This is a genomic window from Aquibacillus salsiterrae (assembly GCF_028416595.1).
Taxonomy (GTDB): domain Bacteria; phylum Bacillota; class Bacilli; order Bacillales; family Amphibacillaceae; genus Aquibacillus_A; species Aquibacillus_A salsiterrae.
Genome location: NZ_JAMQKC010000001.1, coordinates 461370 through 512113, shown reverse-complemented (window position 1 = coordinate 512113; position 50744 = coordinate 461370). Strand labels below are relative to the sequence as shown.

At 36.4% G+C, this 50744-nt stretch carries 48 protein-coding genes, 2 rRNA genes, 1 pseudogene and 1 other annotated feature (1 of these 52 only partly in view); of the genes and pseudogenes, 38 read left to right on the top strand and 13 right to left on the bottom strand.

The window, feature by feature from the left end; all coding sequences use genetic code 11:
* Together NC799_RS02675 and rrf are read left to right on the top strand one after the other, a co-directional pair.
* Positions 1-272 (top strand): 23S ribosomal RNA (locus NC799_RS02675); the annotation flags it as partial.
* A gap of 367 nt (positions 273-639) precedes the next feature.
* Positions 640-755, top strand: a 5S ribosomal RNA gene (gene rrf, locus NC799_RS02670).
* A 245-nt stretch (positions 756-1000) separates the two neighbouring features.
* Here the strand turns inward: rrf and NC799_RS02665 are convergent.
* On the bottom strand, positions 1001-2260 hold the full coding sequence (locus tag NC799_RS02665; RefSeq protein WP_272444765.1) for a BaiN/RdsA family NAD(P)/FAD-dependent oxidoreductase: 1260 nt from the start codon (positions 2258-2260) through the stop codon (positions 1001-1003).
* A 158-nt stretch (positions 2261-2418) separates the two neighbouring features.
* Between NC799_RS02665 and NC799_RS02660 the strand changes: the two genes are divergently transcribed.
* The gene (locus NC799_RS02660; protein WP_272444764.1) at positions 2419-4044 is read left to right on the top strand and encodes a putative polysaccharide biosynthesis protein; all 1626 of its coding nucleotides are present in this window, start codon (positions 2419-2421) and stop codon (positions 4042-4044) included.
* Positions 4045-4065: 21 nt separating this feature from the next.
* Positions 4066-4774 (top strand): annotated as a pseudogene (locus NC799_RS02655) (pseudouridine synthase).
* Between the two features lie 75 nt (positions 4775-4849).
* On the opposite strand, the gene NC799_RS02650 reads toward NC799_RS02655, so the two are convergent.
* Positions 4850-5068, bottom strand: coding sequence for a DeoR family transcriptional regulator (locus NC799_RS02650; RefSeq protein ID WP_272444763.1), 219 nt, complete (start codon positions 5066-5068; stop codon positions 4850-4852).
* A gap of 151 nt (positions 5069-5219) precedes the next feature.
* On the opposite strand from NC799_RS02650, the gene NC799_RS02645 reads away from it, so the two are divergent.
* The 4 genes from NC799_RS02645 to NC799_RS02630 all read left to right on the top strand — a co-directional run bounded on the left by NC799_RS02645 (position 5220) and on the right by NC799_RS02630 (position 9435).
* Positions 5220-6233 (top strand): potassium channel family protein, encoded by a 1014-nt coding sequence (locus NC799_RS02645; RefSeq protein ID WP_272444762.1) that lies wholly within the window; start codon positions 5220-5222, stop codon positions 6231-6233.
* Positions 6234-6965: 732 nt separating this feature from the next.
* Positions 6966-7529, top strand: a complete 564-nt coding sequence (thpR, locus tag NC799_RS02640) for an RNA 2',3'-cyclic phosphodiesterase (protein ID WP_272444761.1) — start codon at positions 6966-6968, stop codon at positions 7527-7529.
* 9 nt (positions 7530-7538) lie between these two features.
* Positions 7539-8435, top strand: a complete 897-nt coding sequence (locus NC799_RS02635) for an NERD domain-containing protein (RefSeq protein ID WP_272444760.1) — start codon at positions 7539-7541, stop codon at positions 8433-8435.
* 205 nt (positions 8436-8640) lie between these two features.
* Positions 8641-9435, top strand: coding sequence for a phosphotransferase family protein (locus NC799_RS02630; RefSeq protein ID WP_272444759.1), 795 nt, complete (start codon positions 8641-8643; stop codon positions 9433-9435).
* On the opposite strand, the gene NC799_RS02625 is transcribed toward NC799_RS02630, so the two are convergent.
* Entirely contained in the window at positions 9422-9709 is a 288-nt protein-coding gene (locus tag NC799_RS02625; protein ID WP_272444758.1) for a YtzH-like family protein, read from the bottom strand. The two genes, NC799_RS02630 and NC799_RS02625, sit on opposite strands and share 14 nt — an antisense overlap.
* Before the next feature lie 195 nt (positions 9710-9904).
* On the opposite strand from NC799_RS02625, the gene trmB reads away from it, so the two are divergent.
* A complete protein-coding gene (trmB, locus tag NC799_RS02620; RefSeq protein ID WP_272444757.1) occupies positions 9905-10546 on the top strand; it encodes a tRNA (guanosine(46)-N7)-methyltransferase TrmB in 642 nt (213 codons plus the stop codon).
* Positions 10547-10732: 186 nt separating this feature from the next.
* Here trmB and NC799_RS02615 read toward each other — a convergent pair whose 3' ends face one another.
* Entirely contained in the window at positions 10733-11047 is a 315-nt protein-coding gene (locus NC799_RS02615; RefSeq protein WP_272444756.1) for a PepSY domain-containing protein, read from the bottom strand.
* A gap of 142 nt (positions 11048-11189) precedes the next feature.
* On the opposite strand from NC799_RS02615, the gene NC799_RS02610 reads away from it, so the two are divergent.
* On the top strand, positions 11190-12257 hold the full coding sequence (locus tag NC799_RS02610) for a M42 family metallopeptidase (protein WP_272444755.1): 1068 nt from the start codon (positions 11190-11192) through the stop codon (positions 12255-12257).
* A 66-nt stretch (positions 12258-12323) separates the two neighbouring features.
* Positions 12324-12827, top strand: a complete 504-nt coding sequence (locus NC799_RS02605; protein ID WP_272444754.1) for a DUF84 family protein — start codon at positions 12324-12326, stop codon at positions 12825-12827.
* A gap of 118 nt (positions 12828-12945) precedes the next feature.
* Here the strand turns inward: NC799_RS02605 and NC799_RS02600 are convergent, their stop codons facing one another.
* A complete protein-coding gene (locus tag NC799_RS02600; RefSeq protein WP_272444753.1) occupies positions 12946-13386 on the bottom strand; it encodes a YtoQ family protein in 441 nt (146 codons plus the stop codon).
* A gap of 245 nt (positions 13387-13631) precedes the next feature.
* Here NC799_RS02600 and NC799_RS02595 point away from each other — a divergent pair, with 245 nt between their 5' ends.
* From NC799_RS02595 to motS, 13 genes are all read left to right on the top strand, one after another.
* Entirely contained in the window at positions 13632-14660 is a 1029-nt protein-coding gene (locus NC799_RS02595) for a PTS sugar transporter subunit IIC (protein ID WP_272444752.1), read from the top strand.
* A gap of 16 nt (positions 14661-14676) precedes the next feature.
* Complete coding sequence (locus tag NC799_RS02590; protein WP_272444751.1) at positions 14677-14991, top strand: thioredoxin family protein; 315 nt, start codon at positions 14677-14679, stop codon at positions 14989-14991.
* A 36-nt stretch (positions 14992-15027) separates the two neighbouring features.
* Complete coding sequence (locus tag NC799_RS02585) at positions 15028-15840, top strand: DUF1444 domain-containing protein (RefSeq protein ID WP_272444750.1); 813 nt, start codon at positions 15028-15030, stop codon at positions 15838-15840.
* A gap of 15 nt (positions 15841-15855) precedes the next feature.
* The gene (ytpR, locus tag NC799_RS02580) at positions 15856-16464 is read left to right on the top strand and encodes a YtpR family tRNA-binding protein (protein WP_272444749.1); all 609 of its coding nucleotides are present in this window, start codon (positions 15856-15858) and stop codon (positions 16462-16464) included.
* Positions 16465-16691: 227 nt separating this feature from the next.
* A complete protein-coding gene (locus tag NC799_RS02575; protein WP_272444748.1) occupies positions 16692-18884 on the top strand; it encodes a DNA translocase FtsK in 2193 nt (730 codons plus the stop codon).
* A gap of 317 nt (positions 18885-19201) precedes the next feature.
* Positions 19202-20308 (top strand): nicotinate phosphoribosyltransferase, encoded by a 1107-nt coding sequence (locus tag NC799_RS02570; RefSeq protein WP_272444747.1) that lies wholly within the window; start codon positions 19202-19204, stop codon positions 20306-20308.
* An 84-nt stretch (positions 20309-20392) separates the two neighbouring features.
* Positions 20393-21703: a UDP-N-acetylmuramate--L-alanine ligase gene (murC, locus tag NC799_RS02565; protein WP_272444746.1), complete on the top strand. Its 1311-nt coding sequence runs from the start codon at positions 20393-20395 to the stop codon at positions 21701-21703.
* 312 nt (positions 21704-22015) lie between these two features.
* Positions 22016-22429 carry a DUF948 domain-containing protein gene (locus NC799_RS02560; RefSeq protein ID WP_272444745.1) on the top strand — a complete coding sequence of 138 codons (414 nt, stop codon included), beginning with the start codon at positions 22016-22018 and terminating at the stop codon, positions 22427-22429.
* Between the two features lie 43 nt (positions 22430-22472).
* Entirely contained in the window at positions 22473-22901 is a 429-nt protein-coding gene (locus NC799_RS02555; protein WP_272444744.1) for a YtxH domain-containing protein, read from the top strand.
* A gap of 192 nt (positions 22902-23093) precedes the next feature.
* A complete protein-coding gene (locus NC799_RS02550) occupies positions 23094-24155 on the top strand; it encodes a bifunctional 3-deoxy-7-phosphoheptulonate synthase/chorismate mutase (protein WP_272444743.1) in 1062 nt (353 codons plus the stop codon).
* A 454-nt stretch (positions 24156-24609) separates the two neighbouring features.
* On the top strand, positions 24610-25611 hold the full coding sequence (ccpA, locus tag NC799_RS02545; protein ID WP_272444742.1) for a catabolite control protein A: 1002 nt from the start codon (positions 24610-24612) through the stop codon (positions 25609-25611).
* A gap of 117 nt (positions 25612-25728) precedes the next feature.
* Positions 25729-26556 carry a flagellar motor protein MotP gene (gene motP, locus NC799_RS02540; RefSeq protein ID WP_272444741.1) on the top strand — a complete coding sequence of 276 codons (828 nt, stop codon included), beginning with the start codon at positions 25729-25731 and terminating at the stop codon, positions 26554-26556.
* Positions 26546-27325 (top strand): flagellar motor protein MotS, encoded by a 780-nt coding sequence (gene motS, locus NC799_RS02535; RefSeq protein ID WP_272444740.1) that lies wholly within the window; start codon positions 26546-26548, stop codon positions 27323-27325. The genes motP and motS overlap by 11 nt, the downstream gene beginning before the upstream one ends.
* Before the next feature lie 326 nt (positions 27326-27651).
* Here motS and NC799_RS02530 read toward each other — a convergent pair whose 3' ends face one another.
* The 4 genes from NC799_RS02530 to NC799_RS02515 all read right to left on the bottom strand — a co-directional run bounded on the left by NC799_RS02530 (position 27652) and on the right by NC799_RS02515 (position 33266).
* Complete coding sequence (locus NC799_RS02530) at positions 27652-28848, bottom strand: acetoin utilization protein AcuC (protein ID WP_272444739.1); 1197 nt, start codon at positions 28846-28848, stop codon at positions 27652-27654.
* On the bottom strand, positions 28838-29488 hold the full coding sequence (locus tag NC799_RS02525; RefSeq protein ID WP_272444738.1) for an acetoin utilization AcuB family protein: 651 nt from the start codon (positions 29486-29488) through the stop codon (positions 28838-28840). Before NC799_RS02525 ends, NC799_RS02530 begins: the two co-directional genes overlap by 11 nt.
* A 2-nt stretch (positions 29489-29490) precedes the next feature.
* Positions 29491-30144, bottom strand: a complete 654-nt coding sequence (locus NC799_RS02520; RefSeq protein ID WP_272444737.1) for a GNAT family N-acetyltransferase — start codon at positions 30142-30144, stop codon at positions 29491-29493.
* Positions 30145-30305: 161 nt separating this feature from the next.
* Entirely contained in the window at positions 30306-33266 is a 2961-nt protein-coding gene (locus NC799_RS02515) for a transglycosylase domain-containing protein (protein WP_272444736.1), read from the bottom strand.
* Between the two features lie 123 nt (positions 33267-33389).
* Positions 33390-33597, top strand: a binding site (T-box leader).
* Between the two features lie 54 nt (positions 33598-33651).
* Here NC799_RS02515 and tyrS point away from each other — a divergent pair.
* Positions 33652-34923 (top strand): tyrosine--tRNA ligase, encoded by a 1272-nt coding sequence (gene tyrS, locus NC799_RS02510; protein WP_272444735.1) that lies wholly within the window; start codon positions 33652-33654, stop codon positions 34921-34923.
* 127 nt (positions 34924-35050) lie between these two features.
* Here tyrS and rpsD read toward each other — a convergent pair whose 3' ends face one another.
* Together rpsD and NC799_RS02500 are read right to left on the bottom strand one after the other, a co-directional pair.
* Positions 35051-35653 (bottom strand): 30S ribosomal protein S4, encoded by a 603-nt coding sequence (gene rpsD, locus NC799_RS02505; RefSeq protein ID WP_272444734.1) that lies wholly within the window; start codon positions 35651-35653, stop codon positions 35051-35053.
* 256 nt (positions 35654-35909) lie between these two features.
* Complete coding sequence (locus NC799_RS02500; protein ID WP_272444733.1) at positions 35910-36389, bottom strand: GAF domain-containing protein; 480 nt, start codon at positions 36387-36389, stop codon at positions 35910-35912.
* Positions 36390-36584: 195 nt separating this feature from the next.
* Between NC799_RS02500 and refZ the strand changes: the two genes are divergently transcribed.
* From refZ to NC799_RS02465, 7 genes are all read left to right on the top strand, one after another.
* Positions 36585-37262 (top strand): forespore capture DNA-binding protein RefZ, encoded by a 678-nt coding sequence (refZ, locus tag NC799_RS02495; RefSeq protein ID WP_272444732.1) that lies wholly within the window; start codon positions 36585-36587, stop codon positions 37260-37262.
* A gap of 263 nt (positions 37263-37525) precedes the next feature.
* A complete protein-coding gene (ezrA, locus tag NC799_RS02490; protein WP_272444731.1) occupies positions 37526-39217 on the top strand; it encodes a septation ring formation regulator EzrA in 1692 nt (563 codons plus the stop codon).
* Between the two features lie 11 nt (positions 39218-39228).
* Positions 39229-39495 (top strand): hypothetical protein, encoded by a 267-nt coding sequence (locus NC799_RS02485; protein ID WP_272444730.1) that lies wholly within the window; start codon positions 39229-39231, stop codon positions 39493-39495.
* A 161-nt stretch (positions 39496-39656) separates the two neighbouring features.
* The gene (locus NC799_RS02480; RefSeq protein WP_272444729.1) at positions 39657-40799 is read left to right on the top strand and encodes a cysteine desulfurase family protein; all 1143 of its coding nucleotides are present in this window, start codon (positions 39657-39659) and stop codon (positions 40797-40799) included.
* A 5-nt stretch (positions 40800-40804) separates the two neighbouring features.
* Complete coding sequence (gene thiI, locus NC799_RS02475; RefSeq protein WP_272444728.1) at positions 40805-42007, top strand: tRNA uracil 4-sulfurtransferase ThiI; 1203 nt, start codon at positions 40805-40807, stop codon at positions 42005-42007.
* A 91-nt stretch (positions 42008-42098) separates the two neighbouring features.
* Positions 42099-42302 (top strand): alpha/beta-type small acid-soluble spore protein, encoded by a 204-nt coding sequence (locus NC799_RS02470; RefSeq protein ID WP_272444727.1) that lies wholly within the window; start codon positions 42099-42101, stop codon positions 42300-42302.
* Positions 42303-42405: 103 nt separating this feature from the next.
* Positions 42406-44016, top strand: coding sequence for an amidohydrolase (locus NC799_RS02465; RefSeq protein WP_272444726.1), 1611 nt, complete (start codon positions 42406-42408; stop codon positions 44014-44016).
* A 150-nt stretch (positions 44017-44166) separates the two neighbouring features.
* On the opposite strand, the gene NC799_RS02460 is transcribed toward NC799_RS02465, so the two are convergent.
* Positions 44167-44967: an NAD kinase gene (locus NC799_RS02460; protein ID WP_272444725.1), complete on the bottom strand. Its 801-nt coding sequence runs from the start codon at positions 44965-44967 to the stop codon at positions 44167-44169.
* Positions 44968-45120: 153 nt separating this feature from the next.
* Between NC799_RS02460 and NC799_RS02455 the strand changes: the two genes are divergently transcribed.
* The 6 genes from NC799_RS02455 (at position 45121) to NC799_RS02430 (ending at position 50660) form a co-directional block, all read left to right on the top strand.
* On the top strand, positions 45121-45723 hold the full coding sequence (locus NC799_RS02455) for a DUF2953 domain-containing protein (protein WP_272444724.1): 603 nt from the start codon (positions 45121-45123) through the stop codon (positions 45721-45723).
* A 17-nt stretch (positions 45724-45740) separates the two neighbouring features.
* A complete protein-coding gene (gene ytfJ / locus NC799_RS02450; protein WP_272444723.1) occupies positions 45741-46190 on the top strand; it encodes a GerW family sporulation protein in 450 nt (149 codons plus the stop codon).
* A 228-nt stretch (positions 46191-46418) separates the two neighbouring features.
* Complete coding sequence (locus NC799_RS02445; protein WP_334313838.1) at positions 46419-47435, top strand: class I SAM-dependent methyltransferase; 1017 nt, start codon at positions 46419-46421, stop codon at positions 47433-47435.
* Between the two features lie 107 nt (positions 47436-47542).
* The gene (locus tag NC799_RS02440) at positions 47543-48745 is read left to right on the top strand and encodes an acetate kinase (protein ID WP_272444722.1); all 1203 of its coding nucleotides are present in this window, start codon (positions 47543-47545) and stop codon (positions 48743-48745) included.
* A 147-nt stretch (positions 48746-48892) separates the two neighbouring features.
* Positions 48893-49723, top strand: coding sequence for an EcsC family protein (locus NC799_RS02435; protein WP_272444721.1), 831 nt, complete (start codon positions 48893-48895; stop codon positions 49721-49723).
* Positions 49724-49907: 184 nt separating this feature from the next.
* The gene (locus NC799_RS02430; protein WP_272444720.1) at positions 49908-50660 is read left to right on the top strand and encodes an SDR family oxidoreductase; all 753 of its coding nucleotides are present in this window, start codon (positions 49908-49910) and stop codon (positions 50658-50660) included.
* Between the two features lie 63 nt (positions 50661-50723).
* Here the strand turns inward: NC799_RS02430 and NC799_RS02425 are convergent, their stop codons facing one another.
* Positions 50724-50744, bottom strand: partial view of a M24 family metallopeptidase gene (locus NC799_RS02425; RefSeq protein WP_272444719.1) — the final stretch only. 1077 nt of this gene lie beyond the right edge of the window; only the last 21 of its 1098 coding nucleotides appear in the window; the start codon falls outside the window, past its right edge — the gene reads right to left on this strand; it ends in the stop codon at positions 50724-50726.

Here is a 50744-nt window from a genome sequence, read left to right as displayed (position 1 = left end):
TGGAAGTTTGAGAGGAGCTGTCCTTAGTACGAGAGGACCGGGATGGACACACCGCTGGTGTACCAGTTGTTCCGCCAGGAGCATAGCTGGGTAGCTACGTGTGGACGGGATAAGTGCTGAAAGCATCTAAGCATGAAGCCCCCCTCTAGATGAGACTTCCCATCATTTTAAATGAGTAAGATCCCTCAGAGACGATGAGGTTGATAGGTCCGAGGTGGAAGCATGGCAACATGTGCAGCTGACGGATACTAATCGATCGAGGACTTAACTAAAAATAAGGAAGCGAAGACGACCGGTTAAATCCGCCGGGATAAGCAAGACCGCGGAAAGGGTGTGAATTTTCACCCTTGGAGAGGTATTGCTTATAACGAGAGGATTTGGAAGTCGTAGCTGAACTGATAAAAAGTGAAGGCGACTGGTTAATAGCGTACGGATAGATAAGACAGCCTGTAGTACTCTGAACTTTGAGTATGAAAGGATGGATTAACTATACGCTAGCTATTAGGAGCCGGAACTAGATTGAATAAGGAAGCGTAGCGGGCTTGGTAGCCTCTGCTAAACAAAACTATGTCTTGTACCAACTTCTTATCTAGTTTTGAATGTACATAGGTAATGTTTTACCTTGAACTTCATAAAAGATCTGGTGGCTATAGCAAAGAGGTCACACCTGTTCCCATGCCGAACACAGTAGTTAAGCTCTTTTGCGCCGATGGTAGTTGGGACTTTGTCCCTGTGAGAGTAGGACGTCGCCAGGCAAGCACAAAAACTCTTGAAAGTTTATTTAACTTTTAAGAGTTTTTATTTGGATGTTTCATAAATGATGTTGATGGTAATGGGTTTCTTTATCGATACATTTAACTAAACAGATCAAAAAACTGTCGATAAGCAGATCGCTAATCGACAGTTTTTTATCAGTTTTGGATAGTTAAGCACCTAGTCCTAATATGCGACAATTGCCTGGCGCAAAATCAGTACTAAAGAGAAAAGAAGGAACTGCAGCTCAAGAAAAACTCTCCCAGGCAGCATTCATCCCCGCTACTCGACCAGTAACCATAGCAGATGTAATGTTATATCCCCCAGTATATCCGTGAATATCTAAAATTTCACCACAAAAAAACAATCGACTCATGATTTTAGATTGCATCGTGTTTGGAATGATTTCTTTTGTCGAAACGCCTCCACCAGTAACAAAGGCCTTTTCAATCGGTAACGAACCATTCACTTTAAACTGAAAGCTCTTTAAGTCTTGAATTAAATTTCTTACCTTTTCCCGGGAAATATTTGCTGTCTTTTCATCAATCTTCATGTCGTTTTTTGTGATGAGAAATTCCAAGTATCTTTCAGGAACAATGCCTTTAAAGATTGTTTTTATTGTTTTTTTTGGATTTTCTTCCATTAATTTCGTGTATCTTTGGATAAGGTCCTGTTCATTTTCAGCTGGAAGGGCATCAATCTCCATCGTTATTGTTTTGTTACCTTTCATAAGCTCTTTAACTACAAATTGAGAGCATCTTAATACCGCTGGTCCAGATATACCAAAATGGGTGAAAAGCATGTCCATTTGATGTGTAACAATCTTTTTGTTTTTATTGTTCATTACAGATAACGCAACATCTCTAAGGGCCAACCCTTGTAACAGTTTGTTTTGAATAAAACTTTCAGTGGAGGTCAAAGGAACTTCGGTTGGATAAATAGTAGTAATTGTGTGACCGGCCTTTTTTGCCCATGCATATCCATCACCAGTACTTCCTGTATGTGGAACAGCTTTGCCACCGACAGCAAGGATAACAGATTTTGTTCTAATTTTTTCCTTTGTTTGCAAAATTACTTCATGTTCCGATTCGCTAAAATGAATTGCTTCGACAGGGGCGTTTGTTCTAATTGTGACATTCAATTCTTTTAGCCGATTGATTAATGCATTAACAACACTCTGTGCAGAATTGCTAACCGGAAACATTCGTCCATGGTCTTCTTCTTTTAGCATTACACCTAAATTTTCAAAGAAATCAATAATATCGTAATTGTTAAAAATGGAAAAGGCACTATAGAGGAATCTTCCATTCCCAGGAATATGTTTAATTACTTCTTCCTGTGGAAGCCTATTGGTAACATTACATCTTCCTCCACCAGAGATTGCAAGTTTCTTTCCGAGTTTATTTCCTTTATCTATTAGGATGGTATTGGCACCATATTCAGCAGCTGCAATAGCCGCCATTAGGCCAGATGGTCCACCGCCTATAACAGTGACTTGATAAGACATTAATGTTCAATCCCTTCTCGATGTGTAGTTTTATTTTACTTTTTTAGGTCGGTATGTTCAAATACAACATAACTCCAAAGTAATTAAAATTCTACTTTGCCTTGTTACATATGATAAAATGATTGATGACTTTAACTTTAAATAATGCAGGTGAAATCATGTCAACGTCTTCAATTTTACGCGGCACATTGGTGTTAACAGCCGCAACCTTTTTGTCAAAAATATTAGGGATGATTTATGTTATCCCATTTGAAAACCTAGTTGGGGAACGAGGGTCCGCTTTGTTTTTGTATGCTTACAATCCTTACAATATATTGTTAAGTATATCTACAGTAGGACTACCTTTGGCTGTCTCGAAATTTGTGTCAAAATATAATGCGTTAGGTGACTTTGAAACAGGCAGAAGGATATTTAAGGCTGGAATCATATTAATGGCTATAACAGGTTTTTTAGCCTTTTTAATTCTGTTTTTTAGTGCAGATTTTTTGGCATCAAGAAGTATAGCGGAGGATTCAACAGGCAATTCAGTCGAAGACGTTACAATGGTTATTCGATTGGTTAGTTTTGCTTTAATTATTGTGCCTGGTATGAGCATTGTTAGGGGTTTTTTCCAAGGATATGAATCAATGGGTCCAACAGCTATTTCGCAAGTAGTTGAACAGATCGTTCGTATTGTTTTTTTATTGGTCTCTGTTTTTATTATTCTTCATCTTTTAAAGGGATCAGTTGCTTTGGCCGTAGGTTTTGCTACTTTTGCTGCATTTATTGGAGCAATTGCGTCGTGTATTGTCCTTTTTATTTATTGGAAGAAAAGAAGGGTATATCTAAATCGTCAACTTGACCAACAAAAGAAATTTAATCGGATACCAATTCGAGTTTTGTTTATCGAGTTGTTTCGTTATGCAGGTCCGTTTGTTCTAGTTGGGATTGCTACACCTTTATATCAACTTGTCGACCAATTTACGTTTAACCGAACGATGGCTACAATTGGGCTAAAGGATATTTCAGAAATTGCTTACGCGAGTATTAACTTTTTAGGACATAAATTAGTAATCATTCCTGTTACGATTGCTATCGGATTATCGTTAGCCATGTTACCAGCAATTACGAAGTCTTTCACAGAAAACAAACAAAAACAAATGTTTCTTCAGATGAATCAATCATTTCAAATTGTAATATTATTTGTTTTACCTGCAATCGTCGGGCTTTCACTTTTATCACATGAGGCTTATGGCGCACTTTATGGCCTTGAGACGATCCGTGTTTCTGGGCCACTTCTTGCCTGGTACGCTCCGGTTGCGCTGTTTTTTGCATTGTTTACAGTAAGTTCTTCCATTCTACAAGGTATTAATCAACAACAATTTGCCGTAATTAGTTTGTCAGTCGGTTTAATGCTAAAAATATTTTTAAATGTTCCACTGATTCAAACGTTCGGTGCAAAGGGAGCAATTTTTGGCACCTTTTTAGCTGTATCAAGCGCTGTTGTGCTGAATTTATGGAGAATAAAAACTAGTGTCTCCTTTCCTTTTAAACAATTGATAAAAAGATCGATCCTTATTGGTATCTTTACTTTAATGATGAGTGTTGCGGTATTACTAGCAAAATACGTGTTAAGCTTCTTTTTTACTTACCAAGACGGGAGAACAGAGTCTGTTATTATTTTATTGGTAGGCGTAATTGTTGGTGCCAGTGTTTACTTTTGGTTTAGCTATAAGTCGACACTTCTTGAACAGATTTTAGGCGGGAGAATTCGTAAATTAGATAAAATACTTCATCGAGATTAGAAAAACGAGGGTGTGTTGATTTTGAGAATAGATAAATTATTGGCTAATATGGGCTATGGAAGTAGAAAGGAAGTCAAGGCTCTTTTAAAAAGGGGTTGTAAAAAAGAATGATGTTACTATAAAGGGTAGCAGTGAGCACGTAGATCCAGAAGTAGATATTGTTAAAGTGTTTGATGAGGTTGTGGAGTACAAACAATTTATTTATTTAATGATGAATAAGCCACCTGGATATATTTCTGCAACGGAGGATAACCGTGACTTGACCGTGATTGATTTATTAGAGCCTGAAGACTTGGTGTTAAATCCATTTCCTGTTGGTCGTCTAGATAAAGATACGGAAGGTCTGTTATTATTAACGAATGATGGGAAGTTGGCACATCAACTTCTTTCACCAAAAAAGAATGTTGATAAGCTTTACTATGCTATAATTGAAGGTCGTGTGTCAGAGGAAGATGTGATAAGATTTAGGAACGGAGTAGTGTTAGATGACGGGTATGAAACAAAACCAGCTAAACTTACTGTAGTAGTTCGCGGTGAAGTTTCTGAGATTGAGGTTGCTATAACGGAAGGTAAATTTCACCAAGTAAAACGAATGTTTGAAGCTGTTAACAAAAAGGTTATATATCTTAAGCGTTTAGCAATGGGTACTTTGCAATTAGACGAGGACTTAAAGCTTGGGGAATATAGAGAGTTAACAGATGAAGAATTAGAGTATCTTAAGATGTTATAAAAAGGGCTAAACAAGCTTAACAGAACAAAAAATTAGGCTGACAGTTACAGGTCAGCCCTTTGGTATTCTATTTCTTTACGAAATCTTAACCTTCTTTTCCGTGATTTTCCATCTTCCCCGATTAGGACTTACTACTAAACCATTGTGTTCTAAGACATTTAAATCTCTTTGCACTGTTCGATCAGTAATTCCGAATTCCTCAGCTATCTCATTTGTTGAGACTGATCCGTTTTCTCTAATGTAAAGATAAACAGCCTTTACACGAGTTAGCATGCGGGTTGTTGATTGATTCAAAAAACCACTCCTTATTTGAAGCATAACATGTGGTGATTGTGAACCTAGATGTTAGTATTATTTTACACTTTTTTGATTGGCAACGCTAGATTAATCACCAAATTTACAGATAATTCATTTAATTCATATGTATTATTAAAGGGTGGATAGTATGTATTTAATAAGGAAAATTATGAAAAAAATCACCAAAATTCAAAACAGAGTTATTTTTATGATTAGCTTTGTCATGATTTTTGCTACATCTGGTTTGATCGTTTATGTGGAACAAGAAACATTCCCTACTTTTTTTGATGGCTTCTGGTGGGTGATGACAACAGTTACAACGGTTGGTTATGGTGACTATTATCCTGTTACATTTGTTGGCAGATTTATAGCGGTATTTCTCTACATATTTGGCATTGGTTTAATAGGTGTAGTAATTGGAAAGGTAGTAGATGGATTTTCTGATATTAGGAAAAAAAGGGAGGCGGGGGATATTGTGATTAAAGAAAAGGGGCATTATATCATCATAGGCTGGTCACAAAAAGCAAAATTTGCTATTAAGGAAATGCTTGAAACAAATTCACGAATTGAAATAGTTATTGTTGATACATTAGACAGCGCCCCATGGCTTGAAGATAACATCCATTATCTTAAAGGAAATGCATCGGAGGTTGATACATTGTTAAAGGCTAATGTAAAAGATGCTAACGCAGTGTTAGTCTTTGCAGACGATCAGATTAAGGATGACCAACTAGCCGATGGTAAAACTTTATTAATTGCATCTGCAATTGAATCAGTTGCACCTAATGTCCATACGATTGTAGAAGTGATGGACGAACACCACATTAAGAATTTTGAGCACGTTAAGGTCGATGAATTTGTCCTTTCCAATGAAACCATTTCATCGATTCTCGTTAGGTCTGCCTTTAGAAAGGGAATCTCAAAAGTATATCGGCAACTACTCCAAAGGTCACATGGTGATGATTTATATTTCATTGAAAGAAAAGCTCAGTGGAAAACATATAGAGATGCCTTTACTTATTTACTTGAACATGGCGCAACCTTAGTTGCTGATCGAGATAATTTAAGCATAAATCGGATGTTAGATCATGATATTCCAAGCGATGCAGAACTGTATGTCATCTGTGATGATGTTACTTACTCGCAATTAATTGATAAATAAGGCTGTCGCAAAGAATGTTGCGCCTGCTGTATAGTTTATCTAAATGCGCACTAACTTGTTAGGGTTGATTTGCGCTCCGGGCAGTCGCTTATTAGTGATTGGGGGCTTCATCAACACTTTTTATTAATCTGCCCTTAATTCCGTCGATGAATGGAGTCATCATCAACACTTTTTATTAATTTGACCTAAATTCTGTCGATGATTGGGGGCTTCATCAACACTTTTTATTAATCTGCCCTTAATTCTGTCGATGATTGGGGCCCTCATCAACACTTTTTATTAATCTGCCCTTAATTCTGTCGATAATGAGCATCCATTATCTGCTCGCGTACGTAGGTTTTTACAGTTGAGAATAAAAAACACAATCGAGGTGTATTCGGGAGCAAAGATTAACACTGATTTTTTTCGCGTAATAGAAAGCTTCACTTAGTGGAGGCAGAATACGAAGATTCCAATGGGAACAGCAACGAGTCCGAAGAGCCCGCAAGAAGCGCCCTTTACTTCTGAGAAGGCTTTGGCCGCGCCCACGGAAAGCGAAGTATTCTGTCGGAATGCGAGTCAGAAAAAATTCACTGTTACGCAGATCCATCTACTGCGCCAGAGTAAAAGCAAACAGCCATAAATAATAATCATAATAAATTTCTTTAAATGACAGAGTTTGCAACAAACTAAGGATAACAGCTTTAAGAATTCCCTGCTCCAGGCAGTGAAATTCTAAATATGGAGGAATAGATGATGACAAACCATTATTTTATTGCGGTACAATTAAATAATGAACTACAGAGTATGCTCTCTGATTGGCAAGAGAAGCTACGAAAAGAAAATGAATTGAAGTATAAAAGTTGGACAAGTCCAGATGATTTACACATTACTTTAAAATTTCTTGGAGGATTGGAAGAGGATACAATTGAATTATTAAAGAAAAAGCTGTTGTCAATTAATACTATCCACCCTTTTTTCATAGAAATAAATGGACTAGGAATATTTGGGAACGCTAACCAACCAAGAGTGCTCTGGACAGGTGTTGAACCAAGTCAAGGTTTGTTCGACTTACAAAAGGAAGTAGAAAAAATTTGTGTGGAATGTGGTTTGAAAGCAGAAAATCGACCGTATCGACCCCATATTACTTTAGCTAAAAAATGGAAGGGTGAAAAAATAAATCCAACATTTATTAAAGAGCTTTCTTTAGATTTTATAGAAAAAAAAGACCAGTTAGTTAAGGATTTTGTTTTATATCAAATTCACCCATCACGATCACCTAAATATGAGGTGGTCCAAAGCGTTTTGTTGAAATGAGGTCAGGAAATGGCGCAGTTAATCAAATTAGAGGATTATATCTCCAGGTATGAAAAGGATATCTACCATTATCCAGCTAAGTTTATCAGACTAAAGAAAGATAAGTGGAAAAAGGTTGAGCAAGAATGGGAAGTGCAGTCAGAAAATTCTAATAACAAGACGGACAAGGAAAAAGAAATCGATGATCAAGTTAAGAAGTGGAAGTTTTTTTTAAAGCGAAAAGAAGTTGTCTCAAAGTTAACTAGCGAGGGGGAAAGAAATCTTCCCTTAACGAAAAAAGAATTGAAAATTCAGTATTTAAACAATCTGTTGCCATTCCAACTGAACTGGGCATCAACAACTGTAAATGAAATGTCCTTTTTAGACCGCCATTACTTTGACGATTTGAAATTAAAGTATTTGCTACAGCGATTTCCTGATACTTATCTGCTATTGTATTATCCTGTATTCCAATTGAAAAATCAACCAATGGACGGAGAGATTATCTTAGTTAGTCCAATTGAAATAGAAATCATCAAATTTGTAGAAATTGAATCAACTATAACTATAATCACTAGTGATGATCGCACTTGGTCCGTGAAAAAAAACAACAGTCATAAGACACTTCTAAGCCCGTTAGTTAGCTTAAATCGAACTGAGCAGGTGATACAGAGTATCTTGAAGAAATACAAAATAGAATTTCCAATTCGAAAGGTTGTTTTATCAAGAACAAACGAGATAGAGTATAATTTAGAGCCTTATCATACTAGAATCATAGGTAGGAAAGAACATGAGCAGTGGTTAAATGATAAAAGGAAACTTATAGCCCCAATCAAACATCAACAATTAAAGGTATGTGATTTGTTGCTAAAGCATTGCTTTACAAATGCGTTCCAACGCCCGGAATGGGACGAGGAAGGAGACTAACCATTTGACGCTACTAAAGGTGTAGTTTTATGTTACTGGTTAGCTCAGTTTTTTAGAAACAACGAGTCTACTTAAAATTTCTTGGTCGTTTATGAAAAAAATACTTGAAATTACCTAGTGAAATGAGTTAATCTATTTTTGTTACGCTAAAAAAATAGTACCTTTAAAATACTAGATTCGCAACACGCAGATTGAAGGTGAAAACTTGGAACATATACTAGGAAACGATTGGATTATAACTTCTGCAGGGGGCTCAACGGGTGAAGCCTATTACGCTCAAGGTGAAAGAAAACGACTATTTCTAAAACGTAATTCTTCTCCTTTTATTGCTGTTTTATCTGCTCAAGGAATTGTTCCAAAATTAGTATGGACCAAACGATTAGAGAATGGTGATGTCATAACAGCACAAGAATGGCTTGAAGGTAGAGAATTGACCTCGGAAGAAATGAGACATCCAAAAGTAGCTATGTTACTAAGTAAAATCCACCATTCAACAGAATTGTATGATATGTTTGTTCGAATCGATAAAGACCCAATTCAACCATATCAAGTTTATCAAAACTGTATTAATCAATTAAACGAACTAATAAAATCAATCGAAGTGAAAAAGGCACTTGATTGGATAGAAACAATGCTACCTATGGTTGAAAATAACACAATCCAACAAGTGGTTTGTCACTGTGATATGAACCATAATAACTGGTTACTTTCGGAAGACGGACAGTTATATCTCATAGATTGGGATAATGCGAAAATTGGCGATCCTGCCATTGACATAGGTATGATATTATATAACTATATTCCAGAAAATGAATGGGATCAATGGTTAGAAAGCTATGGTATCAACGGGGACCAAGAATTACTTAATCGCATGTACTGGTATTTGTTTATTGAAATGATTAATAAACATGAGGAAGTAACGAAACAACATAAATACAAAGAAGCCGCACAATTCCAGCAAGAATTGCAACGACTTCTTTCGCGGGTTATTGGGTGCTAGTAATATCGATTGCTTGTACCCAATTTTTTATGTTTTCTTGATTGGCTGATATGTGCTCATCAAGATTTTGTGCAAGCTCACCTTGTCGTCCGTAGTGATAAATCTCCGGTAGAATTTGGGCCAACTCTTGATTATTTACGGAATTCTTGGCCATAATCGATTGAACAATTCGTTTAATTTGTTGACATTCCGAAATACTTCCGCAACAGTCCTCCGATTGTTCCGTTAATAAATCATAGAGAACGTGTAATTGATCATTAACATTTAATGTCATTTTTGTGCACCCCCACCTTATGCATACTATTTGTAAAAAGCAACATATCTATACAAAGACAGATTATTTTTTAGCGACCTAGTAATTCTTCCTTTACTGACAAAAAGCGTGATAATCTTTAATCGATTACCTAAATTTTAGACGGGAATTTTTGTAATCACTCACATGTAATTTTTTAAGATGGAGGCTTTAAGTATGAGAGCGAGACATAAGCCATGGGCGGATGAATATATACAAAATCATGAAAATATTGTGGTGTTAAATCCAGTAGAGCAAAAAGGTAAATGGCAACAGGTTTTTGGGAATAATAACCCGATTCACCTAGAAATTGGAACAGGAAAGGGTCAATTTGTCACTGGAATGGCTACCCAATTTCCAAAATCAAATTTTGTGGGAATGGAAGTTGTGAAGAGCATTATAGTTAGTGCAATTGAAAAAGTTGAACAATCTGGTAACTCAAATATTCGGCTTCTGAATGAAAATGCTAATGACTTAACAGAAATATTTAGTGAGAATGAGGTTGATACTATTTACCTTAATTTTTCTGACCCATGGCCGAAAAACAAACATGAAAAAAGAAGATTAACATATGCGTCCTTTTTAAATCAATATCGTTATATTTTAAAAGATGGCGGAAAGGTCATTCTAAAGTCTGATAACAAAGGTTTATTTGAATATTCAGTTGTTAGTTTCTCAAAAAATGACATGGTGCTAGATGAAGTATTGTTGGATCTTCACGCAGAAGGTGACCCAACTAACGTTCTTACAGAATACGAAGAGAAATTTTCAAGTCAAGGGCAACCAATCTATCGGTGTAAATCGCACTTTAAATCATAGCTATTACTTAACTTAAAAAAAGATTAAGCTTCAGGCGAGGCCACTGAAAAAGTTAATTAATAAAGAGAAGGCAGAAACGATTAAAAATGGGAACGTTTCTGCCTTCCGTTAATTTATTGCTCTTTTCACCTTGTCCATTTTCGCTCCAATCAACAGATCTTTAAATGTTATCAAAACAGAAAAGTGTTACGCAGGTTCTGCCACATCGATGATAGCACCAGTGTTAGCATCGACAAAGAATTCAAACTGACGGTTCGTGCCGTCAATGTTTCTCGTTACTCCCCCACGGTATACTGAATAGTTAAGTCCATTTCTAACAATTTCTTCTGGCTTCATATAAATCCATGATCCACTTACTGGTCCTTGCTGTTTGAATGCATCTTTTGCTGATTTAAGTGCCTTTTCAGGAGTAATATTTTGTGTGTTCTCTAATTGATCTTTAAGTAAGTATCCAGCTATAGCACCAAATCCTACAGCAAGTAATGTTTTTCTCCAGTTCATTTGTAGTCACCTCAAGCAATGTATTTTAAACATAGTATACCTGATTTCTGTAAAAATAGAAATTCAAACTGCATAAGTGGAAAGAAATTGTTTCTTTAGGTTACAATTAGGAAGGATGCTATAGAAGTGGAGGTTATACATAATGAATAAAGAGACGATGAGTTTATTTAAAACATTGACAGAACTACCAGGTGCATCAGGAAATGAGCATGCTGTTCGTGGTTTTATGAAGACAGAGTTGGAAAAGTATTCGGATGAGGTTGTCCAAGACCGCTTAGGTGGTGTTTTTGGCGTTAAACACGGGAATGGCCCAAAAGTAATGGTTGCTGGGCATATGGACGAAGTTGGCTTTATGGTAACAAAGGTAACAAAAAATGGTATGATTCGTTTTCAACCACTAGGTGGCTGGTGGTCACAAGTTCTACTTGCCCAACGGGTTCAGGTGATTACTGACAGTGGTCCTATACTAGGTGTAATAGGTTCAATCCCGCCGCATAATTTAACACCTGAACAAAGAAATAAGCCAATGGATCAAAAGAATATGTTAATCGATATTGGTGCCGATGATGAGGAAGATGCCAAAAAAATCGGAATTAAACCTGGGCAACAAATCGTACCAATAACACCATTTACTCCAATGGCTAATGAGAAGAAGATTTTAGCTAAAGCATGGGACAACCGATATGGCTGTGGTTTGGCAATAGAGCTACTAAAAGAAGTAAAAGATATTACGCTACCCAACCAATTGTTTGCCGGTGCTACAGTCCAAGAAGAAGTTGGATTAAGAGGAGCACAAGTTGCAGCGAATATGATTGAACCAGATATCTTTTATGCTTTAGATGCGTCACCAGCCAATGACATGGCAGGTGATGATAAAGAATTTGGTCAGTTAGGCAAAGGTGCCTTGTTACGTATTTTTGACCGTTCGATGATTACACATCGCGGCATTCGTGATTTCGTATTAGACACAGCGGAGTCGAACCAAATTCCGTATCAGTATTTTATTTCTCAAGGTGGCACTGATGCTGGACGAGTGCATGTATCGAACAAGGGAGTTCCATCTGCAGTTATTGGGATTTGTTCAAGATATATTCATACGCATGCATCCATTATCCATATTGACGATTATGCAGCTGCTAAAGAACTGTTAGTGACATTGGTTAAATCAACAGACAATAATACACTTAGTCAAATTAGTAGCAACGTTTAAAAAATAGGTTGATTTACTGCCATATATGAGATCAACGTAACATTTAAGGAAAACGGGAGACATGTTATGCAGATTTTTATCGGTTCTAAAAATCCAACGAAAATTAAGGCTGTAGAAAATGAATTTCCTCTGTTTGAAATAGAAGCTGTAGACGTTTCATCCAAAGTATCTCTGCAACCTTTTTCAGATGAAGAAACATTGGAAGGAGCAATAAATCGAGCCAAGGAATGTGCAACCCTTGCAAAAGGGGCAATTGGAATTGGACTTGAAGGTGGCGTTACTGAAATGGAATCAGGCCTTTTTCTTTGTAATTGGGGAGCTTTAGTTGACGAACATGGTGAACTTTACATGGCTAGTGGTGCAAGAATACTATTGCCAAACGAAGTATCCTCAAAGCTTGAAAAAGGAATTGAATTAGGTGAAATTATGGATGATTATGCTAAAAAGAAAGATGTAAGAAAAAATGAGGGAGCTATTGGTATCTTTACGAATCAACTTGTTGGTAGAGAGGAAATGTTCACTCATGTAATGAGACTGCTTCGAGGCCAGTACGAGTATGGTAATAGGTGAATAAGTGAAAAATTAGACCTCCTGCACCGGAATATGAAAACAGCTCAGATCACCCTGAGCTGTTTTTTAATATAGTTAGGAAAAATCCAGGTTAGTTAATTCTTTGGTTTATCCTACCTTATAGAAATAGATAATCTAATACATCAATTGCTTGCTCTGGTGTTTCAACAGTTACATTAGCTTTGTTTGATAGTTCTTTTAAAGGATGAATTAATGATTCTGGTCTTATAATAATAGTTGGCTTTTGTAGTGTGATAGCCATTGATGCATCCATCGCAGTATTCCATTGTTTGAATTTTTCACCGAATAATGCAATAACAACGTCTGCTTTTTGTAACAAAACTTGTGTTCGAAAATTGTTAATATCTGATGCAGCATCGTCTTTATATCGTTTAGCGGGTTGGTCTCCGAGAACCTTTTCACCTATACCATCAGATAAATCATGATTTGGTTGTGGTCCAACGAATTCAATCGGTAAATTTTTTGCTTTAGCATTATCAATAAATTCATCACGCCAATTCCCGTGAATATGCCCTGCTAAATAAACTGTTATTTTCATAAAAAATCCCCTTTCCAATATAGGTGTGCTACTTAATTCCATTATCAGTATGTTAGGTTGATATTGCAAATCAAAAACAGTGCTGGTTGTTTTTTAGATACACTTTTTCCTGGTAATAGCCCTTCATCCTTACACAACAAGCTTAACAATGTTAATTTCGTTGAGTTGAGTGAAAGGTTTGTGTAATATTAATTATTAGAAGGTGTTCAAAGCACTATTAGGGAAATTGAAAAGGAGAAAAACCAATGAAGAATTTTTTGAGAAAAAAAGGGGTCACCCTATCAGCGCGGGAATATTTTATAACTGCCCTTAGCTTCATGGCGTTAGGATTGTTTTCATCTTTAATTATTGGATTAATTATTAAAACAATAGGTGAGCAAATTGGTTTCCAAGCATTGATTGATATGGGAGCCTTTGCGATGAACGGGAAAGTAGTTGGTGGTGCAATAGGAGTAGCTATTGCATATGGTCTTAAAGCACCGCCATTAGTCATGTTTTCTGCTTTATTTGCAGGGGCGTTTGGATATGATTCTGACGGGGCTGGGGGTGGACCTGCTGGTAGTTATGTTGCTGCGCTGTTTGCGATTGAATTTGGTAAATTAATTTATAAGCAAACGAGAGTAGATATCATTCTTGTTCCATTTGTTACAATTACAGTAGGTTTTATTGTTGGTATATTAGTCGGCAGACCTGTAAACTCATTTATGACTTGGTTCGGGAGTATTATCAACTGGTCTACCGAACAACAGCCATTTATTATGGGGATTATTGTTGCTGTCTTGATGGGATTTGCATTAACTGCTCCAATATCTAGTGCAGCTATTGCCATTATGCTTGAACTTAAAGGAATTGCTGCTGGTGCTGCAACTGTTGGATGTGCAGCACAAATGATTGGCTTTGCGGTATCAAGCTACCGTGATAACGGCTTTGGTGGTTTTTTAGCTCAAGGAATTGGCACGTCCATGCTTCAAGTAGCAAATATAATACGAAAGCCAATCATTATCGTACCACCAACAATTGCAGGGGTTCTTATGGCTCCTTTTGCAACAGTTTGGTTAGAGATGACAAACAATGAATTTGGGGCAGGAATGGGGACAGCAGGCTTGGTTGGCCAAATCATGACATTTGAATCGATGGGCTTTACCATGAACGTTTTCTGGATGATATTACTAGTTCAAATTGTTGGGCCAGCGGTGATTAGTTTGATACTTTCCGAATGGTTTAGGAAAAAAGGTTGGATTAACCCAGGTGACATGAAAATAAACTATGAGTAAAGAGGAGTGTTGCAAAATGCAATATTTAAAATCAGAAGAACAATTATCAGAGATGATTAATAAAGGAAAGACAATATTGGTTTTTTCTGCAGATTGGTGTCGGGATTGTCAAGTGATTAAGCCGGTTTTACCGGAAATTGAAAATAATTTTAAAGATTTTACGTTTATTTATGTTGACCGAGATAAGTTTATTGATGTTTGTGTAGAGTACGATGTTTTTGGTATCCCTAGCTTTATCGGATTTAAAGACGGTATCGAACAAGGTAGATTTGTAAGTAAAGATCGAAAGACCCAGGCCGAAATTGAAACGTTTATCAAACAATTGGCATGATAGATCAAGAGCAATTAACAGAAGGGAGGAATTCGATTGAGAATGAACAGCTTACAAATGAAAAGGAAACTAGAGCAAAGGTTGGAAAACCCTGAATGGAATAGTTCATTTAACCGAGATAAAGATATCTTTCGAGTGGAGTGGAAAGAAACGAGGCAAGGTGTCTCAATCACGATACCGAACGTTATTGCCAAATATGATCAGCACGGGGAGGCAGCATTAGACGACCTCGAGTACCATGTCAAAGAGGCATTAAAAATAATGAACGAAACGCACGATTTGTCTGGAGCTGAAAAAAAGATATTACCAGTTATACGAGCGACCTCTTTTCCAAGAAAAACGAAAGCCGGTAAGCAGTTAGTGTATACAGACCACACGGCTGAAACGCGTATTTATTATGCGCTTGATTTAGGCAACACCTATAAATTAATTGATATAGAGATGCTTACAAATGAAAATTGGACGATTGACCGAATAAAAGAAGTAGCAACTTTTAATGTGCGTTCTCTAATGACAAATTTGAAAAAGGATACCGTTGCTGAAAATGATTATTATTTTCTAGCTAGTAAAGATGGATATGACGCGAGTAGAATTTTAAACGAGGCATTTCTTGAAGAAATGAAGGCAAACAGTAAAGGCGAATTAGCTATTGCAGTCCCACATCAAGATGTATTAATCTTTGCTGACATTCAAAATGAAACAGGTTATGATATATTAGCACAGATGACAATGAAATTCTTTGCAGAAGGCAGGATTCCAATTACTTCCTTACCATTTTTGTATGAAGATAAGAAACTAGAACCAATTTTTATTTTGGCTAAAAACAGACCAACAAGAAAAGACAAATAGAAAGGAAGAGATAAAATGGACGTTTTTTACAATCGTCAAGGGATTGGGGATGTCTTAGTAATCCCATTGAAAGAAGGGAATAGATATAATTTAGAATATAAGTCTTACGGGGATATTGTTAAGATTGCTGATAAACAAACAGAGGAAGTTCTTGGTTATAATATTTTTCAAGCATCCAATTATTTCGAGTTAAACACAACTGGTAAATTAAATTTGACAGAAGAAATGTTAAACAGTTTAACTAAAACATTTGAACTAGAGGGCTTGGAAGGTGAGCCGGTCATTGATCTGTCACCGAAATTTGTTGTCGGGCTTGTAAAATCAATCGAAAAGCATGAAGATGCAGATAAGTTAAAAGTATGTCAAGTTGATATTGGGGAAAAAGAGAGTTTACAAATTGTTTGTGGTGCTCCTAACGTTGACCAAGGTCAAAGAGTTGTCGTTGCTAAAGTCGGTGCAATTATGCCTAGTGGTTTACAAATAAAGCCTACTGAACTACGAGGAGTTCCATCAAATGGAATGATTTGCTCGCAAAAGGAATTAGACTTACCAAATGCGCCAAAGGAAAAAGGCATCTACGTTTTAAGTGAAGACTATTCAATTGGACAAGCTTTTGAATTTTAACTAGATGTACCTTTGTCAATAACTGACAGAGGTACTCTCTTTTTTCATAAAAAATTTAGAAAGTATAAAATTGTCTATCCATGGATAACAAGCAGTAACAGTACCTCAGGATTGTGCTGTATCCCCGCATAGAATTAGGTGAAAGTGATTGGTTGTCCTATGATATACTAAACAGAGAATGGGACTGTAACTTATACTTTAAACGTAGAGGAAAGAGTGGAAAATTTATGTGGGAGCAATTTAAAAAAAGAATGCTTCAGTTGTTATCTCTTAGTGCAGAAAAAGAACATGAAAAAACATATCCATTAAGAAGAGATCCAATAAGTAAGGATCAAATACATACTAGAATGACGTATAAGTATCCTAGTAATCGTTCGTTTCACTTTCCGGTTATTCCTGACTTACCCGACCGTAGCAAGGAAGAGGGAACACATCAGTATAATAACACTCAACCTGAAAAAACGAAGAATAAGTCACAAGTTGACAATAAAAAAGAGCAGGATAAAAAGCCGTTTAAGGCTACGGATGTTCCATCACCTGTATATGGATTTACCCGAAATAAAAAAGATGTGGATGTTCCTACTTTTATACGGAAAAGAGATCAAAGTAACCCTATCTTTGATCGAATAGATAAACAAGATTGGATACCAACTGATTCAGAAATAACGAGTGAAAATGATTCACTTGAAGTAATTGAAACTAAAGAAGTTAAGTTTTCAAATGAACAAGCTAAAATGATCGAAGAAAGTGAAAAGGATCTAACAGTTGATCGGCTGCCTGATCTATTGCTTACTAGTGATTTTGACGAGGAAATAACCGAACATAAACCGAAACAATTAGTAAGTGAGGAAAACAAGGTAAACTCCGAAAGAAGCAATGTAGAACAAACAAGAGAAAGTCGTGAAATAAAAAAGGATAGCCATCCAACACCAAAAAAGGTAGTTCCGTTTAATGTCATCATGCGGCCTAGTGATAAGAGATTGCAACACCAATCTAATGCGAAGTTGCATAAAGCACCCCCGATTCACTTGTTAAATGATCCAATTGAAAGAACTATGAAAGATAGTGAATGGGTGAACGACCAAAAGGAATTATTAACAACAACACTTAAGCATTTTCATGTGCGGGCAAAGGTAGTAAATGCAATGAGCGGTCCTGCTGTTACTCGGTTTGAAATTCAACCAGAACCAGGAGTAAAGGTAAGTAAAATAAAAAATTTAAGTGACGATATTAAGTTGAATCTAGCAGCAAAAGACATTCGAATGGAAGCTCCAATACCAGGGAAAAATACAATCGGGATTGAGGTTCCAAATCCTAAATCGCAACCGGTGATGTTACAAGAAATTGTCGAGTCAGCATCATTTAAGGAAGGTACATCCTCATTAAGTGTTGCATTAGGCCTTGATATAGCTGGAAGGCCAATTGTTACCGATTTAAAAAAGATGCCACACGGATTGATTGCAGGTGCTACTGGTTCTGGTAAAAGTGTATGTATTAATACTATTTTGGTTAGTTTGTTGTACAAGGCTAGTCACGAAGATGTCAGGTTTTTATTAATTGACCCAAAGATGGTTGAATTGGCACCTTACAATGAGATACCACATTTAGTTTCACCTGTTATTACGGATGTAAAGGCTGCGACATCTGCTTTAAAGTGGGTGGTTGCAGAAATGGAGGAACGATATGAGAAGTTTGTTAAAGAAGGGGCACGGGATATCGAGCGATACAACCAAAAAATGATAAGCCAAGGTAGAAGGCATGAAAAGCTCGCCTATTTAGTCATCGTCATTGATGAATTAGCTGATTTAATGATGGTTTCACCACAAGATGTTGAAGATGCGATATGCCGAATTGCACAAAAAGCAAGGGCGTGTGGAATCCATCTTTTATTAGCAACACAGCGCCCTTCTGTAGATGTAATTACAGGGCTCATTAAGGCCAACATACCAACACGAATAGCCTTTAGTGTTTCATCACAAGTTGATTCCAGAACAATACTAGATTCTAGTGGAGCAGAAAAATTATTAGGTAAAGGTGATATGCTATTTGTCGAAAATGGTGTTGGTCAACCTATTAGAATACAAGGTGCATTTGTTTCTGATGATGAAATTGAGCGAGTAACTAACTTTGTCAAAAGGATCTCACCTCCAGATTATCTATTTGAACAGGAAGAATTGTTACAACAAATTACCACTCAGGAAGACGAAGATGAATTGTACGAAGAGGCGGTTGAATTTGTTGTTGAGCAAAACGGTGCGAGTGCATCGTTATTACAACGAAGATTCAAAGTTGGTTATAATAGAGCAGCTCGATTAATTGATAACATGGAAGCAAATGGAATAATTTCCGAGCAAAAAGGTAGTAAACCACGAGATATATTAATTTCACAAGATAAGCTAGAAAATTTGTTTAAGAATTAGGATGCGAAATAAAAGCTTGTAGACAAACTCCTGTTTTCTACAAGCTTTTATTAAAAAATAGAAGGTAAAACAAATCCAAGATCTGTCTAGCTCCAGCGCCTAGCCCGCCTGAGGTCATAAGTCAATCGCTTCTGTGGCAAAGAACGCCACGTCAGGTCTTGTCTTATGCCTATCTGGGCTTAATAAGGCGCTTTCGCTTTTCTTAAAACTTTAATCGAATAAATTAGTCTTATTCGGAAATAACTTGTCGAGACAGATCTATTCTTATATGATAGACAATGACATGTTTTAGATAAACTTGGTTAAGGAGTATATATATGAAAGAAATTAAGAAAAAATTAAATGGTGAGATTGAACGTCTTACAAATAAGACATTTAAGTTTGACCAGCGTGTGAAAGAAGGCTGGTTTTCAGCTGTTTACTTTCTGAAAACAAAAGAAATCGCAGAAAAACTTATTCCAGATAATCAAGTAACAATGCAATTTTTTCAGAAAAATGATGCTGTTTTGTGCGGTAGCGATGAGGCAATTGCTTTATTACATACGTTTGCGAATAATCCTGAAGACTTGGAGATAAAATCATTAAAAGACGGTGACAAAATCAGTCCGTTTGAAACAGTTTTAACTATAACAGGGCCATACCAAGATTTTGGCTTTTTAGAAGGAATTATTGATGGTATTTTGGCCAGAAGAACGTCAGTAGCAACAAATGTATATAATGTTGTTAAAGCGGCTAGAACTTCGGGAAAACAAAAGCCTATTATTTTCATGGGAGACCGGGACGATCATTATACACAGCAAGCTGGTGATGGATATGCAGCCTTTATCGGAGGATCAACAGCTCAAGCAACGCATGCAATGAATGAATGGTGGGGGAAAAAAGGTATGGGAACAATGCCCCACGCGATGATTCAAATGTTTGAAGGCGATGTCGTAGCAGCTGCTCGCGCCTATCAGCAAGTTTATCCCAATGATGAACTAATGGTTTTAGTAGACTATAATAACGACGTAATCAATGATTCACTAAAGGTTGCTCGTGAGTTTGGGGATACACTCAAAGGGGTCCGAATTGACACATCAAAAAATATGGTTGATAAATATTTCTTAAGAAATCAACAATTAATGGGAACGTTTGATCCACGTGGGGTAAATCCTGAACTTGTGTTTGCTTTAAGGAAAGCGTTAGATGATGAAGGGTATACACATGTTAAAATAATAGCTAGTGGTGGATTTGATGAAAAAAGAATCCGTGAGTATGAGTTGAAAAATGTTCCGGTTGATATGTATGGTGTTGGACGAAATTTACTAAATGTTCATATCGGGTTTACTGGAGATAATGTTTTGTTAAATGGTTCCCATCAAGCAAAAGAGGGGAGACAGTACCGGCCAAACCCGCGTTTGGAAGCAGTCGAATTTAATAAATAATTATTGTGAAAATATCATTCTCCAAGCATAGGGATGCTATGGGGGGAGATAGGAGAAAACAGTCTTATATGGAGGTTCTTGTTTATGACGATTTACCACTTTATTGGTATAAAGGGGACTGGAATGAGTGCTTTAGCACAAATTCTTCATGATTCGGGTTACAGTGTTCAAGGATCAGATGTTGAAAAGGTATTTTTCACACAAACTGCATTAGAAGCAAAAAATATACCGTTCATGCCATTTTCAAAGGAAAACATAAAAGAAGGACTAACGATTATTGCTGGAAACGCTTTTAAGGACGATCACCCTGAAATCCAAGAGGCAAGACGGTTGGGCTTACCATATTATAGGTATCATGAATTTTTAGGTGAGTGGTTGAAGCAATTTACTAGTATTGCTGTCACCGGTTCACATGGTAAAACGTCTACTACAGGCTTATTAGCCCATGTACTCGGTGAAACTTATCCAATTTCCTATTTGATTGGGGATGGGTCAGGAAAAGGCCATATCGATAGTAATTACTTTGTATTTGAAGCATGTGAATACCGAGGACATTTTTTGCAGTATGAACCGGATTATGCAATTATGACCAATATCGATTTTGATCATCCAGACTACTTCTCGAGTATTGATGACGTATTTGATTCATTTCAACAAATGTCCGAACAAGTTAAAAAAGGAATCGTTGCTTGTGGGGATGATGAGTATTTGCAGCGAATACAGGCAAAGGTACCTGTTCTTTATTATGGATTTGCGGATACAAACGATTTCCAAGCAAAGAATGTAAAAGAAGACGCGAATGGGACTACATTCGATGTGTTTGTCAGAAATAATTTCTATGATTCATTTATTATTCCTAATTATGGAAATCATAATGTGCTAAACGCATTAGCAGTTATTACAATATGCCACTATGAAGGAATGGAAGTAAGTGATATAAAGAAAATGAAAAGCTTTAGAGGAGTTAAGCGCCGTTTTACTGAAAAGGTTGTCGGTAATCAAGTATTGATCGATGATTATGCACACCACCCGAAAGAAATTGAAGCGACAATTGAAGCTGCTCAAAAAAAATATCCCGACAAAACAGTCATAGCAGTATTCCAACCACATACGTATACACGAACTAAAACCTTTCTCAAGGAGTTTGCAAATAGTTTAAAACCAGCAGATCATACTTTTTTATGCGATATTTTTGGTTCGGCTCGTGAAGGTGATGGTAATTTAACCATTCATGATTTGCAAATTTTAATTGATGATTGTGAAATATTAAACGTTAATGAAACGAACGTTTTGGAGAAATATGATAATAGCGTTATATTGTTCATGGGTGCTGGAGATATCCAAAAGTTCCAACAAGCCTATGAAAATCATTTATCTGAGAAAAAGAAAGTATAGAAAAAGGTTTTTTAAAATAAATATCGAATAAATAAAAAGGAAGGTGTACACCTTCCTTTTTATTGTTGTAGTAGTGAAGAAGTAGTAGAGTTTTCTGTAACAAAATAGCCTGCCTTCTAGTATAAAATTATTGGAAACGTGGAATTTATAAAAGAGTGTTTTTTTAAGTGATATCTAGGGATCTAATCCAAGACTGTTTAAAGACATTTCTAAAAAGGTTTAAGGTAATTGTGGTATGGTAAAACTTTACATAAAAGTTAGAGAGTTTAGACAATAAAACAGTAGGTACATAAGAAGGAGATGAACTAGGACATGATAAATTTACTCTATATCGCAGCATTATTAGTCGCTATTGCTTTTGCCGTGCTTGTGGTGTACTTGGCTAAGGTGCTTAAAGCAACCCAAAGAACGATGACCAACGTTGCAGACACATTAGAAGGTTTAGAAAAGCAAATGGAGGGTATAACAATAGAAACGACTTCATTACTCAATAAAACTAACAAGCTTGCTGAAGACATCAATGAAAAAGCGGGAAAGTTAAATACATTAGTCGATGGAATTAAAGGAATAGGTGACACCGTACATGAATTTAACCATTCATTAAAATCAGTTTCTAAAAGCATTACAGCAGTTACTGAAAATAATAAGGAAAAAAGCGCACAAGCAATGAAATGGGGCACTGTGCTCATCGATTTATGGAAAAGGAAAAAATCAGAATCTAGCTAATCATGTGAATAATTATATAAAATAACTTTGGGAGGAATGTAAGATGAGCAATCAAGACAACCAAAACATTAATAGCAAAGACTTTTTAATTGGATCGTTGATCGGTGGTATTGTTGGTGCATCCATGGCGTTATTGTTTGCACCTAAATCTGGAAAAGAGCTTAGGAGTAATTTAAATCAAAGTGCTAATTATGTAAAAGATCGAGCATATGAGTGGAAAGATATTGCCTATGAAAAAGGTTCAGAATGGAAGGATGTTGCAAAGGATAACTATTCACAGCTCTCTGAAACAGTTTCGGAAAAATCTCATGAGTTAGGAGATAAGGTGAAAGAAACCTCGAAGTCAATCCAAGATCGTTTTACACAAGAAGAAGACCCCGAAAAAGCAGCAGAGGAAGTTGCACAGGCAATTGAGGCTGTATCTAGGGAGTTGGATGAACAGCAAAATTATAACAACAATCAAAATAGTTAACGTAAAGGACAAAGTTGTGGTTATAATACTGCAACTTTCTTTTCTGTTGAAGAAATTTGTCGGTAGAATATTTAATATTTTAAATTGGTGGTGACAAGGTTAAAAATATTAGCTATAATTATCCCTAATTATTAAAAAATAAATACGTTCTTGATAAACTTAAATAGAAACAAGAAACTGGGGGTAATTTGCTTGGGAAATGAAAAAATTGAACAATTACGCGATCAATTGGATCAGGTAAATCTAGAAATCTTAAATTTGATTAACCAACGGGCAGAGCTCGTTAAGGAAATCGGTCAAGTAAAGGAAAAACAAGGTGCAAACCGTTTCGATCCGGTACGTGAAAGAAAAATGCTTAATTTAATTAAAGAAAATAACAAAGGACCGTTTGAAAACTCGACAATCGAGCATTTATTTAAAGAAATTTTCAAAGCTGGTTTGGAACTGCAAGAAGATGATCATAGTAAAGCATTACTAGTATCCAGAAAGAAAAAGCAAGAGGATACTGTTATTGAAATAAATGGTGAGAGATTTGGTGATGGAAATCAGCACTTTATCATGGGTCCGTGTGCTGTAGAAAGCTATGAACAAGTGGCGCAAGTAGCGGAAGCGATGAAAAAGCAAGGACTTAAAGTGATTCGTGGAGGAGCATTCAAGCCAAGGACATCACCATACGATTTCCAGGGGTTAGGATTTGAAGGTTTGAAAATCCTAAAGGAAGTGTCTGATGAATATGGATTGGCAGTTGTTACTGAGATTGTAAGCCCATCTGACATAGAAAAAGCGCTAGACTACCTTGATGTGATCCAAATAGGTGCAAGAAATATGCAAAACTTTGAACTGTTAAAGGCAGCAGGAGAAGTGGACAAGCCTGTATTATTAAAACGAGGGATGTCAGCAACAATTTCTGACTTTATCAATGCTGCAGAATACATTATTTCTCGTGGAAATGGGAACATCATTCTTTGCGAACGTGGAATAAGAACTTACGAAAGAGCTACTCGTAATACATTAGACATAACAGCAGTACCGATTTTAAAACAAGAGACTCATTTACCTGTCATGGTAGATGTTACACACTCAACGGGAAGAAGAGATTTATTACTGCCTGCAGCTAAAGCCGCTCTAGCTATTGGTGCAGATGGCGTAATGGCTGAAGTTCATCCAGACCCTGCTGTTGCTTTATCAGATTCAGCTCAGCAAATGGATATTCCTACTTTTAACAACTTTATGAATGAACTCTTGAAGAAATAATCAACCAAACAACCTTTGCGAATAGAGCAAGGGTTGTTTTTTTAAAAGATATAAAAGTATAAAAAAGATCCAAGAGCTATCTACTCCGCTTCCTAGTCAAACGAGTTCGCTAAGCTTTCTTTATTGTTCATGAGCCTTGCACTTTTCTAAGGCAATAATTGTAGGAGTTTGTTATAATAATGGATGAATCAATTATAGGAATCGATATCATGGTCGAGAATAGATAAAAAACAGCGAATGAAGGAGCAGGCTGTATATAGGTTGTTGAATCCTCATTTACTTAGGCTGTAAGAAATTTAAGACTACATAATGATTGGCAAAGAAATTTTACGAAAAAAGTCAAATATAGAAAGATTCGGACGAAAGGTGTCGAATTATTGCGGAACAAGAAATAGTATCGTAAAATTAGTGAAAAGCTATAAGATATCGTAGAAAAGTAGGAGGTAAGCTTGTTATGAATGTAACAATATATGATGTAGCTAGAGAAGCAAATGTTTCGATGGCAACCGTTTCGCGTGTGGTGAATGGTAACCCAAATGTGAAACCAGCAACAAGGAAAAAAGTTTTAAATACGATTGAACGTTTAGGTTATCGGCCAAATGCTGTAGCACGAGGATTAGCGAGTAAGAAAACAACAACTGTAGGAGTAATTATCCCTGATATTTCAAGCATATTTTTCTCTGAATTAGCAAGAGGGATTGATGATATTGCCACAATGTATAAATACAATATTATCTTAAGTAACTCCGACCAGAATGAAGATAAAGAATTAAAACTAATCAACACCATGCTTGAAAAGCAAGTAGATGGAATTGTCTTTATGGGTGGGAAGATTACCGAAGAACATGTGCATCAATTTAAAACGTCACCAGTCCCAGTTGCATTAGCAGCAACTATTGATCCAACTAACTCCATACCATCAGTAAACATCGACTATCAACAGGCTGCATACGAAGCGACAAAGCTATTGGTTGACAATGGAACAGCTCATCCTGCATTTATAACAGCACATGAAGAGACGGAGATAAATAATCAAAAATACAAAGGGTTTCTTCGAGCACTAGCTGAATCAGATCAAGACTTAAATCCTGAATTAGTGATCAAGGGTGATTATACTTACCAATCTGGGATAGAAGCCGTAGAACAACTACTTGAAATGTCAGAAAGACCTACTGGTATTTTTGTTGCATCTGATGAAATGGCGCTTGGTGTGATTCATGGTATTCAGGACAAAGGTCTTAAAGTACCAGAAGATATTGAAGTATTTGGGTTTGATAATACAAGATTGGCAACAATGGTACGACCGACCCTCTCGACAATCATTCAACCAATGTATGATATAGGTGCTGTAGCTATGCGACTGTTAACAAAATTTATGAACAAGGAAGAAGTTACTGATCAAAATGTAATTTTACCTCATCGAATTATTGAAAGGAACTCAACAAAATCAAAATAACGCCGATAATAAGGATAAGAAGGGAATGAGAAAAGCTATTCCTTTCTAATCCAATTTCTACGAACATGAGAGTTAGTACTAGCTAAGTTCGGTTAGGATTATTTAGGGAGAGAGAGTATGAAAAAAATAGACCTATTAACACCTATTGGTATTACGTTAGGCTTTCTGATGATTATGTTTGGGATATTATCAAGCGGTGGATTTGGTGGAGTACTTTCTTTTCTTCAGCTTGCTTCTGTTTTTATTGTTATTGGCGGGTTAATTGCTGGAATTCTGATTAACTTTAATTTGGATCAAGTGAAAATGGCAAGACATGTGTTAAAGCAAGCATTTCAAACGAGTGAGCAAAACCTCCCATCATTAATTGATTTATTTATTCGATTATCTGAAAGAGCGAGGAGAGAAGGCTTACTTGCTTTAGAAAATGAGTTAGATGACGTGGAGGACCCTTTTGTTAAAAAAGGAGTATTACTTGCAATTGATGGAATTGAGCCTGAAATGATAAATGACATTATGTCTGCGGAAATTACTGCAATGGAAGAACGACACCAGATTGGACGAGCAATTATTGAAAAGGCAGGGGAATATGCACCTGCATGGGGAATGATTGGGACATTAATTGGACTAGTTTTAATGCTTAATAATTTATCTGACCCTTCAACCCTTGGACCTAACATGGCGGTAGCTCTCTTGACAACATTATACGGATCTGTACTGGCTAATTTAGTTTTTATCCCTATGGCAGCGAAACTCGAGATGAAGACGAACGAGGAAATTTTCCTGAAACAAATTGTTATAGAAGGTGTAATCGGGGTTCAGTCAGGTCAAAATCCACGAATATTAAAGGAGAAGCTAAGTGCCTTTTTAGCTCATGATAGTAGAAAGAAAAGTAATGACGAAGAAGAAGAGTCAAAGTATCTAGGAGATAATGTTAATGAAGCTTAAAAGAAAAAAGCTTGTTGACAAAGGTTCTCCAAGATGGATTGTTACCTATGCAGACATGGTAACATTAATCTTAGTTTTTTTTATTTTATTATTTTCTATGTCACAAGTAGATTTAGTGAAATTTCAGGCCATTTCAGAATCATTTCGTAATCGAATGATTTTTGACTATTACCCCTCGCCAATTGAACAAGACTTTCCTACTGAAAATATAAAAATAGAGGAAGATACAGAAGGTGTAGATGGATTCAATAATTCTAAAGCAAACACCCCAAACGCCTCAATGAAACAGGATTTAAATCAAGACCAAACAACAATGGATCAATTATTTGAACAAGTCCAAGCGTATTTGAATGATAATCAACTAAATAGTGTAATTATGGCAAGTAAGACAGATGAGGGAGTTGTGTTAACCTTACAGGAAAATGTTTTGTTTGAAACCGGTGAAGCAGATATAATCAATTCTGGTAAACCGTTACTTAAGAAAATAGGACTATTATTAAATAATATACCGAACTATATTCGTGTGGAAGGTCATACGGATAATCGGCCAATCTCCAACTATCGATTTCCGTCAAATTGGGAACTTTCAGGCGCGAGGTCTAGTAGCGTAATTCGATTTATTCTTCAAAATAACCCTATCAATCCAGCTCGCTTTATTGCAGTTGGGTATGGTGATACTAGACCAGTGGTTGAGAATACGTCACCAGAAAATTGGCGGAAAAATAGAAGGGTAGAAATTGTTATTCTAGATGTTAGGGAAAAAAGTTAAGTGGACTAACGATCGCTATTCTTATTGATAGAAGTAAAATCAATGATGTTCTAGGTTCCCTGAGGCGCCTGTGCTTTTCTTCAAAGATAAGAAACAGCCATGGCTCTCTGCAGCCACCATCTATGATGAATAATTTTTGAGTATACTGTAATTTTTTTTGGTATACTTATTAATTTGTACGCTGCTTACAATGCCTTTTTTCATACAAAAGGTAAAAAGATCCAAGAACTGTCTAGCGCAGGGCGCCTACCCCGCCTGATGTCTTAGGCTGGGCACTAAGGTACACTTCTAAGAATAAACATCGCACAGCCAAGGGGAAGACCCAATTAGGATGGACCATTCCCTTGTTTACGAGTTGGATTAAATTTTGCGAAATTTCTAGTAAACTGAAGTGCTTTATCAAGCGTCAGTTTATTTTTTTCCGTTATTTCACTTTTTCGCGGAATCGGTTTGTACAGGGGCGACGGGTCTCTCCAGTATGCAGGGAGAGAAACTGGTGCTTTTGGTTGCCATTTATCTCGCCATTGTGCTGACAATCCATTAGTGAAAACTTCATTAGTTAACATAACATTCCATATCTGTGCCCAAGCCCGAGGTACCACGCGCCAGATATCATAACCGCCACCACCAAGGGCAATCCATCGACCGTTACAGTATTGGTGTGCTAATTGATGAGCTAACAGTGGGATTCTTTCGTAAATGGTCATTGTTGAACATAGATGTGTTAATGGATCATAATAATGAGCATCGGCCCCATTTTGTGTAATAATGACATCAGGCTTAAAATAGGCAGTTACTTCTTTGATAGAGGATTCATAAACCTCTAAAAAAGACTCATCTTCCGTAAAGGCATCCAGTGGGAAATTAAACGAATATCCGTACCCGTTTTTTAACCCGCGTTCGGTTACACTGCCTGTTCCAGGAAACAAATATCTACCTGTTTCATGGATAGAAAGTGTACAAACATTTGGATCATCATAAAATGCCCATTGTACCCCATCGCCATGGTGTGCGTCCGTATCTACGTATAGTACCTTTAAGTCATATTTTTCTCTTATATATTTTATAGCGATTGCACCATCGTTATATACACAAAATCCGGATGCTTTATTCCTAAAGCCGTGATGGAGTCCACCACCTAGATTTAATGCATGTGCATAGTTACCATCAAGAACTGCCTCAACTGCTGACAAACTTCCTCCCACTAATAATGCGGATGCTTGATGCATGTTAACAAACATTGGTGTATCCTCTGTCCCTAACCCAAACTCTACTCCGTCGTCTAATGACAAATTTCCTTCACCTGCTAGTTTAACAGCCTTTATATAATCCTTATCATGAACCAGTCCAATTTCTTCATCTGTGGCGATTCTGGGCTCAATGATATGCTTTTCTTTGAGTTGATTTTCAGTTTCTAGTAAATCCTTTGTCAATTCCACACGAAGTTGATTAAATGGATGATCTGCTGTGAATTTATAGTTCGTATACTGTTTACTGTATACAAAAGCCGCTTTACAACTCATTGCTCTTCTCCAATTCTTGTGGCCATAAAACGTCAAACCCTTTGTCTTTCAAGTCATTAACAATTGGCAATGGATTCATTGTTTGAACACGGAATACGATAACCCTATATTTTGGATCGCTAGTATAAGGGTAAACCAAGACAGATGTAATGTTTATTCTTCTTTGGCCCACAACTTTTGTTACTTGTGGGAGCATTCCAATCTGGTCGGGCACTTTTATTTCAATCTGGGAGCCCTGAACATGGGTTCCTGTTAACTGGATTAAGGTTTGTAACATATCTTTTTCAGTAACGATTCCAACTAGTTTATTGTCTTGTACAACTGGTAGACAAGCGAATTCTTCTTCATAGAAGATAGAGGCAATTTCCTCAACAAAATCTAAAGGATGGATCGCGACAACCGGTGTACTCATGATTGTTTTAATGGCATTATCTAAATCCTTTGATTGATTGGATGCGAAGATGGAAGGACTAGCATCCCTTACGTCACGATCAGATACAATACCTATTACCTGATTGGACTCATCCACTATCGGTATATGTCTTATATGATGCTTGTGTAATAATTCAAGTGCAACATAGATAGGTGAGTCAGGTCCTAATGTAATTAAATTTTTTTTCATTATGTCGCTTACTAACAAAGTTATATCCCCTTTCGTAATGACCGAAGTCTATCTTGCTCTAAAAAACGTAATCGATCAAATTTTTCAATGGATGCTTGTGGTACATGTTTGCCGATTCTGACCATTAAACAATTAGCAGGATGCGAGTTTATTTCAGGGTCATCTGTAGGAGAAGGAGTAAGGCCTCCAGATGCCATCATTTTTTCCATGATTTTACGATAATTCCAAACACTTAATTTTGTCTCTTTTAAATCCCAATGCCAATAGTACTCAGTTGATATAATGATATAATTTTCCATCATTTCATCCCTCATGGCTAGTTCAATTAACTTTGATCCTAGTTTTAACCCGCGGTATGGATGAGCAATTTCAATGGCGCCCAATTCAATTAAATCTTCCATGGCAAATGTTGACCAACGCTCAAGCGGATCTGGATATAGAAAAGTAACATAACCAACGATTAGCTCGCCTTCTCTACAAATAATAATTCGTCCTTCCTCTAAATCCGCAATTCCTAATAGTGCTTCTAGTTGCTTTTGGGCAGGACGAAAAGCATGAAGGTCATCGTGAAATTGGTATTTCTCTAATTCAATAGAAGATAATGGTCCCTCAATGATTATTTCGCCTTTTTCCGTACGTAGCGATGTTGACTGGTATCGCTTTATATGTTTCAATTTTTCACCACCTATTAGACCTTTTTCTACGGTTATTATACAGGATATTTACACCCGTTTGTGTGACAATCTTGTTGAAAATGAAACAAGTCAACAAAGCTTTATTTAAATGATAAAAAAAAGTTACACCACTTCAAACTTAGGGAAGTGGTGTAACTTTCTTAATTTTGTCTACTGTTGTCGTCATTTCCAATAATGTCATCCAAAATATCACTTGGGTCATTTTCGCTATCTTCTGAGCTGCCATTTTCGTTTGCTTGGTCGTTTGTTTTCTCATTTCCTGAGTTTGGTTCAGGTTTATCTGATTGGTCTTGTTCCTCTGATTTAGAAAAATCCCCAACAACTACAGTCTTGGTGGCATCTGATTCATTACCTGCATAATCGACAGCTTTTATACGGTATGCAGCTTTTTCGTCAGGCACTACATATGTTAATTTCGTTGTACTTCCCTTTATTACGTAAGCCCCGTCAGGACGAGTTGCTTGATAAATCCGATAACCTACCACATCTTTACTCGTTGCTTTATTCCACGTAATTGCTTGATCTTCTTCCTGGAACGAAACCTTGCTAGGAACATCTGGTGCTTTCTTATCATCAGGCACCTCATCTGTGCTAGGGAATTTGATATCTTGCCATACACCCTCAGATGAAGGAATTAAATCTTTAAGGTCATCTAATTTGTCATACCCGTTACGCTTTAACCATTCTGGATTAAAGGCAATTCCATCTTCTTTAATGAATTCCTCTGGTGTGTTCGGACCTGCAATATAGGCCTTATTATCAATCATTACATAACGGCCTTTAATAAGACTATCATCTTTTTCTTTCGGAACAAATTTAACATTAAACAGGTCGGTCTTTACTAATCCCAATTCGTTACATAAATCTGATGGCGGCATTCCAGACGTTATGCAATAGGAACGAGATACGATTCCACCTGGTCTTTCAAATTTTTCTTCTGGTGCCATTAATTCTGGCCGAATCGTCGTAGCTGCATTAACTAGCATGGACCAAAACACAACGTTCCTACTACTATATCCACTATCTAGTACTTTAGGGGTATCATAACCCATCCAACTTCCTAAAGTAACATTTGGATTAGTAGCAACAAACCATGTATCATGCCAATCATTGGACGTTCCTGTTTTTCCTGCCCAGTCTATACTCAGATTTTCAAGGTTAGCTCTAGCGACAGTAGCTGTTCCTCGTGTCAGTACATCGCGCATCATATCAATCATTAGGTAGTTTGTTTGAGGTGAAAAAACATCCTCTGTTTCACTTTTGTGCTGATAAACAATTTCTCCGTCATCAGTTTCGATTTTGTCTATCATGTAGGCATCTATAAATTTTCCGCCATTTCCAAAGGTAGCATATGCATTTGTATTTTCCTCAACTGTAACACCGTTGGTTAATCCTCCGAGAGCCATTGCTGGATTAGAGTGATCGCCGGACGTTAAAGAGGTAAAGCCCATTTTTTCTAAATAATTAGTCGCAGGGTCATCATTGATAATTTGCATATACGTTTTTGCTGCAGGAACGTTATGTGACTTATATAATGCCTCACGAACAGAAACAAGCCCATAGTTGCGACCTGTATAGTTTTTTGGATTCCACGGTTTAGGCATGCCGGGATATTGAAATTCTGTGTCTGTATCTGCAATGATAGAACCTGGTTGTACAACTCCTGCCTCCATAGCTGGTGAATAGACTAATAAAGGCTTCATGGTACTACCGTTTGGACGTTTAGCACTTGTAGCGTGGTTTAATTCTTCTGTTTTAAAATCTCTTCCACCTACAAAACTTATAATTTTTCCTGTCGAATTTTCTATCAAAATACTGCCGACTTGGACAGGTTCCATTACTATTTCTTTTTTACCTGTCTCGGGGTTTTCGATTACTACTTTTTCCCCAGTAGTTTGATCTATTACTGGCTTTTCGCGTCCATAGTTGTCATATGTCTTTGCAATCTCTTGAAACTTCTCATAAATATCTTTATCAATTGTGGTATGAATTTTGTAGCCACTTTGAGTAAGGTTACGACTAGCTAATATATCGTATTCTTCTTGAAGAACTTCATTATTTTTTAAATCTTCTTCGGTGTACCCGTCTTCTTTAGCAAGTATATCTGCCAAAATATCCGTTGCGCGTTTTTTCACCTCATTGGTTAGGAACGGATACTGTTCTAGTGGTGATGGTTTTGGTTCAGTTAGATCATTAACAATATTGTAAGTAATTGCTTCATCATATTCTTCTTTTGAAATTGATCCATTTTCTAGCATTCTGCCAAGTACAGATTTCATCCGGTTTAAACCTGGTGCTAGTCCATCTGCATCTTTCTTTTGCCCTCTATTCGTAAACGGCGTATAGTAGGAGGGACTCTGTGGCAGTCCGGCGATAAATGCAGCCTGTGGTAAAGTTAAATTGGCTGCATCCACACCAAATATTCCTTGTGCTGCTGTCTGAATACCAGCAATATTTCGCCCTTCGGCATTCCTCCCAAACGGAACAATGTTAAGATATGCTTCCAATATTTCATCTTTATTAAAAAAACGTTCAAGCCGTAATGCAAGTAGTATTTCCTTTGCTTTTCTTTCAAATGAAACTTCATTAGTTAAAATTTGATTTTTTATTAATTGCTGTGTTAATGTACTTCCACCTGTCTTAACAGACGCATTGGTGGCTTCCTGTATGATCGCACGAAGAATTGCTTTTGGAACAACACCATTATGAGTCTTAAAATACTCATCTTCCGTTGCGATAATCGCATCTTTAACATACGGTGAAACCTTGTCCAGTGGAACTGCTTCACGATACAGATCCGAATTAATTTCACCTAAGTAAACATTATTAGCGAAGTATAGTTGTGATGTTTCTTCATAGTTGTATATGTCTTTCTCCATGCTTGCACGAGGCCGCACCTCTTCGTCTTTTACAAGAGATGCAAAATAGCCAAATCCAATCCCTGCCCCAAAAAACAAACCAATAACTCCAATAATTATAAAAAATAAAATAATATTCCAGATAACATCATAAGACATTCGAAATCCTTTTTTAAATGAGCCTCTGTCGAAAAAGGCTCTACTGCTCGATAACATTTTCTTCATCCATTTTTTGTAGTCCACGTCTTAACCCCCCAATAGATCACTATATATTATAGCATAATCGTCAAATCATAGATAAGATGGAAAATTAACGTATTGCCTTTTTTGTTTAAATGTGTTATTAATGGATAACAATCAAATAATGATAAGGCGTTTGAAGGAACGAAGTAGTGAAGTAACTCCCTGTCATAGAGAACTGACGGTTGGTGCAAGTCAGTATATAGTTACTTGATGAATTACATTCTGGAGCTTCTTCTTTGTTGAGAAGACGGTGTACACACCGTTACATTGCTTAAGTGGCAAAAGTTTTTTTGCAACAAGGGTGGTACCGCGAGTAAACCTCGTCCCTTTTTTGGGATTTGAGGTTTTTTTTGTTTTTCTTAAGATTTATAAGGAGTGTGGACAAATGGATATTTTAAAGGATTTAAGCTCACGTGGACTGATTAACCAAACAACCGATGATGAAGGGTTACAAAAACATTTAGACGAAAATGTTGTTACACTATATTGCGGGTTTGATCCAACTGCGGATAGCTTACACATTGGTCATCTTTTACCTGTACTAATGTTGAAAAGGTTTCAACAGGCGGGGCATCGTCCCATTGCATTAATTGGTGGTGGTACTGGTATGATCGGTGATCCAAGTGGACGTTCAACGGAAAGACAACTGAATAACTTAGAGACGGTTAAACATTTTAGTGACAGAATAAAAGAGCAGCTGGCAAGCATCCTAAATTTCGACGAAGGAGAAAATGCAGCTGTAGCTCGTAATAATTACGAATGGTTGTCACAAATGACGGTCATTGATTTCTTAAGAGATACAGGAAAGCATTTTGGGATAAACTATATGCTCGCTAAAGATTCAGTTGAATCAAGATTAGAAAATGGCATCTCGTTTACTGAATTTAGTTACATGATTCTCCAATCGATTGACTTTTTAAACTTGTACGAAAAAGAAAATTGTACACTCCAAATCGGTGGTAGTGATCAGTGGGGAAATATCACAGCTGGTATGGAGTTAATCCGGAGAACAAAGAGTGGTGAAGAGACCGAAGCTAAAGCTTACGGCCTAACGGTTCCGCTTATTACAAAAGCAGATGGAATGAAATTCGGAAAGACAGCTGGAGGAGCAATTTGGCTTGACCCAGAAAAAACATCACCATATGAATTTTACCAATTCTGGATTAACACAGATGATAGGGATGTAATTAAGTTTATCAAGTATTTTACATTCCTATCTATCGAGGAAATAAAAGAATTGGAGAGTGAACTCGAAGTCGCTCCTGAAAAACGTTTAGCACATACTCGTCTTGCCGAGGAAATGACAAAACTTGTTCATGGTGAGGCAGCATTAAATCAGGCACAAAAAATAACCGAAGCATTATTTAGTGGTGATGTAAAGGCACTTAATGGTGCAGAAATAGAACAAGGTTTTAAGGATGTGCCGTCCGTTAAACTGGAAAAACAGCCAACTAAATTAGTAGAATTATTAGTTGATGCTAAAATAGCTCCTTCCAAACGTCAAGCTCGTGAAGATATTCAAAATGGTGCCATTTATATTAATGGTGAAAGAAATCAAGATTTAGCTTATGAAATCAATAATGAAGATAGAATAGACGATAAATTTACAATTGTAAGAAGAGGGAAGAAAAAGTATTTCCTTATAAGATTTGAATAGACCTGCTAAAGGCATGTATTCTATGGCACAGGGATGTTGGACTCATTTTAAAAAATTCAAACGTGGATAATAAAATTTTTAGCCATCAAAAAAGTCCAAAACTGTAAAAAGTTTTGGACTTTTTGTATTAACGAGAGTAGAATTCAACGATTAATGGTTCGTTGATTTCAGCAGGTAACTCAGAACGTTCCGGAAGGCGAGTATAAGAACCTTCAAGGTTGTTCTCATCAAATGTTAAGTAGTCAGGTACGAAGTTATTTACTTCTACTGCCTCTTTAATGATGTCAAGATTTCGTGATTTTTCACGAACTCCGATAGATTGACCAGGCTTCACGCGATAAGATGGGATATCTACACGGCTTCCATCTACAGTGATGTGGCCATGGTTTACTAGCTGACGAGCTTGTCTACGCGTACGAGCTAATCCAAGACGGTAAACTAAGTTATCTAAACGAGACTCAAGAAGAATCATGAAGTTCTCACCATGGATACCTTTCATTTTACCAGCTTGGTCGAATAGGTTACGGAATTGGCGTTCGTTAACGCCATACATGAAGCGAAGTTTTTGCTTCTCTTGTAATTGTAAACCGTATTCAGAAAGCTTTTTACGTTGATTTGGACCATGTTGTCCAGGTGCATAAGGACGTTTGTCTAACTCCTTACCAGTACCAGTTAATGAAATGCCAAGACGACGAGACTTTTTCCATACAGGACCTGTATAGCGAGCCATTGTACATCTTCTCCTTTATATATGAAATTTGCATAAAATAAGACAGTGTGTCCCTAAAATCGCTGCACATTTTGTTTTCATGTACCATCGCTCCAGCAGCAGAGAGTTACACGATACACCTTGAAAGTTATGTCAAGGAACAAAATGAAAACAGTCGCTGGTTCACATAGGCTACCTTTTTTACACAAACTTCATTATATGAGTTAAAAGATTGAAAGTCAATAGAAAAATAGGAATAACCCTTAATTGAACACCTCTACAAGCTACTTTCAACAAGGTTCGCAAACTTTTCTAAATACTTTTGGTCAGTTTCATCGAAGCGGTCAATTATTGGACTATCAATATCAAGGACTCCATATATAGTTCCATCTTTATATAGGGGAACAACAATTTCCGACTTGCTTGCTGCATCACAAGCAATGTGGCCAGGGAATTGATGAACATCACTAATCCGTTGTGTTTTTCCTTCTTTAACAGCTGTTCCGCAAACCCCTCTTCCATAACCAATGCGAACACATGCAGGAAGTCCCTGAAATGGGCCCAAAACTAATTCGTCATTTGTCCAAAGGTAAAAACCAACCCAGTTTACTTTGTCTAGGAATTGATTAAGCAAAGCTGACGCATTAGCAAGGTTCGCTATCTCATTATCTTCATCAGAAATTAGTGCTTCTAATTGTTTTAATAGTAGTTCGTAATTTTTCACTTTTGTTTCATCATAGTTTGTAAGTTCAAACACGTTTGTTTCCTCCCTTTTTGCAATAAGGATAGTATGATTTAGTTGTAACATCCACTTTACAAATTTACTTATGAAAAGTAAAGATTTTTATCTTCTGTTTGAAATTTCGACAATCGATATCGATATTTGACGAGAAAAAAATAAAGGATTCCAAAAAGAAATGTCGTAAAAAGTAAACTTAAGGAGATGAATCTGATGAAAAAGAATGAAACAAAACAGAAAGTGATGGATGCTGCTTGTAAATTGTTTTTCGCCAAAGGATATCACGGGACTTCAGTACGAGATATTGCAAAGAAAGCGTCTGTTAATGTATCTCTCATTAATTACTACTTCAATAGTAAGCAAGGCTTATTAGAAGCGGCTGTTGTTCACTATTATGAGGAATATTTGAAAGCGTTGGATGGTCTTATTCATCAAGAAGATGACTTGAAGCCAATTGATCAATTAAAAAAAATGGTTCGAGTCATTATTCAATATAAACAGGAACATTATCAATTTACATGTTTCATTCAACGAGAACTTACGTTAGATTCTATATTTGTTAGGGAAATGATGGTAACGTATTTAGCGAAAGAAAATTATATTATTAGTAAAGCGTTTAATGCAGCCCTAGAAGGTACTAAGCATAATAATATTGATCGTGAATTGCTCCTTTTACAATTAAAGGGATTATTAAGTACACCATATCTGGCACCAAATGAGTGGAGAAATAAAGTTATTTGGGACCAATCCCATGAGTTTTTTATTACAAAATACTCTCAATCGATACAAAAATGGCTTGATTATGTGACAGAGGAAATACAGCAGAAGAACAGCAGCAGTCCAATAAACGAATCAAATCCTAATTCTTCTAGTACTTGTCAAAGCAAATAACCCATTATCCTCGTTTGAAACAACTTGTATCTATCCATTCTTTACTATCCTTTTTAAGAAAAATGTCGCATTCTTAATAAATTTGAAAAAATTTAGCAAAAAATCATTTTGGCATGGTATCATATTAGTATTAATTTTTACATAATGATGCTAGTTGTATAATTATGATTGCTTTTAGGGAAATGCGCTTTTATCTTATAAAGAAATTAGAACGTTCATGGTTTAGATAAACATTTTAATGAGGGATAGTAAGGAGGATTAATATGGCATACGTCATAGGATGTATTCTCATAATTATTGCACTTATAATATTAGGTTTAATTTTACGTAAAAAGGTTTATGACGAAGTGGATTATCTTGAAGGTTGGAAAATGGACATCATGAATCGGAATGTCACCTCGGAATTAGCGAGAATTAAAGCACTTAATTTACTAGGGGAAACACTTGAAAAATTTGAATCATGGAAAGAGCGATGGGATTACATTTTAACAAAAGAGTTACCTGATATTGAAGAATATTTGTTAGACGCTGAGGAGGCAGCAGACCGATTTAAAATTTCAATAGCTAAAAAGAACCTTTATTCAGTAACTAGGACACTTGAGGAGATTGAAAAGGAAATTGATTCCATGTTTACTGAATTGGATTTATTATTAGATTCCGAGGAAAGTAGTCGGAAGGAAATTGAAGTAGTTCTGCCTAAAATAAAAGGTCTAAGAAAAAAAATGTTGCAAAATAGACATTTGTACGGGAAAGCCGAAGTTCGCTTCGATGTCGAATTAGATGAACTTGAAAAAGATGTTAAACAGTATTTTGTACTTGCAGAGTCAGGTAATTATCATGAAGCAATGGAATTAGTAAAACAATTGAATGCGAACGTGTCTTTTATCGAAGCACAAATCCAAGAATTCCCTTCTTTATATAAGAAATGCAAACAAGAACTCCCGAGTCAAATTGATGATTTACTTACTGGAATAAAGACAATGAAAGAAGAAGGGTATCGAATAGATCACCTTGGTTTTGAAAAAGAGTTATACAAGCACCAAGAAAAATTGATTGAAACGATGGAGCAATTGGAAAAAGGCAGTCTTAGTGATTCATTTGAACGGGTTTTTGCTGTGGAAGAAAGAATAAGCGAAATGTATCAAATACTTGAAAAAGAAGCTACCGCAAGGGAATATGTAAAGACACAGTTACCTAGTTACACGCAACTAATTAACGGTTTACTTGATGAGTTGAAGGACACAAATAATGAAGTGAGTCAATTACAAGAGACATATTACATTGAAGAAACTGATATGCAATTGCATCGTAGTTTAAACGAATGGATGGAACAGCTTCAAAACCAGTTTGAGCAAATTAAAATGGAAATGGAAGAAGAGGCTGTTTCCCATAGTCAACTGAAAGAGCAACTGGAAAATGGATATAAAGAACTTGCTCATTTAAAGGATTCTCATGATGAATTCAAAGAACAAGTTAGAACATTAAGAAAAGATGAATTAGAAGCAAAAGAACAAGTGCTTGGAATAAGGAGAAAGCTGTATGATACTCATCGTAAATTACAAAAAAGCAACATTCCAGGTATTCCAGTTCGTATTTGGGATTTATTAGAAGAAGCTACAACGAAAATTGAAATGGTTGTTACTAGTTTAGCTAAACATCCTCTCGATATGGGAGAAGTTCATCAATCGTTAGTGGATGCTAAGACATCTGTCCAAACGATGATTGACGAAACAGAATTGTTGTTAGACCAAGCACAATTGGTTGAGTTGGTCATTCAATATGCGAATAGATACCGGAGTCAGGATGCTGTTTTGTCTGCCAAATTATCTGAGTCTGAAGCGATGTTTAGAAATTACGAATATGAAAACGCGCTTGAAGAAGCGGTTAAGGCATTAGAAGAAGTAGAACCAGGGGCATTACGACGATTAGAAGAATACAGTAAGGTTCCTAGTTAGGAAAACAAGCAATGGCAAAATGGTTACTTATTTTATTGGGCAGTACATCGCTAGGAGTATGGATAACCTTTTTTGCGTTATTTTATCGGTTTGATGACCAGGCACTAGCCAAAAATCATCCAACTACAACTCATATAAGGTATGAAAAAGAACCCTTCGCGCCAAACTTCGTTAAACCTACAGATGCTAAATCCGAAGCTTTATTAGAGAAATTGACAGGAGAAATGGTTTCTGTTGATGCCTTACTTGCGTTGTTGGGGTTAGAGGGAAGAAGATAATAAAAAGTCTGACTAACGGAACACCCTGTCAGGCTTTTTATTATTGTCTAGGGAATTTAAACCAAATAGCTAACTCAAGGTCTTGGAGTACGGAAGTATTTCTTTTATATCGGAACTATGTTAATATTTCAATGCAAATTAGTGGAAAAGGGAGTGTCCTGTTGATTTATTTAGATAACAGTGCGACAACAAAACCCTATAATGAAGTAATGGAAAGTTTCGAAAAAGTGTCCAAAGCTTTTTATGGAAATCCTTCATCGATTCATCAACTAGGGATAGAGGCAGAACGTTTGTTATTGAAGGCGAAAGAACAAATGGCTCAATTGTTAGGAATATCTGAGCAAGAAATCATTTTTACATCAGGTGGAACAGAAGGAAATAACACAGCAATTAAAGGAATAGCGCTGAAGCACCAAGCTAGAGGGAATCATATTATCACTTCATCAATAGAACATCCTTCTGTATTAGAGGCATGCAAATCACTGGAAAAATTGGGTTTCACTGTAACTTATCTACCGGTTAATCAATATGGACTTGTATCTGTTGACGCTTTGAAAGCGGCCATTAATGAAAAAACCATTTTAATAAGTATCATGCACGTAAATAACGAATTGGGTACCATTCAACCAATCAAGGAAATTGGTGAGATAGCAAAACAATTTCCAAAGTTATACTTTCATGTTGATAACGTACAGGGATTTGGAAAAATTCCATTAAATTTGCAAAATAGTGGTATTGATTTGTGCACTTTCTCTGGCCATAAAATCCATGGGGTAAAAGGAACGGGTATGCTTTATATTAAGAAAGGAACAGCCATTTTTCCACTCTTTCATGGTGGTGAGCAAGAATTTAATTATCGATCAGGCACTGAGAATTTGGCAGGGATTGTTGCTTTCGTCAAGGCGAGTAGAATAATTCTAGCCGAATATAACGAAAATGACGGAAAACTCAATAATCTAAACAAACGTTTGCGAGCGCTTTTAGATAGCCATTCATCTATCGTTATTAATTCGCCATCCTCTTATCATGCACCGCATATTATTAATTTTTCGATACCTGGTTTAAAACCAGAAGTTGTTATCCATGCACTTGGGCAAAAAGGGATTTATATTTCGACAAAATCGGCTTGTTCATCAAAAACACCAGATGAAAGTGCTGTATTAACAGCTTGTGGATTGGCAAAAGATGTTAGTGAATCAGCGTTACGTGTAAGTCTTTCCTATCACAATACTAGGGATGATATTGAGATTTTTTATCAAACATTATGTGAAGTTCTCGATCAATTAATAAAAGTGATGAGGTAGATACTATGGAATATGATCATATCGTTATTCGTTATGGAGAAATCGCATTAAAAGGGAAAAATAGAAAGATGTTCACGAGTAGATTGCAAGAAAACGTTGCTGCCCAACTTAAACAATTTAAAGCCATTAAGATAAGTATGCACCGTGACCAAATGTATATCGTATTAAACGGAGAAAAACCCGACGAAATTATTGAAAAACTAAAAAATATTTTCGGTATTCAAAGTATGAGTGTTGCGATTAAAACTGATAATGAAGTCGAATTAATTAAACAAGCAGCTCTCCATGCATTACAATCTGAACAAAACGCAAAAACGTTTAAAATAACTACTAGGAGAACAAACAAAGAATTTCCAATCGGTTCACAAGAATTTAATCATGTGTTAGGTGGTCATTTGCTTTCGAATACGAATGGACATTCTGTAGATGTACACCATCCAGATGTGGAAATAAAGGTAGATATTCGGGCCAAAGCAACGTATATTACCTCGAGAAAAATACTCGGCGCAGGAGGATTACCAGTCGGTACTGCTGGAAAAACACTGTTGCTGTTATCTGGTGGTATTGATAGTCCTGTTGCAGGGTTTTTAGCAATGAAACGTGGAGTCCAGATAGAGGCTATTCATTTTCACTCCCCTCCTTTTACGAGTGAACGTGCAAAGCAAAAGGTTATTGATTTAGCTCAGAGATTAACAGAATATGGTGCAAAGATAAAAATCCATGTTGTTCCTTTTACTAAATTACAACAGAAAATCCATCAAGAAATCCCGCATGGTTATTCCATGACTGTAATGCGCAGAATGATGATGCGCATTAGTGAAACAGTCGCAAAAGACAGAGATATTCTGTCTTTAACTACTGGTGAAAGTCTTGGTCAGGTGGCTAGCCAAACAATGGAGAGCATGCATGCAATAAATGATGTGACTAACTATCCGATTATTCGACCGTTGATTGCGATGGATAAAGAAGATATAATTAAAATTGCTGAACAAATTAAAACGTATGATATTTCGATAAGACCTTACGAAGATTGCTGTACAGTATTTGTACCAAAGGCACCAAAAACTAAACCAAAGTCAGACAAAGTTCAGTATTTTGAAGGATTAATTGATTTTAGTGATGATCTAAAAGAAACAATCGAGGGAATCGAAACAATAGATATTAAAAAAGACATTGGAATAGACAAGGAATTAAATGATTTGTTTTAATGCTTAGGAAATAACTACCATTCTTTTTTTTGAATGAAAGTTAGCCTTCTCGCACATTATAGAAATGTAACAAAGAGGAGGTGAAACAATCATGGCAAGCAGCAACAATAGCAACCAACTATTAGTTCCTGGTGTTGAGCAAGCACTAGACCAAATGAAGGTGGAAATTGCACAAGAATTTGGTGTGAACCTTGGTGCTGATACTACTTCTCGTGCTAACGGTTCTGTTGGTGGAGAAATCACAAAGCGCCTAGTGTCAATGGCTCAACAACAATTAAGTGGTCAACAACGATAATAATATAGAATGGCATGAAGGGTAGTGTTTAGGCACTACCCTTTTCTTTTTACTGGCAATTTGTTATCTTTAGAAAAATAAACAATGTAGGAGAGATTTAGCGATGGGAGTATTATGGTATGGTGGGAAAATTTATACCATGGTATCTGACGGGGAGCTAGTAGAATCCATTTATACCGAAAAAGGCTTTATCGTCGAGGTTGGGAAGTATGCACATTTGAAAGAAAAGTACCGAAAAGTCATTGATTATGCACATAACTTGAACGGAGCTATTATGTATCCTGGTTTTGTTGACAGCCATTTACATATTATTGGTCACGGGGAAAAATTGCTTCGGTTAGACTTGTCCAAAATGACATCAAGCGAAGAAATGATTGAAAGTTTAAAAAAACGAGCAAAGGACCTAAAAGAAGGTGAATGGTTAATTGGTGAAGGTTGGAACGAAAACAACTGGGAAGAGCCTGAAATCATACATAAGACTTTACTAGATGAAATTTGTCCAAATAACCCAATGATGCTAACCCGTGTATGTAGGCATGCGGTTCTTGCTAATTCAGTCGCTATGGAATTAGCAAATATAAATAATGAAACAAAGGACCCGCAAGGTGGTAAAATTGTGAGGGATAAAAACGGTGAAGCAACTGGATACTTTTTGGATACAGCTCAAGAATTTATTAAGCAGGTACAACCTGAAGTATCGGAAACATATTTGACAAAAGTTGTTGAGAAATCTGTCGATGACTTGCTTCAACAAGGACTTGTTGGTGGCCATAGTGAGGATTTAAATTACTATGGTGGATTTTATAAAACCTTCCGCGCTTTTATAAACGGTATCAATGGGGTTTGTAGAAAATTTAGAGCTAATTTACTCGTCCATCATGAAGTAGTTGATGCGATGAGAAATATAGGCTTGGGTTTTGGTGATGGTTCAGATTTTATCCACTTGGGTGCAGTCAAAATATTTTCAGACGGCGCATTAGGTGGCCGCACAGCTTGGTTATCAGAACCATATGAAGACGACAAAGATAATTATGGTATTCCTATTCATACGAATGAAGGATTAGAAACCTTGATTATGAGGGCTAGGGAACTTGAGATGCCTGTTGCTGTTCATGCGATCGGGGATAAGGCAGCGCTAGAAATAGCGAAATTATTAAAAAAATATCCAGTTAAAAAAGGATTAAGAGACAGATTAATCCATGCCCAGATCGTTAATAAAGAGCTTTTAACTATTTTACAAGAAATTGATGTGGTGTTAGATATTCAACCTACTTTTGTTGCATCAGATTATCCTTGGGTTATTGATCGGATTGGAGCAAGACGTAGCAAATATGCTTATCCTTGGAAAACCTTCCTTAATCACGATATCCCGTGTGCAGCAGGATCGGATGCTCCAATTGAGGATGTTAACCCGTTAATTGGAATAGAAGCGGCAGTGCGTCGAAGGTCATTTATTGATGGGAACGTGTATAACGAGGAGCAACAGTTAACGGTTTATGAGGCAATTTCTTTATATACAAAAGGAAGTGCTTATGTCATATCACAAGAAGAATCTCGTGGTCAAATTAAAGAAGGATATGTTGCAGATTTCACCGTATTAGATAAAGATTTATTTGAGATTGCACATGATGAAATCGCAAAGGCAAAGGTTGTGATGACAGTTGTTGATGAAACAATTGTCTATCAGAATACACAACATGCAAAAACGAGGTAAACCAATTCTTTCTGCAATGTCAATTCCTAGAAGCATTCCTTTGTGTCAGCATAAGATTGGGGCGGAGGGCATAGAGAGCCAGATTTTCTGTTGATTAAGAAGGGGTCTGACCCCTTCTTATCATATTTAGAACTAAATCTGAATTTTGTCTTACAAAAATGTTCGTTTAACACGATCCCAATAGGAATTGTTTTTTAGCTTCACTGTTTTAATTCGTTGTTCACTTAGTGTAATTGTTAAATCTTGTATGTTCCTGATTGAATAGGCTTCATTATCCAACCCAATGATAGGATAATCATTTCCGTCTTGGATAACTTCTAGTTTAAGTGTTCTTTCTTTATCTAAGATAAAAGAAGACCCTAATGTACGATAACGGTTATTATTTAATGAAGCGAGCTCTGATACTTGGAAGCAGGGGGTCTTCGGATCAACTACAGCCCCATGCGTTGATTTATTATACCCTGTACTTCCTGTTGGTGTTGCAACAATTAATCCATCTCCACGGAATGTCTCGAAAGGTTTATCATCGATATAGACATTAATTTCAATTGTCTTAATAATAGCAGATCGAATACTAGCTTCATTTAAACAGTAAAATTTGCTTTCCCCGTTAATAACGACTTTTATGATTGGAAAACGTCTTACTTCAAGCTCTTCATTCATGATAGAATGAACCATCTCATCATAATTGTCTAAATTAAAATCACAGTATAATCCAGATTCATTTGCTTGAGCAATTCCTACATATAAACAGTCCTGCCTAAATCCTGTTTTCCGAACAGCTTGGAGAAAAGACCCGTCGCCTCCAATACTAGCAATGATATTTGCTTTAGTGTAATCATCTAAAATAGTAAATCCATTTTCCTTAGCCAGATCAAATAAAGGAGTAAGCCTCTTTTCTAGCTGATTACTCTTAGGATAATGAAAATAAAGATTCTTCCTGTTATCCATCTTATAGTCCCCTTCTTTCTAGTAATCTTTCATTTTCCCTACCATCACGGTAACACAAACTGGAAATTAATCCTAGTTTGGTAATAAAATTAACCGATTGTGTGTTTAATTCCAAACATTTGTTGAAATACTAGATATATGGAGGTGGGTGGAATGTTATGGGTGATTTTCCTATTGTTTCTAATCATCATCTTATTCATTATAAGTTATTTTCTTAGGATTTATACAACATTCTATCTCTCACTTCAAAATGAAATGAGTTATTTTCACATAAAAGTTAGGGTTTTGGGAATAAATGTATATAAGCGAAAGATGGAATTACCTGAGAAACAAGACGACGCTACTGACGCTACTAATATGATTGAAGATAGCAAACTGTTTACTAGCGATAACTGGAAAGTAAAGCTGAAACTATGGAACGCGGTCAAGGACAAAGTATTCAACTTATTAGGGAAAATACGCCTGCACAAATTTGACTGGACGACAGAGCTGGGAACAGGCGATGCGTTTTTAACAGGGATAATGTCTGGTGGATTATGGTCTGTGAAAGGATCAATAGTTAGATTGATGACTGATTACATGACGGTTAAGACAAAGCCCACAATAAATGTCGTACCAATTTTTCAAAAAAAACAGGTGAATAGCGAGTGTGAATGTATGGTTTCTTTTCGATTAGGTCAAACTATTGTGGCATTCTTTCATATTGTCAGACAAATAAAAAGAAGTGAAAATAATTTGAATAGAAATCTAGCTTAACCATAAGGAGGAAAATTATGAGTGAACAACAGCACCCTTTAGAGGGCATGATGGATTCTGTTATGAACAATTTAAAAGAAATGGTTGATGTAAATATAATTTTAGGGGATCCTGTTGAATCTCCAGATGGATCAGTTATTTTACCTATTAGTCGTGTAGGATACGGGTTTGCCGTTGGGGGAACAGAATTTTCTCCATCCTCGCAGCAAGGGAATGATGATAGTAATTCTGAAGTTCTTCCATTTGGTGGTGGCTCTGGTGGAGGTGTTTCGATTTCACCGGTAGGTTTTTTAATAGTAAATAGTAAAGGTTCCCAGATGATTCATATAGACAAAAATGCCCATCTTGCTGAAAAACTAATTGATTTAGCTCCACAGGCAATCGAAAAAATTCAAGATATGATGAAAAATGTTAAAACCGATTCAAACTCTGATGCAAACAGGGAAGAAAAAGACGAGAAGCAATAATTATTGGTATTTCTTCCATAAACAATAAACAAGAAATTAGACATAACCTAGCCTTAAAGTCATACTAGGATGAGAAGCATTCTAATAAAATGGAAAGCCCGGTACATGAAGCTGCCGGGCTTTCTATAGTTGTTAAAAATAATAAAAACGTATTACTAGAACAATTGGTCAAAACTATATAAAATTTATAATGGAATGTCTGATAGTAACACTGTAGAAGGAAAGGGAATGAATGGAGGAGAAACGATGGAACAATCAAACATAGAGAGACTATTTCAATTAGTAGATGAAATAACAGAAAAAATTCAAGAAAATTTAAATCATCCATATATCGATAGTTTGGCGATTGGTCTAGAATATGTTTTTTCAAGACAAACGACCGAAGAATTTGATGACAAATTAATAGATGAACTAGATCAAGCAATAAACGAAATGAATATAGACAAATATGAAAAAGAAGAAATTCGAAAAGCGATCCAACTTGTTATCCTAAAAGGGATGAAGGGCGCTACGCAGCAACAGCATTTAATGACACCAGATACTGTTGCAATGTTTATCGGTTATCTTGCCAATAAATTTATCAATAGAACTGATGTTATTCGTTTGTTTGACCCCGCTTGTGGCACAGCTAATTTGCTAACAGCTGTTATGAACAGTATGGATAATGGCGTCGAAGCTTATGGTAGTGAAGTAGATCCAACATTAATAAAATTGGCCTTAATGAATGCAAATTTACAAAAACTGAATGTGGAATTTTTTCATCAAGATAGTTTACGCTCTTTTTTGTTGGAACCTGTTGACGTAATAATATCTGACTTACCAGTCGGATACTATCCAGATGATATTCAAGCAAATCATTATCAGTTAAAGGCAAATAGTGGACATTCCTATGCCCACCATTTATTCATTGAACAGGGTTTACACTATATGAAACCTGCTGGTTATATGATTCTTGTTATTCCAAATCATTTATTTACAAGTGAACAATCCGACAAGTTAAACAAGTTTCTTCAGCAACACAGCCATATTGTAGGAATGCTTCAGTTGCCACTAAGTATGTTTAAGTCAGAACAAAATGCAAAGAGTATATTAATATTGCAAAAAAAGGGACAAGCTACTAAGACACCTAAACAAACATTAATGGCGCAACTTCCATCTTTCAAGAATCCTCAAGCGATGAATAGCATCCTCGCACAAATGAATGAATGGTTTCAAAATGAAGGGTTTTCAATAGTTAGAAAATAACAAATTCACGTCGCAACCGCTGTCATTTCAGCTTCGTGTTGCAAATGGACGAAACCGGTGGTTAAAATGGAGTTGGGCCTAACCTAATATGAAAGGGTTGAGAGAATTTGAGCAACATTTTAGCTATTAATGCCGGTAGTTCATCCTTGAAATTTCAACTAATAGTGATGCCGGAAGAAAGAGTAATTACCAAAGGACTTGTAGAACGAATCGGTATTAACGATTCTATCTTTACAATAGAGGTAAACGGGCAAAAAGATACAACTGTGAAAGATATTCAAAATCATGAGGAAGCAGTTAAAATGCTGCTTTTTAAATTAACGTCGACTGGTATCATTTCTTCTTTAGACGAAATTGACGGGATTGGACATAGGGTTGTACACGGCGGGGAAAAGTTTAGTGATTCTGTTCGAATAACAAATGAAGTTATAAATGAAATTGAAGAGGTTTCTGACTTAGCACCCCTGCATAACCCTGCTAACTTAACAGGGATAAGAGCATTTAAAGAAATACTCCCAGATGTTCCTGCTGTAGCAGTCTTTGATACAGCTTTTCATCAAACAATGCCGGAACAGTCTTACTTGTACAGTTTGCCATATGAATATTACAAAAAGTACGGCATAAGAAAATACGGTTTCCACGGTACTTCTCACAAGTATGTCTCTGAAAGGGCATCGGAATTAATGGGAGTTCCATTAAGCCAATTAAGGTTGTTATCTTGTCATCTTGGTAATGGTGCAAGTATTGCTGCAATTGACGGAGGTAAATCCATTGACACTTCAATGGGATTTACACCGCTCGCTGGTGTTACGATGGGAACACGTTCAGGTAACATAGATCCGGCATTAATTCCATATATCATGGAAAAGACTGGTAAAAGTGCCAACGAAGTCATGAACGTTTTAAATAAAGAAAGTGGTATGCTAGCACTGTCTGGTTTCTCTAGTGATTTGAGAGATATTGAGGAAAAAGCAAAAGCAGGAGACGAGCGTGCAGAGTTAGCTTTGGAAGTATTTGCTGCGAGAATTCATAAGTATATCGGTTCTTATGCTGCTAGAATGCATGGAATTGATGCGATTATCTTTACTGCTGGTGTTGGTGAAAATAGTACATCCATTCGAGAAAGAGTTTTGAAAGGGTTAGAATTCATGGGTGTTTACTGGGATCAATCATTAAATAATATCCGTGGTAAAGAAACGTTTATTAATTACCCGCATTCACCTGTCAAGGTTATTGTTATTCCGACTAACGAAGAGGTAATGATCGCACGGGACACTGTTCGATTGACACAAAAAGAACTTACTAGATAGAGGGAAAAAGCTTGTAGAGTTTATCTATAAGCTTTTTTTGTGGTTTGATTACAACTTAGATGCAAGTTGCTTGTCGTTTGGTTCTGCTATTTATTTACAACTCATAGGATAGATTAATGATTGGATAAAGAATAGGAGGTGTCACCTTTGTCTTCTGCAATTTTAAAAGAAATTGAGGATTGGGAAAAGCAGATGGAGGATCATCAATCAAATTCCTTTACAACTAAGTATGATTGGTTCATTAATCAAATGACAAAGAAAATAGATGAAAAAGTCAAAAAGAAGCTTTATTTTAACTTGGACAATGTTTTGTTTTTTTCTCATGCATTCCTAAGAGGTGCTACTATCCAAAAAGATGCTAGAGAACAAATAGTAAAAAACGCTAAACTGTTTAACCCTCATGTTTCATCAATAGATGATTTAAAGACGTTAACAGTTGAACAATTAAGTTTTATTGCCAAACAACAAATCACAAAAGAAAAGCTTTTTACTCTTATTCAGGGTTCCATCACCGGAAGTAAAAGTAAAATTGGATCAAGTATAGACTTGCCTTCTGTTTTAGTTCTTCATCTTCGAGCAATCCAATTAATTGCTTTATCGTTCGGGCATGATTTAAATAAACCATTTGAGTTAATGCTATCTCTTAAGTTATTTCATGCATCAACATTACCAAGTCGTTATCACAAAAGAAATTGGGATGAAATGGTCGAAGAGCTATCTAATAGTTCCACTTACATCTACCAAGGAACAGAAGAGATTATTCAAGATAACTCCCTCCTACCGATGTATGTTCAACTTATTAAATTTTCGTTAGTCTTAGCTACGAAAAGGTATTTAATAAAAGGAATGCCGGTTTTAAGTGTAAGTGCAGGTGCTATAACGAATTACTATTTTCTTACAAAAGTAACTGACTTCGCCATCCGTTTTTATCAAAAAAGATATTTCATGGAACATTCGAAGTTTTCTATCCATTCCTAACATCTTGAAACAGCCACGACAGGTCTTGTCTTATGCCTGCCTTAGTCTAGTAAGGCGCTTCCGTTTTTCTTATACATTTGTGTCGGAGTTCCTTGTTTTTAATAGCTTTTATCTCTTGGTTCATGTACCATATACTTGTAAAAAATAGCAATTTAATCAACTCAATTGCTAAGGAGGGGTGAAAATGGGCCATGCGGTCATTACTGCTGGCACGAAGGGATTAGGCCTTAAAGTAACAGAGGCATTCTTAGAAGCAGGTCATCAAGTTACTGTTTCCTTTTATCGTGATGAACAAAGAGCAGTCCAGTTGAAGCAAAGGTACAAACATCATAACCTACATCTTGTTAAAGCGGACGTAACAAATAAACAAGATCTAACCCGACTTATTAAAGAAGCTACTGAACAAAATGGTGCTATCGATTTTTTAATCAACAATGCCGGCCCATTTATATTTGAACGGAAAAAATTAATGGATTACTCTGATGATGAATGGGATTTAATGATTCGAGGAAACTTGGACGCCGCTTTTCATATGGCTAAATTAACTATCCCTACTATGAGGAAACAAGGTTTTGGTAGAATCGTCAATTACGGCTTCCAAGGGGCAAACTCTGCATCTGGATGGTTAAATAGGGCAGCTTTTGCAGCAGCAAAGGTTGGCTTAGTTTCGTTAACAAAAACAATCGCATTGGAAGAAGCGGAATATGGAATTACTTCTAATATGATTTGTCCGGGAAATATCATCGGTGAAATGAAGGAATCAACTATTAAAGATAGCAGACACCAGCACGATCGCCATACACCAATAGGTAGATCAGGGACTGGAGAGGACATTGCTAGAACGATACTATTTTTGTGTGAAAAGGATTCAGATATGATTACTGGATCCATCATTGAAATTACAGGTGGATTAGATGTTATCAATCGCCACCGCTAAAGCCTAATGTATGAAAGGGCGTAGAGTTGTTAGATAACTTTATGCCCTTTCAAAGTTGTGCTTTCACATATCAATGATTTGAAG

Coding starts and splice junctions, on each gene's coding strand:
- NC799_RS02465 (WP_272444726.1), top strand. CDS start 42,406: ATGGGAGTATTATGGTATGGTGGGAAAATTTATACCATGGTATCTGAC.
- NC799_RS02610 (WP_272444755.1), top strand. CDS start 11,190: ATGAATAAAGAGACGATGAGTTTATTTAAAACATTGACAGAACTACCA.
- ccpA (WP_272444742.1), top strand. CDS start 24,610: ATGAATGTAACAATATATGATGTAGCTAGAGAAGCAAATGTTTCGATG.
- NC799_RS02560 (WP_272444745.1), top strand. CDS start 22,016: ATGATAAATTTACTCTATATCGCAGCATTATTAGTCGCTATTGCTTTT.
- NC799_RS02530 (WP_272444739.1), bottom strand. CDS start 28,848: ATGAGTTGTAAAGCGGCTTTTGTATACAGTAAACAGTATACGAACTAT.
- NC799_RS02445 (WP_334313838.1), top strand. CDS start 46,419: ATGAATGGAGGAGAAACGATGGAACAATCAAACATAGAGAGACTATTT.
- NC799_RS02575 (WP_272444748.1), top strand. CDS start 16,692: ATGTGGGAGCAATTTAAAAAAAGAATGCTTCAGTTGTTATCTCTTAGT.
- NC799_RS02590 (WP_272444751.1), top strand. CDS start 14,677: ATGCAATATTTAAAATCAGAAGAACAATTATCAGAGATGATTAATAAA.
- NC799_RS02635 (WP_272444760.1), top strand. CDS start 7,539: ATGGCGCAGTTAATCAAATTAGAGGATTATATCTCCAGGTATGAAAAG.
- murC (WP_272444746.1), top strand. CDS start 20,393: ATGACGATTTACCACTTTATTGGTATAAAGGGGACTGGAATGAGTGCT.
- ytfJ (WP_272444723.1), top strand. CDS start 45,741: ATGAGTGAACAACAGCACCCTTTAGAGGGCATGATGGATTCTGTTATG.
- rpsD (WP_272444734.1), bottom strand. CDS start 35,653: ATGGCTCGCTATACAGGTCCTGTATGGAAAAAGTCTCGTCGTCTTGGC.
- trmB (WP_272444757.1), top strand. CDS start 9,905: ATGAGAGCGAGACATAAGCCATGGGCGGATGAATATATACAAAATCAT.
- NC799_RS02595 (WP_272444752.1), top strand. CDS start 13,632: ATGAAGAATTTTTTGAGAAAAAAAGGGGTCACCCTATCAGCGCGGGAA.
- NC799_RS02600 (WP_272444753.1), bottom strand. CDS start 13,386: ATGAAAATAACAGTTTATTTAGCAGGGCATATTCACGGGAATTGGCGT.
- NC799_RS02470 (WP_272444727.1), top strand. CDS start 42,099: ATGGCAAGCAGCAACAATAGCAACCAACTATTAGTTCCTGGTGTTGAG.
- motP (WP_272444741.1), top strand. CDS start 25,729: ATGAAAAAAATAGACCTATTAACACCTATTGGTATTACGTTAGGCTTT.
- NC799_RS02660 (WP_272444764.1), top strand. CDS start 2,419: ATGTCAACGTCTTCAATTTTACGCGGCACATTGGTGTTAACAGCCGCA.
- ytpR (WP_272444749.1), top strand. CDS start 15,856: ATGGACGTTTTTTACAATCGTCAAGGGATTGGGGATGTCTTAGTAATC.
- motS (WP_272444740.1), top strand. CDS start 26,546: ATGAAGCTTAAAAGAAAAAAGCTTGTTGACAAAGGTTCTCCAAGATGG.
- NC799_RS02570 (WP_272444747.1), top strand. CDS start 19,202: ATGAAAGAAATTAAGAAAAAATTAAATGGTGAGATTGAACGTCTTACA.
- NC799_RS02645 (WP_272444762.1), top strand. CDS start 5,220: ATGTATTTAATAAGGAAAATTATGAAAAAAATCACCAAAATTCAAAAC.
- NC799_RS02485 (WP_272444730.1), top strand. CDS start 39,229: ATGGCAAAATGGTTACTTATTTTATTGGGCAGTACATCGCTAGGAGTA.
- NC799_RS02615 (WP_272444756.1), bottom strand. CDS start 11,047: ATGAACTGGAGAAAAACATTACTTGCTGTAGGATTTGGTGCTATAGCT.
- thiI (WP_272444728.1), top strand. CDS start 40,805: ATGGAATATGATCATATCGTTATTCGTTATGGAGAAATCGCATTAAAA.
- NC799_RS02460 (WP_272444725.1), bottom strand. CDS start 44,967: ATGGATAACAGGAAGAATCTTTATTTTCATTATCCTAAGAGTAATCAG.
- thpR (WP_272444761.1), top strand. CDS start 6,966: ATGATGACAAACCATTATTTTATTGCGGTACAATTAAATAATGAACTA.
- tyrS (WP_272444735.1), top strand. CDS start 33,652: ATGGATATTTTAAAGGATTTAAGCTCACGTGGACTGATTAACCAAACA.
- NC799_RS02665 (WP_272444765.1), bottom strand. CDS start 2,260: ATGTCTTATCAAGTCACTGTTATAGGCGGTGGACCATCTGGCCTAATG.
- NC799_RS02605 (WP_272444754.1), top strand. CDS start 12,324: ATGCAGATTTTTATCGGTTCTAAAAATCCAACGAAAATTAAGGCTGTA.
- NC799_RS02555 (WP_272444744.1), top strand. CDS start 22,473: ATGAGCAATCAAGACAACCAAAACATTAATAGCAAAGACTTTTTAATT.
- refZ (WP_272444732.1), top strand. CDS start 36,585: ATGAAAAAGAATGAAACAAAACAGAAAGTGATGGATGCTGCTTGTAAA.
- NC799_RS02625 (WP_272444758.1), bottom strand. CDS start 9,709: ATGACATTAAATGTTAATGATCAATTACACGTTCTCTATGATTTATTA.
- NC799_RS02430 (WP_272444720.1), top strand. CDS start 49,908: ATGGGCCATGCGGTCATTACTGCTGGCACGAAGGGATTAGGCCTTAAA.
- NC799_RS02455 (WP_272444724.1), top strand. CDS start 45,121: ATGTTATGGGTGATTTTCCTATTGTTTCTAATCATCATCTTATTCATT.
- ezrA (WP_272444731.1), top strand. CDS start 37,526: ATGGCATACGTCATAGGATGTATTCTCATAATTATTGCACTTATAATA.